We start from the raw sequence: 56545 nt of genomic DNA on the forward strand, positions 1-56545 counted from the left end.
CGAAATTCTGCAGCATCCGCTGGTAGGCGGACTGATTCTGTTTGCCCGCAACTTCCACGATGTCGACCAACTGGCAGAGCTAGTGCGCCAGATTCGCGCCGCGTCGCGCCATCGTCTGGTGGTCGCGGTGGATCAGGAAGGCGGGCGCGTGCAGCGTTTCCGCGACGGCTTCACGCAGCTGCCGGCCATGCAATCCTTCGCCGCGCTGCACGATCTCAACAGTGCCGGTGAACTGGCGCAGCAGGCGGGCTGGCAGATGGCATCGGAAATGATCGCCATGGACATCGACATCAGTTTCGCGCCGGTGCTCGACATTGGTCACATCAGCGCGGCAATTGGCGACCGTTCGTTCCATGAAGATCCGGCCATCGCACTGCAAGTCGCGCGTCGTTTTATCAACGGTATGCATGAAGCGGGTATGAAAACTACCGGCAAACACTTCCCCGGTCACGGTGCAGTCAGCGCGGATTCGCACAAAGAGACGCCGCGCGACAATCGCGATGCCGCCACGCTGCGTCAACATGATATGGCGATCTTTAAGCAGTTGATCGATGAGCAACTGCTTGATGCGGTGATGCCAGCGCACGTTATCTATACTGAGGTGGATCCGTTGCCCGCCAGCGGTTCACCGTACTGGCTGCAAACCGTGTTGCGCAAAGAGCTCAGCTTCAACGGCGTGATTTTCTCCGACGATTTGTCGATGGAAGGTGCCGCCGTGATGGGCAGCTACGCTGAACGCGCACAGCAGTCGCTGAATGCCGGTTGCGATATGATCCTGGTGTGCAATCAGCGCGCCGGCGCGGTGAGCGTGCTGGATAACTTGACGCCGATCGGGGCAGAGCGCGTGACGCAGTTATACCATCAAGGGCGTTTTACCCGTCAAAGCTTGCTGGCAAGCGAGCGCTGGCGGCAAAATCAGCGTCAGCTCAGCGCATTGCAAGAGCGCTGGCTGGCGCACAAAGCTTCGGGCAGATAAGCCGCGCTGCCCGGATTTATTCCACGCTGAGGAAAATCATGATCATCTATCTGCACGGTTTTGATTCCAACAGTCCGGGCAACCATGAAAAGGTGCTGCAGCTGCAGTTTATTGACCCGGACGTCAGATTAGTCAGCTACAGCACTCTCCATCCCAAACACGACATGCAGTTTCTGCTGAAAGAGTGCGACAAGCTGCTGCAACAAGGCGACGATGCGCATCCGCTGATTTGCGGGGTTGGGCTGGGCGGTTATTGGGCCGAGCGCATTGGTTTCCTGTGTGGCATGCGTCAGGTGATCTTCAATCCCAATCTGTTCCCGTTTGAGAACATGGAAGGCAAAATCGATCGCCCGGAAGAGTATCTCGATATTGCTACCAAATGCGTGAACGATTTCCGCGAGAAGAACCGCGATAAGTGTCTGGCGATTTTATCTCGTCAGGATGAAGCGCTGGATAATCAGCGCAGCGCGGCGTATCTGCAGCCGTTCTATGAAATCATCTGGGATGACGCAGCCAGCCACAAATTCAAGAACATCGCGCCGCATTTACAGCGCATCAAAGCCTTCAAACTCCTCGCCTGACTGTCGGTGCGCCGTGTGACGCGGCGCATAAAATGTGTAACATTCTGATAATGCTGCTGAAAGATTGATGTACATCAATTTTCTTATGTGATGTCTTTGACGCCGTGATATTCTGCCCTCAGCTCGCGATTTAACGTCGCCAACCCTATGTTTATTAAGGTTTTTATTAACCATTAATTAACTATTGGTTTACAACTTTGAGGGGGTCTTTGTTGACTACATCTATGGAAAAAATCGTTATTATCGGCGGTGGTGCTGGCGGCTTAGAGCTGGCAACGCAGCTCGGTCACAAGCTGGGACGCAAGAAAAAGGCCGAGATCATATTGGTCGATCGTAACCACAGTCATCTGTGGAAACCGCTGCTGCACGAAGTGGCAACCGGTTCGATGGACGAAGGGATTGATGCGCTGAGCTATCTGGCGCACGCGCGTAATCACGGCTTCCAGTTCCAGCTGGGATCGCTGACGCAAATCAACCGTGAAAACAAAACCCTTGAGCTGGCTGAAATTCGCGATGCGGAAGGCGCGTTGTTAGTGCCGCAGCGTGAGCTGGCCTACGATCGCCTCGTCATCGCACTTGGCAGCACCTCAAATGACTTCGGCACGCCGGGCGTGAAAGATCACTGCATCTTCCTTGATAACCCGCATCAGGCGCGTCGTTTCCACAACGAAATGCTCAACCTGTTCCTGCGTTTCTCGGCTAGCGAAGGCAGCCTGGAAAAGGTCAATATCGCCATTGTCGGCGGCGGTGCTACCGGCGTGGAACTCTCCGCTGAGCTGTATAACGCGGTGAAACAGCTGCACAGCTACGGCTACAAAGGTCTGGATAGCAGCTCGCTGAACGTCACGCTGGTGGAAGCCGGTGAACGCATTCTGCCTGCGCTGCCACCGCGCATCTCAGCGGCGGCGCATCAGGAGCTGACCAAACTTGGCGTGCGGGTGTTGACGCAAACCATGGTCACCAGCGCCACCGAAAACGGCTTGAATACCAAAGGCGGCGAATTCATCGAGGCCGATTTGATGGTGTGGGCGGCCGGTATCAAAGCGCCAGATTTCCTGAAAGAGATTGGCGGACTGGAAACCAACCGCATCAATCAGCTGGTGGTGAAAGAGACGCTGCAAACTACGCTGGATGACGACATCTACGCGATTGGTGACTGCGCCTCCTGCGCGCTGCCGGGTGGCGGATTCGTGCCGCCGCGCGCGCAGTCAGCGCATCAGATGGCGTCGCGCGCGCTGGAGAACATCCTTGCACAGCGTAAAGATAAACCATTGAAAGCCTATGTTTATAAAGATCACGGTTCGCTGGTATCGCTGTCGCGCTTCAGCACCGTGGGCAGTTTGATGGGTAACCTGATGCGCGGATCGATGATGGTGGAAGGGCGCATTGCGCGTTTTGTCTACATCTCTCTATATCGTATGCACCAGATTGCGCTCCACGGATACTTCAAGACCGGTCTGATGATGCTGGTCGGCAGTCTTAACCGCGTACTGCGTCCGCGCCTCAAGCTGCACTGATGATTTTCGGGCGGTGAATGCCGCCCCACGCCACGTCAGCTGCCGTAACCCGCTGAAAACTGCACGTTCAGCTTAAGGTTACGGCACTATTTCACCCGCTCTCAGAACTCTCCTAAAAGCTGGCCCTGATGGGTTTCCGCTGCGTTTCCTCCATTAATCTGATGTTGCAATTACGGTCCATCTGTAAAACTTATTACCAACAAACACGGCGCGGCGCGCACGCCGGTTATGCCTCGGCTACATCAGGATTTCGTAGCGGCAGGAATGCGCGGTAACAACCTTCAGGAGGACATTCCTGTGAATAAATCAATGTTAGCGGGTATCGGTATCGGCGTAGCAGCAGCGTTAGGCGTTGCCGCAGTCGCCAGCATGGATGTCTTCGATCGCGGCCCGCAGTTTGCACAAGTTCTGTCGGCGACGCCGATCAAAGAGAGCATCAAGCAGCCGCGACAGGAGTGTCGCAATGTGACGCTGACCCATCGTCGTGCGGTGCAGGATGAGAATCGCATTGCCGGTTCGGTGCTGGGTGCAGTAGCTGGCGGCGTGTTGGGCCATCAGTTTGGTGGCGGACGCGGACGCGATGTGGCTACGGTAGCGGGCGCGTTGGCCGGTGGTTACGGTGGTAATCAGGTACAGGGTGCGCTGCAGGATCGCGACACTTACACCACCAACGAGCAACGTTGCAAAACGGTATACGATAAACAGGAAAAAATGCTGGGTTATGACGTGACCTATAAAATAGGCGACCAGCAGGGCAAAATCCGCATGGAAAACGACCCTGGCACCCGCATTCCGCTCGACCGTAATGGTCAGCTGATCCTGAATTCGAATCAGGCCTAATTGGGCAAAGATGCATCACAGCAGCAGTAACAAAAAAGCGCCGCAAGGCGCTTTTTTCGTATCACACATCATCTCGGCCGTAGGGTCGCCATTCATGGCGACCTGGTGCGTATGAATGTGCACCCTACGAAAACCTCGGTAAACCACCGTAGGGTCGCCATTCATGGCGACCTTCCGCAACACGGCATCAAACCCGATTTTTCGCCAGCTCACTGACAAAACCCTGCACCCATTCCATACGGATTTTCCGGTCCGCCATGTCGCGGGTGAATTTCAGGCGCGTTGGGCCATCCAGTTTCCACTGCTTAGGATCTTTCTGCAGCAGGCCAATCAGCCAGCCCGGATCAACCTGATTCTGCGGCGCAAACTCAAAGAAACCGCCTTTGTCACTGGCTTCGATCTTACGAATCCCCAACTCGCGCGCCACTAAACGCAGCCCGGCGATATCCAGCAGATTGCGTGCGGCATCCGGCAGTTTGCCGAAGCGGTCAATCATCTCGACCTTCAGCTCCGCCAAATCCTGCTCATCCGCCGCGCTGGCTACGCGCTTGTAGAGCGACAAGCGGGTATTCACGTCCGGGATAAAATCATCCGGCAGCAGGGCAGGCATGCGCAGTTCGATTTCGGTTTGATTGCTGGTGAGATCTTCCAGCGACGGCTCGCGGCCCGCCTTCAGCGCATCGACCGCATTCTCCAGCAGCTCCATATACAGCGTGAAGCCGATGGTTTCCATCTGGCCGCTCTGATCTTCGCCGAGCAGTTCACCCGCGCCGCGAATCTCCAGATCGTGGGTTGCCAGCGCAAAACCGGCGCCAAGATCTTCCAGCGACGCGATAGCTTCCAGACGCTTCTGCGCATCGGTGGTCATCGCTTTTGGATGCGGCGTCAGCAGCCACGCATAGGCCTGATGATGCGAACGTCCCACGCGGCCACGCAACTGATGCAGCTGCGCCAGACCAAAGTGGTCGGCGCGTTCAATGATAATGGTGTTGGCGCTGGGGACGTCGATACCGGTTTCGATGATGGTGGTACACACCAGCACGTTAAAGCGCTGATGGTGGAAATCATTCATCACCCGCTCGAGATCGCGTTCGCGCATCTGGCCGTGACCAATGGCAATACGCGCTTCCGGCACCAGATCGGCCAGTCGCTGCGCCGCTTTTTCGATGTTTTCGACGTCATTGTAGAGATAGTAAACCTGGCCGCCGCGCAGTACTTCACGCAGGATCGCCTCGCGCACTACCAAACTGTCGTACTCACGCACAAAGGTTTTCACCGCCATGCGTCGTGCCGGTGGCGTGGCAATGATCGACAGATCGCGCATGCCGCTCATCGCCATATTCAGGGTACGCGGAATCGGCGTGGCGGTGAGCGTCAGGATATCGACATCAGCGCGCATCGCCTTGATCCGCTCTTTGTGACGCACGCCAAAGCGGTGCTCTTCATCGACAATCAGCAGGCCGAGATCGTGCCATTTCAGGTCGTTGGACAGCAGCTTATGCGTGCCAATCAAAATATCGACTTTGCCCTCGCGCGCCTGCTCCAGCACCTGACTCTGCTCTTTGGCGGTGCGGAAGCGCGATAGCATTTCAATGCGCACCGGCCAGTTAGCGAAACGATCGCGGAAGTTGTCGTAATGCTGCTGCGCCAGCAAGGTGGTGGGCACCAGCACCGCGACCTGTTTGGCATTCTCAACCGCGAGGAACGCGGCGCGCATCGCCACCTCGGTTTTACCAAAGCCGACGTCGCCGCACACCAGACGATCCATCGCCAGCGGCTGACACATGTCGCTCAGCACCGCGTTGATCGCCTGACCTTGATCCGGCGTGGTTTCAAACGGGAAGCCTTCGCAGAACAGCTGATACTGATCGCGATCGTGCTTAAAGGCGAAGCCGGTTTTGGCCGCGCGCTGAGCATAGATATCCAGCAGCTCGGCCGCTACGTCGCGCACTTTCTCGGCGGCTTTCTGCCGCGCGCGCGACCAGGCATCGCTGCCGAGTTTATGCAGCGGCGCATTCTCATCGGCGCCACCGGCATAGCGGCTAATCAGATGCAGCGATGAAACCGGCACATACAGCTTGGCGTCGCCCGCATAGGAGAGCATCAGATACTCAGCCACGATGCCGCCGGCTTCCAGCGTGGTCAGGCCGATATAACGCCCAACGCCGTGCTCCAGATGCACCACCGGCTGGCCGGGATGCAGCTCGGCAAGGTTGCGGATCAGCACATCAGGATTGATGGTGCGGCGATTATCCTGACGACGACGACTGACGCGCTCGCCAAGCAGATCGCTTTCGCAGATCAATGCCAGCTGGCGTTGCGTATCGATAAAGCCGCGCTCGCTGGCGCCAATCATCAGGCTGTGCGGCTGATTGGCGGCCTGATCAAAGTGATCGATGGCATGCGGACGCAGTTTGATGCGCGTTAGCAGCTCTTGCAGACTTTCGCGGCGGCCTTCACTCTCCACCGAGAAAATCACCTGGCCGCTGAATTGTTCAAGGAACTGACGCAGCAGATCGAGTGGCGCTTTGGCTTGCGCCTGCACGGTTAATTCCGGCAGCGGCTGATAACCCAGGTTGGTATTTGCCGCTTTCTCCGGCAGCGTGTCGCTGCTTAGCTGCATGCGCGGCCAGGCTTTCAGTTCGCTCATTAGCGTGTCGGGACGCAGCCACAGCGTTACCGGCTCCAGCAACGGACGCATTGGATCGATTCGGCGATTCTCAAAGCGCGCGTTAGCGTCTAGCCAGAAGCGCTCTGCGCTGGCCAGCAAATCACCGCTGTTGAGCAGCAGCGTATTGGCGGGCAGATAGCTAAACAGCGTCGGCAACTCCTGCTCAAAGAACAGCGGCTGCCAGTATTCGATACCGGCGGGCAGCGTGCCTTTGCTCACCTGCTGATAGACGTGCTCCGGCTCGCGCCGCACGTCAAAGGTTTCGCGCCAGCGGCTGCGGAACAGTTCGATGGCGGCTTTATCCGTGGGGAATTCATGCGCCGGCAGCAGGTTAATCGCGTTAACCGCTTCCAGCGTGCGCTGGGTATCGACATCAAACAGGCGCAGGCTGTCGATCTCGTCATCAAAGAAGTCGATGCGATAAGGTTGATCGCTGCCCATCGGGAACAGATCGAGCAAGGCGCCACGCGTGGCGTATTCGCCGTGCTCCATCACCTGATCGACATGGCGATAACCAGCCTGCTCCAGCTGATCGCGCAGCGCATCGCGCGACAGCTTTTGCCCTTGCTGCATCACCAGCGCATGGCCGTGCAGGAAGCTGTGCGGACAAACGCGCTGCATCAGCGTGTTGACCGGCATAATCAGCATACCGCGCGTTAAGTTGGGCAGCTGATACAGCGTGGAGAGGCGAGCAGAGATAATGTCCTGATGCGGCGAGAAACTGTCGTAGGGCAGGGTTTCCCAGTCAGCGAGGTTAGTGACCGGCAGATCGGTGAACTGGCGTATCTCCTCCTGCAGACGCAAGGCAGATTGCATATCCGGGGTAATCATCAACACCGGACCGCTGTGGCGTTCGGTGATGCTGGCACACTCAAGCGCTTGCGCGGCGCCGACTAGCTGGCCGAGCTGGCGATGGTCGCCGGCTTTGACTGGCAGGGTATAACGACTCTGTTCCGACATGGGATCTCGACATTCTCTCCTTGGATTACAGGGCGTCATCATTCCATAATCCGCCCTGAGGATCATCTGTCGTTTCGGAGTTTCTGCCAGGTCGCCATAAATGACGACCCTACAAAACCCCCACGAATCACTTACTCGATTGCTGGGTGTAGTGCATACGTGGGCGATCGACATTGGCCCATGACAGCTCTTTCTCCAGATGGTAGCTGTGATTGCCGTCGTCCCACTTCACGTAATAGCCGGTTGGCGCATCTCCCTGTTCAAAAACGTTAACGATCTCGCCTTTAATTTCACCCGATTTGTGCTTAACAATACTGCTTTTGGGGAACTTGAACATGGTGTACTCCTCCTCGCCTACGGTAATTCACCTTTAAGTCTACGCCAGCCTATGACTAATAAACGTACAAATAACATCATTAATTTGTCGCAATTTTATGCATAAGCGTTGGCTGGTACGGTTTTTGACACAACTTTGCCGCAGACTCAGAGGGTTAGAGGTTTCATAAAGGGGACGCCTCCTTTATCATCCCACTACTTATTTTCAGGCAACTGCCAAGACGGATCTCATGTATCAACCAGTCGCGTTATTCATCGGTTTGCGCTACATGCGTGGACGTGCCTCAGACCGCTTTGGTCGCTTCGTCTCCTGGCTCTCTACTATCGGCATCACGCTCGGCGTGCTGGCGCTGGTCACCGTGTTATCGGTGATGAACGGCTTCGAGCGCGAGCTGGAAGGCAATATCCTCGGCCTGATGCCGCAGGCGCTGATCACCAGCGACAAGGGCAGCATCAATCCGAAGGAATTGCCAGCTGAGGATCTCAAACTGCAAGGTGTCAAGCGCATCGCTCCGCTCACTACCGCCGATGTGGTGCTGCAAAGCGCGCGTAATGTCTCGGTCGGCGTAATGCTCGGTATCAATCCTGACGAACAGGATCCGCTGACACCGTTCCTCGTCAACACCCAACAAAGCGTGCTGCAAGCGGGCCAGTACAACGTCATCCTCGGTGAGCAACTGGCTGCACAGCTGGGCGTGAAGCGTGGCGATCAGCTGCGTTTGATGGTGCCGTCGGTCAGCCAGTTCACGCCGGTGGGGCGTTTGCCGAGCCAGCGTATTTTCACCGTGGCCGGCACCTATGCCGCCAACAGCGAAGTGGATGGCTATCAGATTCTGGTCAATCAGCAGGATGCTTCACGCGTGATGCGCTATCCGCTCGGCAACATCACCGGCTGGCGTTTGTGGCTGGATAAGCCGTTGAGCGTTGATGCGCTCAGCCAGCAGAAACTGCCGGATGGCCTGACGTGGAAAGACTGGCGCGAACGCAAAGGCGATCTGTTCCAGGCGGTGCGCATGGAGAAAAATATGATGGGGCTGCTGCTGAGCCTGATCATCGCGGTGGCGGCCTTTAATATCATTACCTCGCTCGGCCTGCTGATCATGGAGAAGCAGGGCGAAGTGGCGATCCTGCAAACGCTGGGTTTGACCCGCCGCCAGATTGTCGCGGTGTTTATGGTGCAGGGCGCTAGCGCCGGCATTATTGGCGCGCTGCTGGGCACCGTGCTTGGCGTGCTGCTTGCCAGCCAACTGAATAATTTGATGCCGGTAATTGGCCTGTTCCTCGATGGCGCGGCGCTGCCGGTCGACATCAACGTATTGCAGGTGATCACCATCGCGCTGGTCTCAATGGCCGTCGCGCTGCTCTCTACTCTTTATCCGTCGTGGCGCGCTGCCGCCGTCCAACCCGCTGAGGCTTTACGTTATGAGTAATACTCCTTTGTTGCAGTGTCGTGACCTGTGCAAACGCTATCAGGAAGGCAGCGTGCAGACCGATGTGCTGCGCAATGTGGCTTTCAGCCTGCAGCCGGGTGAACTGACGGCAATTGTCGGCAGTTCCGGTTCGGGTAAAAGTACCTTGCTGCATCTGCTCGGCGGCCTGGATGCGCCTACCTCGGGCGATGTGATTTTTGATGGTAAATCGCTAAACGCGATGTCGTCCGCCGCGAAAGCCGAGTTGCGTAACCGCGAACTCGGCTTTATCTATCAGTTCCACCATTTGCTGCCGGACTTTAGCGCGCTGGAGAATGTGGCGATGCCACTGCTGATTGGCAAAATCGGCAAAGCGGAAGCGGAGTCACGCGCGCGTGAAATGCTGGCGGCGGTAGGACTGGAAAAACGTGCTGCGCATCGGCCTTCTGAGCTGTCGGGCGGTGAACGTCAGCGTGTGGCGATTGCCCGCGCGCTGGTGAATCGTCCGCGCCTGGTGATGGCGGATGAACCCACCGGTAACCTCGATGCGCGCAACGCCGATGCAATTTTCGAACTGCTGGGCGAGCTGAACGTCAAGCAGGGCACCGCTTTCCTGGTGGTGACGCACGATTTGCAGCTGGCCAAACGCCTGAGCCGGCAGATGGAGATGCGCGACGGTGAGCTGAGCGACCAACTGACGCTGGGAGTGATCTGATGGCTTCGTCATTATCCCTGCTGCTCGGGCTGCGTTTTAGCCGCGGTCGGCGGCGTGGTGGCATGGTCTCGCTGATCTCCATCATCTCCACCATCGGCATCGCGCTTGGCGTGGCGGTGCTGATCATCGGTCTGAGCGCCATGAACGGCTTTGAGCGTGAGCTTAACAACCGCATTCTGGCGGTGGTTCCGCACGGTGAAATCGAGCCGGTGAATCAGCCGTTCCGCAACTGGCAACCGATGATCGCGCCGATTGAGCAGGTTGCTGGCATTGCCGCTGCCGCGCCCTACATCAACTTCACCGGGCTGATTGAGAGCGGCGCGAAGCTGCAAGCGCTGCAGGTGAAAGGTGTCGATCCGCAGCAGGAAGCGCGTCTTAGCGCCTTGCCGAGCTTTGTTGCCGGTGATGCGTGGTCACAGTTCGCGGCCGGGAAACAGCAGATCATTCTGGGTGGCGGCATCGCCAAATCGCTCAACGTTAAACAGGGCGACTGGATCACCATCATGATCCCGAATAACGATGGCGAGAATAAGCTGTTGCAGCCGAAACGTATTCGTCTGCAGGTCAGCGGCGTGCTGCAACTGAGCGGCATGCTCGATCACAGCCTGGCGCTGGTGCCGCTGGCCGATGCGCAGAAGTATCTGGATATGGGCGACAGCGTCAGCGGTATTGCGCTGAAGATGAATGACCCGTTCCAGGCGCAGAAGCTGGTACGAGACGCCGGTGAAGTGACGCACTCTTACGTCTATATCAAGAGCTGGATTGGCACTTACGGCTACATGTACCGTGACATCCAGATGATTCGCGCCATTATGTATTTAGCCATGGTGCTGGTGATTGGCGTGGCCTGCTTCAACATCGTTTCGACGCTGGTGATGGCGGTGAAAGACAAGAGCAGCGACATCGCGGTGCTGCGTACGCTGGGCGCCAAAGATGGTTTGATTCGCGCCATCTTTATCTGGTATGGCTTGCTGGCGGGCCTGCTTGGCAGCGTCAGCGGCGTGGTGGTCGGCGTGCTGGTGGCGCTCAATCTCACGCCGGTAATGCGCGTGTTTGAGCACCTGACCGGGCATCAGTTGCTGGCGGGCGATATTTACTTTATCGATTTCCTGCCGTCCGAACTGCACTGGATTGATGTGATTTCGGTGCTGGGCACCGCGATTGTCCTGAGCCTGATTGCCAGCTGGTATCCGGCACGTCGCGCCAGCCGTATCGATCCGGCCCGCGTGCTTAGCGGTCAGTAAAGATAAAACGCAGCCGCCGTGCGGCTGCTATTATCGGGCAGATTAGCCCGAAAAATACCCGACGCGCGGCGATAAACGCCGCAGATAAGGAGCTTTTATGCGCATACCGCGCCGCCGCCTACGACTCGCCCGCGACAAAAAAAACCGCCGCAAGGTGCATCAGCGCTTTCGCCAGCGCATCTTCGAGCGCGATCGCAAAGCTGAACTGGCCGCGCATCCGCAACCGCGCGTGGTGGTGCTGACCGGCGCGGGTATCTCCGCTGAGTCGGGTATTCGCACGTTCCGCGCCGCCGATGGCTTGTGGGAAGAGCACCGTGTGGAAGATGTCGCTACGCCGGAAGGTTTTCAACGCAATCCGGCGCTGGTGCAGGCGTTTTACAATGCGCGCCGCCAGCAGCTACAGCAGTCCGAAATTCAGCCCAACGCGGCGCACAAAGCGCTGGCGGAACTGGAGCAGGTGCTGGGCGATAACTTCCTGCTGGTGACGCAGAATATCGATAACCTGCACGAACGCGCCGGCAGCCAGCGCGTGCTGCATATGCATGGTGAATTGCTGAAGGTGCGCTGCGTCAGCAGTGGACAAGTGCTGGACTGGACGGAAGATTTAACCCCGGACGATCGCTGCACCTGCTGCCAGTTCCCGGCCATGCTGCGCCCGCACATCGTGTGGTTTGGTGAAATGCCGCTGGGAATGGAGGAGATTTATCAGGCGATTGAGCAGGCGAATCTGTTTATCGCCATTGGCACCTCGGGCCACGTATATCCCGCTGCTGGCTTTGTCCACGAGGCGAAACTGCAGGGCGCACATACCGTGGAGCTGAACCTGGAACCGAGCCAGGTCGGCAATGAGTTTGCCGAGAGTCATTACGGCTTAGCAAGCGAAGTGGTGCCAGAGTTTGTGCATACGTTTTTGCGTGGGTTGTATAAGTAGCGATTGTCGTAGGGTGCGCATTTATGCGCACCTGGCATGCCAGGTCGCCATGAATGGCGACCCTACGAAAGATTAACGTCCCGCCTTCAGCTTCTGGAACAGCGTCTCATACTGCACGCTGGCTTCACCGACATCGTTCTGCCATTCGCCGTTTTTAATCACATCCTCAGCAGGATAAAGCGAAGGATCGTTGGCCACTTCCTGTGGCAATAACTTCTTCGCCGCCAGGTTTGGTGTGGGATAACCAATGGTTTCCGCCACCTGCGCCGCCACATCCGGACGCAGCAGGAAGTTAATCAGCTTCAGCGCGCCTTCACGGTTTTTGGCGTTGGCGGGAATCGCCAGGTTATCCATCCAGAAAATCCCGCCTTCCTGCGGCCAGATAATCTGTAGCGGCGTACCCGCCTGGCGCGCAACGTAGGCGGAACCGTTCCAGATCATGCCAACGTTCACTTCGCCTTCCATAAACGGGTTGCCCGGATTATCGGAGTTAAACGCCAGCACATTCGGCATCAGCTTTTTCAGCTCTTCATAAGCGGCTTCGATCTGTTTGGGATCGCGGGTGTTGCCCGAATAGCCCAGCTTGCGCAGCGCCATCTGGAACACTTCACGCGCGTCGTCGGTCAGCAGCAGGCTCTGCTTATACTCTGGCTTCCACAAATCAGCCCAGCGGGTAATGCTTTTGGCATCTACTTCGTCGGTGTTGATGCCAATGGCAGTGGCGCCCCAGATATACGGGATCGAGTAATCGTTATTAGGATCAAACGGCTTATTCAGCAGGTTAGGATCGAGATTTTTGAAGTTGCTGAGCTGGGATTTATCGATCTTTTGCAGCATGCCTTCATTACGCATCTTGGCGACGAAGTAGGTTGAAGGCACCACCAAATCGTAAGCGCCATCTTTCCAGGTCTTCAGCTTGGCATACATGCTTTCATTGGATTCGTAGGTGGAGTAAATCACCTTGATGCCAGTCTCTTTAGTGAACTGCTCCAGCAGTCCCGGCGGCACGTATTCGGTCCAGTTATAGAAGTAGAGCGTTTTGCCGGCATCCGCCTGCGCGCTCTGCATGCCCAATGCCAGCGCCCCAGCCGCCAGCCAATGAGACCAATTTTTCATCGATTATCCTCTATTTGGTTTTATCACGGAGCAACAGCTGACTGAGCGCCACCAACAGCAGCGACAGCAGCAGCAAAATTGTCGCCAGCGCGTTCACTTCCGGTGACACGCCAACTTTAACCATCGAGTAGATTTTTAACGGCAAAATTTCGAAGCTTGGGCCGGTGACGAACGACGATACCACGACATCGTCCATCGACAGCGTAAAGCTGAGCAGCCAACCCGCTGCGACCGCCGGTAGCGCCAGCGGCAGCAGAATTTTGCGCAAAATGGTGACTTCGCTGGCACCAAGATCTTTGGCGGCTTCCAGCATGCGCACATCAAACCCTTTCAGGCGCGAATAGACGGTGATCACCACAAACGGCAGGCAGAAGGTGATGTGCGAGAACAGCAGCGACCAGAAGCCAAGCGAAATGCCCAGCAGCATAAACAGCACCAGCAGCGAAATCGCCATCACGATATCCGGCGACATCATCACCACGAACAGCATGCCGCTGACGAACGGTTTACCACGGAAGCGATAGCGATAGAGCGCGACGGCGGTCAGCGAGCCGATAATTGTGGCGCAGCTGGCGGAGAGCACACCCATCAGCAATGAATGCTGTGCCGCCTGAATCAGGCTGTCGTTGTTCATCAGCAGGCGATACCACTGCGTGCTGAAGCCCTGCCAGTTAATGCCGAAACGCGAACTGTTGAAGGAGTTGACGATCAGAATGATGATCGGGATATAAAACCAGGCGTAAATCACGGCCATGAAGCCGCCACGTAACCAGCGCGCCATCATTGCAGTTCCACCTTGCTGTTCAGCATACGCGCTGCGCGCCAGTAAGCCAGCAGCATCAGCCCCATCAGCAGCGTCATCACAATGCTGGTGGCGGCACCGAATGGCCAGTCGCGGATATTCAGGAACTGGCTCTTGATCACGTTGCCAATCAACAGATTTTTCGCGCCGCCCAGCAAATCCGCCACAAAGAACAAGCCCATCGCCGGGATAAACACCAGCAGGCAACCGGCGACAATGCCTGGCATGGTCAGCGGCAGAATGATGCGTAAGAAGGTTTTCACTTTACTGGCGCCGAGATCGCGCGCCGCTTCGAGGCAGGATTTATCCAGCTTTTCCAGGCTGGAGTAGAGCGGCAGCACCATAAACGGCAGCAGAATGTAGATCAGTCCCAGAATCACCGCTTCCGAGGTGTACATGATGCGAAACGGTTTATCGATCACCCCGAGCCACAGCAAAAATTCATTCAGCCAACCGCGTGTGCTGAGGAAGATTTTCAGGCCATAGATGCGGATCAGCGAGTTGGTCCAGAACGGCACAATCAGCAGGAACAGCATCAGCGGACGCAGGCGCGCCGGCAGTTTCGTCAGACACCAGGCAAACGGATAACCCAGCAACAGGCAGCACAGCGTGGCGATAAACGCCATATTCAGCGAGTGCAGCAGCACATCGGCGTAAAGTGGATCCAGCAGTCGCGTGTAGTTATCAAGGGTGAAGGCCATACTGACAAAATGCGCATCATCGCGCGTCAGGAAGCTGGTGGCGAAGATCATCAGGTTAGGCAGCAGCACAAACAGCGTTAGCCAGCTGACGATCAGCGCGACAATCACTTTCTGCAGACGGTTACGCATCAACTTCATACGGCAGCACCACCTCCCAGTTTGGCACCCAGCTGACCGCCATTTTCTGGTTCAGCGAGTGATCAAAATCGGGATCGTCTTCGTTGAAGAACTCGCTCACCGTCAGCAGCTTGCCGTTCTCCAGCTCCACGGTGGATTCCAGCGTCATGCCTTTATAATTGCGCTCGCGCACGTAGCCGATCAGGTTGTCGCTGCGGCTGTCGTGATCAATCTCTTCGACGCGCAGATCTTCCGGGCGCAGTAGCACGTGCAGCTTATCGCCCGCGCTGACCGGGAAATCACACTGCAGCTCACATTCACGCCCTTCCACGCGCGCGCGGATAGTGGGTGCATGCTCGCTGTTCAGCACCTCGGCATCGAACACGTTTATTTCGCCGATAAAGCGCGCGACAAACAGGTTGGCGGGCTCTTCGTAAATCTCGCGCGGCGTGCCGTCCTGTTCGATGCGACCATCGCGCATCACCACGATACGATCGGACATGGTCAGCGCTTCTTCCTGATCGTGGGTGACGAAGACAAAGGTGATGCCGAGCTTACGCTGCAGCGCTTTGAGCTCGTTTTGCATCTGACGGCGCAGCTTATAATCCAGCGCTGACAGCGACTCATCCAACAGCAGCACTTTCGGGCGATTGACCACCGCGCGCGCAATCGCCACGCGCTGCTGCTGACCGCCAGAAAGCTGATGCGGACGGCGATCGGCAAAACTCTCCAGCTGCACCATCGCCAGCGCATCGTTAACGCGCGTGGTGATCTCGGCCGCTGGGGTTTTCTGCATGCGCAGACCAAAGGCGACGTTCTCAAACACCGACATGTGCGGGAACAGCGCGTAGCTCTGAAACACGGTGTTGATGTTGCGATGCTCGGCGGGCAGATCGGTGATGTCATTATCATCAAGAATGATGTGACCGCGATCGGCATCTTCCAGCCCGGCAATCAGTCGCAATATGGTGGTTTTTCCGCAGCCGGAAGGGCCAAGCAGCGTGATGAACTCGCCGTGACGGATGGTCAGGTCGAAGTCAGAGATGATGCTTTTGCCATCGAAAGCTTTACTGATGCCAGAAAGCGTAACCAGCGCAGGGGCGCGTGTTTGCGTCATTTTAGTCACTCAGTCTGATGGTGAATCAGGTTACAGCATAGCCGCTGGTGGCCGCTTGCTGTGATGAAGGGCGCGATGATACCGCAAAAATGTGTCAATGCCATGTTTTGCCACGGATTTACCTTGAAAACTCTGAAAAATGCCGGAGTATGCGTAACGGATAAGTCGGACAGGTGAGCGTGAGCTAATTTTCAGCGCAATTCACGTTGAGAGAGCTAACCTGAAGGATAATGATTTGACGCAACATGGTGTCGTTAGACCACCATGATAATGACGCAGGTTCTTTAGAGGGATGACAGATGGATCAATTACTTGAGCGTTTTCTCAGTTATGTCGCAGTAGAAACTCAGTCAAAACCTCAGGCACGGCAGGTGCCAAGCAGCGAAGGGCAGTGGACGCTGGCGCGTCAATTACAGGAAGAACTCATCGCGCTGGGCTTTGTTGATGTCTCTCTGAGCGATCATTGCTGTGTGATGGGCACCTTGCCGGCTAACGTCGATTGGGCCACGCCGGTGATCGGCTTTATTTCGCATATGGATACCTCACCGGATTTCACCGCTAAAAACGTCAATCCGCAGATTATTGAAAACTACCGCGGTGGCGATATCGCGCTCGGCAACGGCGATGAAATCTTGTCGCCGGTGATGTTCCCGATCCTGCATAAGCTGATCGGCCATACGCTGATCACCACCGATGGCAAAACCCTGCTCGGCGCAGATGACAAAGCCGGTATCGCCGAGATCATGACCGCGATGGCGCGTCTGGCAAAAAGTGATACGCCACACGGCGCGATTCGCGTGGCCTTTACGCCGGATGAAGAGATTGGTCGCGGCGCATCTCACTTCGACGTTGAAGGTTTTGCCGCCGATTGGGCGTATACCGTGGATGGCAGCGATCTCGGCGAGTTTGAGTTCGAGAACTTCAACGCCGCCACCGCAATGGTCAAAATCACAGGCAACAACGTGCATCCGGGCAGCGCCAAAAATGTGATGGTCAATGCTCTGGATCTGGCGATGCGCTTCCACGCGGAATTGCCTGCCAAAGAGAAGCCGCAGTTCACCGAAGGCTACGAAGGCTTCTTCCATCTGCACACCATCAAAGGCACGGTTGAGCATGCCGAGCTGATGTATTTGATCCGTGATTTTGATGCCGACAACTATGAACAGCGTAAACAGCTGCTGGAAGAGATTGGCCAGCGCGTCAGCAAAGGGCTGCAAAGCGAGTGTTCGGTGAAAGTTGAAATCAGCGATAGCTATCGCAACATGCGCGAGAAGGTTGAACCGCATCCGCACATTATTGAGTTAGCGCTGCAGGCGATGCGCGATTGTGGCATTGAACCGAACGTCAAACCAATTCGCGGCGGCACCGACGGCTCAGCGTTGTCGTGGAAAGGATTGCCGTGCCCGAACCTGTTTACCGGCGGCTACAACTATCACGGCAAGCACGAGTTCGCCTCACTTAATGTGATGGCGCAGTCAGTGGATGTGATTGTGCGTTTGGCTGAGCTGGCGGGACAGAAAAAGTAACAGTATCCAGGTGCGCATAAATGCGCACCCTACAACGTCGTACGGTCGCCATTCATGGCGACCGTAACGCCAGCTTACTCGCCGAAAAACCAATATCCGCTATTCACCAACGCCGCCAGCTGCGCCAGCAGTGAAGGATCATCCAGCGCATCGCCGAAATCTTCCAGCGTCAGCACATGATTGTGCGCCAATGCCGCCAGCACATGCGGATGGCTGCTGGTGATCGATTCCCCGTTCACGAACACCACATCGCCGATGGTCAATACGCGCAGGCCGCCGAGACGGGTCAGCGCATCGCCTTGCTGCAATGCATCGTAAATCTCATCCGGCTGATACGGCGGCTCCGGCGGCGCGACGTCCAGTTCGTGACGTGACTGAGAAATAAACTCGCCAAACCACTGATTAAACTGCTCTGGCTGGTTAATTACATCCATCATCACTTTGCGGATACCTTCCAGTTCAGACGGCAGGATCTGCGATGGGCATTCACGCGATGGCACATCAGGATCGCTGTAGCGATAGCTGCCCAATTCGTTGGCCAGCATGTGATCGGCAAAACCGCTGATCAGCTCGCGACCGTTCGGTGCGCGGAAACCAACCGAATAGTTGATGGCGTTTTCCAGCGAATAGCCTTCATGCGGGAATCCAGGCGGAATATAGAGAATATCGCCGGGCTCCATCTCTTCATCGATGATGGCGTCGAACGGCTCAACCTGCAGCAGATCCGGATGCGGGCAGTGCTGTTTCAACGGCACTTTTTCACCCACGCGCCAGCGACGACGGCCAGTGCCTTGAATGATAAACACATCGTACTGATCGAAATGCGGGCCCACGCCGCCACCCGGCACGGCAAAAGAGATCATCAGATCGTCAACGCGCCAGTCGGGCAGGAAACGGAATGGGCGCATCAGCGCGGCAGAAGGTTCATGCCAATGGTTGACCGCCTGCACCAGCAGCGACCAGTTGCTCTCACCGAGATGATCGTAGCTTTCAAACGGTCCGTGACTGACTTGCCATTTGCCTTCGTTATGGCTGACAAGGCGGCTATCCACCTCATTTTCCATTGCCAGACCAGCCAGCTCGTCAGGAGAAATAGGATCGACGAAGTTTTTAAATCCACGTTTAAGCACCACCGGGCGTTTCTGCCAGTAGCGCTGAATAAAGTCGGGCCAGTTGATATCGAGCTGATAGTCCATATGGGGAGTCCGTTTGCTGCAAAGAATGATGGCAAGTATAACAGCCCGCGTCCCTTTCTACTCGCGGTGATGCTCGACTTCCTGGCGCTGGAAAATCACTTCCATGCGCGCGCCACCGAGTGGGCTGGTGGTGGCAATCACCTGACCGGCGTACTGTTCGAGGATATCGCGCACCACGGCTAACCCTAATCCCTGACCGGGACGCAAGGTGTCGGCGCGTTGACCGCGCACGAAGATCAAATCGCGTTTGCTTTCCGGAATGCCGGGGCCGTCATCATCAATAAACAGATGCAAAGTGTTGTCGGTTTGGCGCGCGGTGACTTCAATAAATTCGAGGCAATATTTGCAGGCGTTATCGAGTACGTTGCCCAGCACTTCCATAAAGTCATTTTTATCGCCGATAAAGGTCAGTTCCGGCGAGATATCCAGCGTGATCGCCACGCCTTTACGTTGATAGACCTTATTCAATGCCGAACAGAGGCTATCGAGCAGCGCCGACACCGAATGCAAATCGCGCTGCAGAGGATTGTGATCGGCCTGCATACTAGCGCGATGGAGGTAATAACCAATCTGCTGTGAGATGCGGCTGATCTGCTCAAGCATCACCGGTTCGGCCTGCTCAATGGTTAACTCTTTACCATTGCGTAACGATCGCAGCGTACTTTGCAGCACCGCCAGCGGAGTTTTCAGGCTGTGGGTGACATCCGAAAGTGTGGTGCGATAGCGCGTGTAGCGCTGGCGTTCATTGGTTAGCAGCAGGTTAAGATTGCGCACCAGGCTGCGTAGCTCCTGCGGCGGATTGTCATCGAGATTCTCGCGCTGGCCGGTTTCCAGCTCGCGCACTTGCGAAGTGAGATCGCCAATCGGCCGCAAACTCCAGTGTGCCGCCAGCCACAGCAGCGGAATCACCAGTAATAGATTCGCCGCCAGCACATAGCTGAACCACGACCACACTACATCGGAATGCTGCAACTCTTGCGGAATCGAATCGACCACCACAATGGTTAACGCCGGTAAGTTGGTGGTGGCATCGTAGCGATTGACGGCGACCGAGTGAGTGAAGGTGTCATTGCTGTCGCTATCCAGCGCGTGCAGTCGCTCTTTCGCCTGCGGGTTATTGCCCATCGCCGCCATGCTGGTGCGATTGCTGGTGTCGATTTCGTAGAAGTCGGGCTTGAGCAGCCATTCACGACGAATCTTTTTGCGGATATCCGGCACGTCGCGCTGCTGCCACAGCAGTTTCCCGTGTTCATCGTAGATAAAGACCAGCGTGGGGAAATTGAGCGTCATGCGCTCGGGCTGACCAATGGTGAGCTGATTGTCGTGCCATTGCGCCAGCGTGAAGAACAGATTGCTCTCGCCGCGCATCACGCGATAGGTATTTTTATCGAAGCTGACAACGTAGCCGACCACGGCGACCATGCCGTAGGAGAGCGACAAAAACAGTACGATCGCGGCCGTCGCCAACAGGAAACGGGCGCGAAGTGAGAAGGGGCGTAAGCGTTGTAACCACGTCATAAATCAGAGATCAAAGCGATATCCCTGGCCGCGCACGGTGTTGATCACTTCGGTCGGATAGAGTGACAGAATTTTTTTGCGCAGACGACCCATCAGCACGTCAATGGTGTGGCTTTCGCGCAGTTCGGCGTCGGGATAGAGCTGCAGCATCAGTGAATCTTTGCTTACCACTTTACCGGCGTTGCGAATCAGAGTTTCGACGATGGTGTACTCGAAGGCGGTGAGTTTTACCGGTTCGTCTTGCACCGTCAGTTCACGGCGAGAGAGATCGACCTGGAACGGTGGCATAGAGATAATTTGCGATGCATGACCGCTGTTGCGACGCATCAGCGCCTGCAAGCGTGCAGCCACTTCTTCAATGTGGAACGGCTTGGTCACGTAGTCGTCGGCACCGGCTTCCAGCGCTTCTACTTTAGCCTGCCAGCCTTCGCGAGCGGTTAATACCAGAATCGGTTGGCGAACGGCATCGGTGCGCCAGCGGCGAATCAGCGACATGCCATCTTCGTCCGGCAAACCAAGATCGACCAGCGCGATGTCGGGGATATGTTCTTGCAGGAAATAATCCGCTTCTTTGGCATCTTCTGCAGCATCGACCTGATGGCCCATGTCACGCAGCTGCACGGCGAGGTGATGGCGCAGCAGCGCATTATCTTCCACAACCAGTACACGCATAGTATTTCCTTAGCTTCGAACGTAGTGATGATGGAATGAGTATATGCGAAGGCAGCTAAACCGCAGATTAACACCGGGCAATGTTGGAAGACATCAGGTCGCCATAAATGGCGACCCTACAGCGCGGATGTCGTAGGGTGCGCATTAATGCGCACCCAAATAAAACACACCTGTTGCTGACGACTATTTTAAATCATCAACCATCTGAATCGCACGGCCAAGGTAGTTGGCTGGCGTCATCTGCTTCAGGCGCACTTTCTCCTCTTCCGGCAGCTCGAGGCTATCGATAAAGGTCTGCATGCCGGCGGCATCAACGCGTTTACCGCGCGTCAGCTCTTTCAGCTTCTCGTACGGTTTTTCAATACCGTAACGACGCATCACGGTTTGGATCGGCTCAGCCAGCACTTCCCAGTTGTGGTCCAGTTCGTCCAGCAGACGATCGCGGTTCACTTCCAGCTTAGAGATGCCTTTCAGCGTGGCCTGATAGGCGATCAGCGCATAACCGATACCCACGCCAAGGTTACGCAGCACGGTGGAGTCGGTCAGATCGCGCTGCCAGCGTGAAACTGGCAGTTTGCTCGCCAGATGCTGCATCATCGCGTTAGCCAGTCCGAGGTTGCCTTCGGAGTTTTCGAAGTCAATCGGGTTTACTTTGTGCGGCATAGTAGACGAACCGATTTCACCGGCGATGGTTTTCTGCTTGAAGTGATTGAGTGCGACGTAGCCCCAGATATCACGATCAAAGTCGATCAGAATGGTGTTGAAACGCGCGATGCAATCAAACAGCTCAGCGATGTAATCGTGTGGCTCGATCTGCGTGGTGTACGGGTTCCAGGTGATGCCCAGCGAGGTGACAAATTGCTCGCTCAGCTGGTGCCAGTCCACTTCCGGATAAGCCGAGATGTGGGCGTTGTAGTTGCCGACCGCGCCGTTGATTTTACCCAGCACTTCAATCTTGCTCAGCTGACGCAACTGGCGCTCCAGACGATACGCCACGTTCGCCATCTCTTTACCCATGGTCGATGGCGTTGCTGGCTGGCCGTGGGTGCGCGACAGCAGCGGAATGTCACGGTATTCGTGCGCCAGACCTTTAACTGCATCGATCAGTTTGTTCCAGAACGGCACGATCACATCACGACGTGCGGTTTCGAGCATCAGCGCGTGCGACAGGTTATTGATATCTTCGGAGGTACAGGCGAAGTGGATGAATTCAGACACCGCATGCAGCGCAGGGATATCGGCCACTTTCTCTTTCAGGAAATATTCCACGGCTTTGACGTCGTGGTTGGTGGTGCGCTCGATGGTTTTGATACGCGCCGCGTCGTCTTCGCTGAAATTGGCGACAATGGCATCAAGGAAAGCGTTTGCGTCGGCATCAAATGCAGGAACTTCCTTGATCTCTACAGTCGTAGCCAGTTTTTGTAACCAGCGAACCTCAACCTCAACGCGGAATTTCAGCAAACCGAACTCACTGAAAATGGCGCGCAGTGGGCTGACTTTATCGCCGTAACGACCATCGACAGGTGAAACGGCGGTCAGAGAGGATAATTCCATCAGTGCAACTCCTGAATCGTTTAACAATTATGCCGGGGCGGCGCTTAATACGCCGGGCCCAGGCGGGATAAAATGGTTTTGGCTTCGCTCAGCAAGCGCTGGCGCGAGAACATCAGCTGCAGTCGGCCACCGCCAACCTGCTGCCATAACACCGCAGAGCGAATGCCGGCCAGCAGGGCGGCGCGCACTTTACTCTGCACTTGTGAATTCTGTAATACCTGCGGCGAACCGGTCACCTGAATGCGCGGGCCCAGCGGGCTAATCACATCGACATAAATGCCAGCCATCGCGCTGGTGATGGTGTCTGATTCCAGTTCGTAATGCGCCAGCTGGCGATCAAGCTGGCCGATGCGCTGTGCCAGCGTGTTCATCGCGGCTTTATTGCCGTGCAGTTTACGCTCCAGCACCATCATGCTTAAGGTGTAGCGCGTCAGCTCTGCGCTGGCGCCCTGACGATTGCTGCTGTTCAGCACCGCCATCAAGGTCTCTAATCCAACCTTCAAATTGGCTTCGTCGTTGCCAAACACCGCCAGCGTTGAACCGGGATTGAGATCGATCAGGCTGCGCAGCGACACGTTCAGTGCCGCGTTATTGCAATGTCCCTGCTGCGCGAGCTGTTGCACCACATGGGCGGCCTGACATACGCCCGCCAGCGCCAGTGTAATCTCATAATAGTTCTTAGCCACGCTTAACTCCTGTCATCGCGTCGGGCAGCGCCGACCTTAGGCTTCTGCCAGAGGCAGGCGTTGTTCGATAATGCCGCCGCCGAGGCACACTTCACCGAGATAAAACACGGCAGATTGGCCTGGCGTGACGGCCGCAACCGGCTCGTCAAAACGGACTTCAATACGGTCGTCGCCGTGCGGAATGATTTCACACGGAATGTCGGTCTGACGATAGCGGGTTTTCACCGTGCAGCGCAGCGAGGCGGTAATCGGCTGGCGATCGACCCAATGTAGCTGTTGGGCAATCAACCCCACAGACATCAGGCGCGGATGCTCGCCGCCTTGCGCCACGATTAGACGATTGCGCGCCACATCTTTGTCGACCACATACCAGGGATCGTCGTTGCTCTCTTTACGACCGCCAATGCCCAGGCCTTTACGCTGGCCGAGCGTGTGATACATCAAGCCCTGATGTTCACCGACGATTTCACCGTCAACGGTTTCGATTTCGCCCGGCTGCGCAGGCAGATAGCGGCCAAGGAAGTCACGGAACTTGCGCTCGCCGATAAAGCAGATGCCGGTGGAATCTTTCTTCTTCGCGGTGATCAGGTCCAGCTGCTCAGCGATGCGGCGTACTTCCGGCTTATCCAGTTCGCCAACCGGGAACAGGCTTTGCGCGATCTGCTGGTGGCTGAGCGTGTAGAGGAAATAGCTCTGATCTTTGTTGCCGTCGAGTCCGCGCAGCAGGCGGCTTTGACCGTCCACATCCTGACGGCGCACGTAGTGGCCGGTGGCGATGAAATCTGCGCCGAGATCGTCCGCCGCGAATTCGAGGAAGGCTTTGAACTTGATCTCTTTGTTGCACAGGATGTCGGGATTCGGCGTGCGACCCGCTTTGTACTCTTCCAGGAAGTGCTCGAACACGTTATCCCAGTACTCAGCGGCGAAGTTGATTTTGTGCAGTTTGATGCCGAGTTTGTCACACACGGCTTGTGCGTCAGCCAGATCATCGGCGGCGGTGCAATACTCCTCGCCATCGTCTTCCTCCCAGTTCTTCATGAACAGGCCTTCAACCTGGTAGCCCTGCTGCTGCAGTAACCAGGCGGAAACGGAAGAATCGACGCCGCCGGACATTCCGACGATCACTTTTTTCTGGCTGTTGTCAGACATGACGCACTCTTAAATTACGATAAAAACAGGCGGCGCATTCTATCATGCAGAAGCGGGGCGCGCACCCTCATGAAACGGCCACTGGAACGGCGCGACCAGATGCAGCGGATAACGCTCGCCTTGTTGCCACAGCCGCACGCTCTCTGCCACTAACGGTGAACGCAGGCGATTCGCCGTCAGAATCTGCTCTGGCGGCAACCACCAGCAGCAATCGATGTCGCGGTCGTGCGGCGAGGTTTCGACTTTTTCGGCCAGATCGAGGCCAAACAGGAAACGCACAAAAGGTGTATCGTCTGGGGCAATCCACTGCTGCACACCGAGGAAATATTCGGGATGGGCGTCGATGCCGGTCTCTTCAAACAATTCACGCTGCGCGGCTTCGAGCAGGGTTTCATTGGCCTCAAGATGTCCGGCGGGCTGATTCCAGGTAATACGACCGTGCACACGCTCTTCAACCACCAGCAAATGTCCCTGTGCCTGCACAATGCAGGCGACCGTTACATGAGGTTTAAACATCCTTCCTCCGAAATTGTTAACTAAAAGTTATTAAATGGCTGCGCTGATATCGCGCCATTCACCCGGCGCTAAATCGCCTAGCTGATGTTCGCCCATCGCAAAGCGAATCAGGCGCAATGTCGGAAAACCGATGTGGGCCGTCATGCGGCGCACCTGGCGATTTCGGCCCTCAAACAGGGTGATTTTCAACCAACTGGTGGGGATCGCTTTGCGTTCACGAATCGGCGGCTGGCGCGGCCACAGCCATTCTGGCTCGTCCACTAACTCAATGCCTGCCGGCAACGTTGGGCCGTCGTTGAGCGTCACGCCGTTGCGTAACAGGGATAAATCTGATTCCTGCGGCACGCCTTCCACCTGCACAAAATAGTCCTTTCCGGTGCGCTTGCCAGGCTGCGTCAGCGCGGCTTGCAGCGCGCCATCGTTGGTCAAAACCATCAATCCTTCGCTATCGCGATCGAGGCGGCCTGCGGCGTACACGTCGCCTATCGGCACAAAATCTTTCAGCGTGCGGCGTCCGGCTTCGTCACTGAATTGCGGCAAAACATCGAAGGGTTTGTTAAAGAGTATGACGCGTCTTGGGCCTTTCGGACGGGTATCACGGCGCACGGGCTTACGTGTTGGGGCGTTCGCACGCTTATCCTGGTGAATTCGTTGAGAAGTTTTTCGCATGGGCTTTGCAGTCAGAAACATTCGGCGCATTATAGCGCGAAACTACGGTGATTGGCGTAGCGGAAATAATCAAGTAGTATTGACCCGCATCTTACAAATCATTAACAAAAAATCGCTCGAAGGAGAGGTTGATGGAAAGCAAAGTAGTTGTTCCGGCGGAAGGTCAAAAAATCACCCTGGCTCAGGGAAAACTTACAGTTCCGAATAACCCGATTATTCCTTACATTGAAGGTGACGGTATCGGTGTTGATGTTTCCCCGGTAATGTTGAAAGTGGTTGATGCCGCTGTGAAGAAAGCCTACAACGGCGAGCGTAAAATTTCCTGGATGGAAATTTATACTGGTGAAAAATCAGTAGAACTTTACGGCCAGGACGTCTGGCTGCCGCAGGAAACCCTCGATTTAATCAAAGAATATCGCGTTGCCATCAAAGGCCCACTGACTACGCCAGTTGGCGGCGGTATTCGTTCTCTGAACGTTGCGCTGCGTCAGGAGCTGGATCTGTACGTGTGTCTGCGTCCGGTTCGCTACTACAAAGGCACGCCAAGCCCGGTTAAACGCCCTGAAGAAACCGACATGGTGATCTTCCGTGAAAACTCAGAAGATATCTATGCCGGTATCGAGTGGAAAGCGGGCACGCCAGAAGCGGATAAAGTGATCAAGTTCCTGCGCGAAGAGATGGGCGTGAAGAAAATTCGCTTCCCTGAGCAGTGCGGTATCGGCGTTAAGCCATGCTCGGAAGAGGGTACCAAACGTCTGGTGCGCGCAGCAGTTGAATACACCATCACCAACGATCGTGATTCTCTGACCCTGGTTCACAAAGGCAACATCATGAAGTTCACCGAAGGTTCTTTCAAAGACTGGGGCTACCAGTTAGTGAAAGAAGAGTTCGGCGGCGAGCTGATCGATGGCGGTCCGTGGATGAAGTTCAAGAACCCGAACACCGGTAAAGAGATCATTGTTAAAGACGTGATCGCGGATGCCTTCCTGCAGCAGATCCTGTTGCGTCCAGCTGAATACGACGTGATCGCCTGTATGAACCTGAACGGTGACTACATCTCTGATGCCCTGGCGGCACAGGTTGGCGGTATCGGTATCGCACCAGGCGCAAACATCGGTGACGAATGTGCTCTGTTCGAAGCGACACACGGTACAGCACCTAAGTATGCAGGTCAGGATAAAGTGAACCCAGGTTCAGTGATTCTGTCGGCAGAAATGATGTTGCGTCACCTTGAGTGGTTCGAAGCGGCTGACTTAATCGTTAAAGGTGTTGAAGGCGCTATCGCTAACAAAACCGTGACCTACGATTTCGAACGTCTGATGGATGGCGCTAAACTGCTGAAATGTTCAGAGTTTGGTGACGCGATCATCAACAACATGTAATTTGCCACTCAGGCAGAAAGCATAACGGGAGCCAATGGCTCCCGTTTTTTTGCTTCAAAATGAGCAACTATTACAGCTAAAAATTTATTTCATTGCCAGTACGGATTGAGCATCAATAATAATGCACTTGCCTGGGCAGTTGTCGTTTCCGGTGATCACTGGCGATTCCGGAAGAGTGAAATTCATACCTGCTTCTTTCTTTACGGTGTATGCCATACCAGCAAATGTCCACGGCATGCCTAAAGATAAAGAACCAAACTCATCATATTTCGATGATTTTGCAATTTTTGGCAAATTCTCAGTATTTAATCGGTAGTAAAGAGTGCCATCGAAATCTTTTGGCACCACTTTAGTGATTTCGGCCTGTAAAAGTGCATACTCTTTTTGCTGAGGCGAAGAAAACCCCTCTTTAATTTTGCTGGCTGCAAGCCATCCTGCAGCGACAGGCAGCAATAGATAAATGATTCCTGAGTATTTTATTTTATCGATAATAAAGAATAGCCCGATAAGGAAGCAAGAAGTGGTAATCAGCGAGAGCGCGCTGATAGTACGGTAAGCCGCCCAACTCTCTGTCACCAGCAAGTTTGGTGTCACTGCTGCAGCAGCGAAGAGGAAAGATAAAAATACTTTTTCTTTGCCATTCTCGCTAATGTTTTTCAATCCGATAAAGATAAAACCCAACGATATAATGATCGAGAGTGCTTTTCTGCCGGTGTCAAAATTACAGATGGCATTTTTTAATGGTTCTACAAAGAACCATTTAATCTTTCCTATAAGATCAATGGTGATGTTACTTCTTGAAAGTGTCTCGCCGAATAACAGGAGCGGAATGGCTTTAGCTAATACTAATGCCATCAGCATACCAAAGAAAATCATTGCAAAAGTACGAATGAGTTCCTTTTTTTTAATTTTGCGGGAAGTCAGGCAAGTGTCCATAAATGCAAAAAAAAGGAAACACATTGCAGTGGGTTGATAAATAGCGAAGGAGAACGTGATCAGCAATGCTGATAACATAATCCCTGAAATGCCGCGCAATGTAGTTAGTGCTGAGTAACTCAATCCAGCAAGAATAATAGAGGTGACAAAAGGAAAACATACTGACCACGAGTTGAATACCTGGAAAGAGGGCAGCAAACAGATCGTTAATGAGAATATCAATCTCTGAAGAGTATTTTTGAGAATATTTCTATCAGAGATAAATTTGTAAAAGTAACAGCTTAGTATGATAAGAGAAGAAACGGATAGCAGTCTTAACAGTATTAACGAGTCCACGCTGGATATAAAGAATGAGAGTAAATAGCGCAAACCGCCGTAGGCCGGCCTTCCTGAAAGAATATCCCATTTAAAAATGCTGACTGGATCAGTCTGAGAGCTGAACAGATAGTACCAATCATCCGAAAAAGCATAGCTCGAGAGAAAAACAGGGCTATAACTGGCGAGCAAGGCCACGGCTAATAAAAAATAAATTTTAAAGTTATTGCAGACTATATTAGTCATTTGATTCCTTTTTTATATATCGAGGTCTGTGTTTGGTTTCAATATAGATCCTGCCAATATATTCACCTAATACACCTATTCCTATCAACTGAATGCCACCTAGAAAGAGTATTGAAACCAGTAGTGACGGATATCCGGCAACAGGATTTCCCCATATTATTTTATCAATAATCATCCATGCGCCATAAACGAACGACAAGAACGCGACAAAAAAACCAATATAGGTCCACACTCTGAGCGGAAATGTTGAAAAGCTGGTAAGCCCTTCAAGAGCCAGATTCCAAAGTCGCCATCCATTAAATTTTGCCTCTCCGGCAATGCGCGCTGGGCGGCTATATTCAACGATGGCAGAATCACCTTCCACCCAACTCAGAAGACCTTTCATAAACAGATTGCGTTCCTGCAATTGCTTAATGTTTTCGACAGTTGCACGAGAAAGTAAACGAAAGTCGCCAACATTTTCTTCTAATTTTGGTGAGCTAATTTTATTGTGTAACTTGTAAAACCATGCAGCAGTTTTTCGCTTAAAACGACTATCGCTACGCCTATCATTGCGCTTGGCCAACACAATCGGCCAGCCTTCTTGCCATTTATTTATCAGCAAAGGAATGACTTCAATGGGATCCTGAAGATCAACATCAACCGGAATGACTGCATCACCACTAGAATGTTCAAGTCCAGCGAGCAGCGCGGCTTCTTTACCAAAGTTACGAATAAAATTGATGACTAATACAGATTCGTCATTATTCTGAATCGATTTAATAATCTGCTCTGTGCTATCAGTACTGCCATCATTGATAAAGATGATTTCAAGATTGTAAGAAGAAAGTTTTTCTTTAACGGTCCGGTAAAAAATAGGTATTGCATCTTCTTCGTTGAAGACTGGCACCACCAGAGAAATTTTCATTTTTCCCCCTAAAAACAATAAAGTTTGAATAGATGAAGCCGAATATCAAACTTATTATGGAAAATGAGATAAGCGTAATAATCGGATTAATATGCGTATGATCGGCGAAACTGCCAATACCTGCGGCCATCATGCCCATAAAAGCAACAAAGATGACATAGCGGAAAGTTGTCGCTTCGGCTTTAAACGTCCAGCGTGCGTTAGCAAAAAATGAAAATGTTACGGCGACAATGAAAGCCAACAGATTCGCCAGCCACTGGCGGATATTCAGAGAATACAGGGCTGCAAACACCATCCAATGGATCAAGGTGTTAATGATGCCTACTGATAAAAAACGTGAGAATAATTTCAACATAGTGAAATGTTAGCCATGAGGACATCATTATTTTAAAAATAGTGGGGAATTTTACATGGAGGCTCACAACAAATAAAGTTGTAAAATCATCGTTCTCACCAACATGTCATTAGATAAAGCCACTGGCTTACGAACATTAAAGAAACGGGAGCCAGTGGCTCCCGTTTTTTATTGCGTCAATCGACTGGCTGCTCATTGGACTTTGCCATCTGAGCTCGCTCCTGCGACAGCCGCCAGAAATCACTACCGCCCGGCTGCTGATACATCCGCAGCGAGAAGTGGCCGACAATCGCGTAGATATACTCAAAAATGGCCGATTGAGAATCCTCGTAATCCACCCAAAGTACCGACGAAGTAAAGCAATAAACCTCCACCGGCAAGCCCTCGGGTGAAGGCTTCATGGCGCGTACCACGATATACATATCTTTCTTGATATCGTCACGCTGCGACAGCCACGCCGTCAGGTACTTACGAAACACCGTCAGATTGGTGATGCCGTTTTCGGCAAACCAGCGTTCGCCCACCGCATTGCTGTCGCGGCCATCCATCAGCGCCGAGAGTTGCTCACTGACACCGCGAATTTGGCTCATCTGCTGCACCATATCGTGATCGAGAAAACGAATCGACATCTGATCAAGATGGAAACTGCGCATAATGCGGCGCGCGCCGGAGGAGAACATCGCCTGCCAGTTGGTGTAGGTTTCGGTGAGGAAGTTTTTGGTCGGGATGCGCGACAGCGTATTGTCCCAATTGCGAATGGTGATGGTATGCAGCGCGATATCGATCACTTCGCCACTAATGCCATTGTCAGGCATCTCAATCCAGTCACCGAGTTGCAACACATCGTTAGAGGACACCTGAATATTGGCCACCAGCGACATCAGCGTATGCTGGAACACCAACATTAACACCGCCGCTACCGCACCCAAACTGGAGATAATAATCACCGGTGATTTATTCGACATAATCGCCAGAATCATGATCGCCGAAATAATATGCACCAGAATCTTGCCGACCTGGATATAACCCTTGATTGAGTGATTCTTACGTTTGGCTTTTTTCGAATAGGAGTTATTAACGATCTCCAGCACTTCGGTAAAGAACAGTGATAAATAGACGAAGAACAGAATGCCGCAGATAGTCTTTATCGCAATCAACAGATGCTCTGGTAAATCTGGCATAAACTGCAGCAGATAATAGACCGTGATCACCGGGATAAAGTTAGAGAGCTTCTCCGACAGCCTGACGTCCTTATCCAGCGGCACCTGATTCTTGTGCGTGCTGAAGAACACCTTCCTGACCACCTTCACAATAAAGAATTTACAGATCAGATGGGCGATCATGCCGGCAAACATCAGTAACACCAGGCTAAACGCGGCCGACAGCACCGTGTTGCCCTCAATAAAACTTTGTATCTTGCTTAAATAATTCATTTCAACCACATGCCGGACAGTGTTGGCGGGAATTCAAACATAAACGCGACGAAGGCGATATGCGACGCGTGCGCAAAGGCGTTGTTGCGCCGTGACACGTTAAGAGTGTGATAACGCTTTACGCGCGGCTTCAGCGAGAAAGTGGCTGCGGCTGTTATAGCGCGCATCATTCCCCACGGCCTGATCTATCTTCTCAATCAACAAGTTCGGCATAGTGATGTTGATGCGCTCAGATTTACCTAGATAGCGCGTAATATCGATCTCAACATAAATCCAAATTCCTGTCTGGCTAAAATCGGTGATCCAATTCTGCGAAGGTTCGGGAATGAGCATGCTTTTCTCTGCCATTAATTCAAAATGCGCACTCAGCGCAGACTGGGCATCGTAAAGGGTGTGCTCTGGCGTATCTCCAGCAAAGTAGCAGCCGGTTACGTCAGGGAAGAAACCGCTGGCAGAGCCATCAACATCAATTTCAACAAAGGCGGGATACAACATAATTTTCACCTGTGGCTGAGTTTAGTAGGGCGTTATCGCGCTATTTAAGTTTGGCGTCCTTCAAAATCTGCATCAGCGTTCCTGTTTTTAGGTCCTTTCGCGGGTGCGGAACGGTGATGAGATAACTGAAATCAGGATGGGAGAACTGATGATGACTGCCTTTGATTCTTTCAAGACTCCATCCGGTGTTCACCAGCATTTTAATTAGCTCAGAGCTTTTCATCGCCATCCCTGTCATCAAATTATACACACGATACACACCTGTGCAATCGTCCTACCTTGCCTATGGCGTGCTTAACCGCGCTTAAGTTAACCTGATGACGTCAAAGTTGCGGCAGAGCTAAATTGCAATATGTGCAGCGTATTCCTATCACTTTGCGTTGCTTTACAATTCACTTCATGGAAGTTTGAATCAGTTAACATTTACGTGCTGATGGCAGTGTGAATTAAAGACTAAACCGCTATCTTCAGCGTTTACGATTCAGGAGGTGGTATGCAAGGTGTAATCAAGTTCGTCAAAGGCTGGCTGATTTTTTCCCTGTTGTGGGGCATTTTTATGTGGTTTGTTTCGTGGCAGGCGCAGGGCAAAGAGATCGGCATGGTGATCGTGATGAGCTTGTATGCGGGATTAATTTATCAGGCGCTGATGACCATGGTTGCGCGCTATAAAGCACGGCGCGCGCAAGTTTAGTTATACATAACTGACTACACAGCTTTGCGGAAAGTTGACGCTGATTTGCACTTATTCGGGCAATCTGAGCCGACAAATCTCAGCTTGCTGGTAAGAAAACGATGGGAAAGAAGGTTATCGTTGCATGGTTTTTTCTGCTGCTGTCCATGGCGGCTTGCGCCCAGCCCTCAGGCTTAATAACGCTCACCATGCAGCACGATCTTCATTTGAAGATGGAAAACAGCACTGCAGATGTGGCTGAAACGCCGGATGAGCATATTCAGGAACGCGTTGAGGATGTTGGACATCGCCAATAAATTGGGGCCTTAAGGCCCCATTTACAGATTACTTACGTCCGAGCAGAAAACCGACAATCACACCAATGCTTGCTGCAACTGCCAGGCCGGTCGCGGGATTATCGCGTACCGATTTCACCACACAATCCGCTGCATCCTGAACCGCATAGCTAGCCTGAGCCGGATAACGACGCGCCGCACCTTTGGCTTGCTGACGGCGTGAACCGGTGAATTCGCCAAATTTTTCCTGAACGGCACCTGCCGCTTCATTCAATTTTGCTTCCGCTTTGTCACTCATAATTACTCCCTGATCGTGGTGAATGTCTTGTAAAGCGTAGTCAGAGAAACTGCAGGCAGCAAATGACGCAGCGGTAAAGGTTGTAACAGCAGTTTGCAGTAAGCAAAAATTCTGCGCGCAGCAGAAAGGCGGGACGCAATAGTCTGAACTAAGGCTTTCCGCGATAAGCCGGATACCAGCTCACAAGGAAGTGACGCAGATGATCAAAACACCATTCGGCATCGTCGGCCTGCTGGCAGTAATAGCGCAAGGTCACTTTTTCATAGCGCATGTGGCGCTGCTGCAGCGGTGACCAACCCCAATCCAACACGGCACGCGCATAATTGATCAGCGTGCCGCTCTGCATATTGTGCTGCTTCTCTTGTCGGCTGAGGTAGATTTCAAACGCCTGATCGAGGCTTTGTGTTTCATCCGTGTTAAAGCCTGCAGTCGTCGGACGAAATGCCACATCGATAAAGCCGCACACGCCGTCGTCACGCTGCTGCCAGTCGCAGGCCAGCGTCATAAACAAGCCCTCCTGCAAATTGACCTCTTCCAGTAGGCGCCGCATATTTTCGGAATGTTTACCGGCGGTGATCTCATCAATACGATCGGTTTCCAGCGTCAGGTCGAATCCACAAGGATTCACCGAGCCATCCGCATTAGTACTGGCCGGGAAGGGGAAATCGATATAACCGTTGTTATCCAGACTCTTTTCCATCAGGCAGGTCCGCAGCGTGAGATGGTCAGACAATAAACCATCTCGCACTGCGACGCACGGCTTATGGGCACGTCCAGGTGATCATGGTGTTCTGATAGGGATTGATCAGGCGGAACTGTTTATCAGACAGCCGTTGCGCGTAGAAGCCTTCTGCGGTGATGGCCGAAGGCACGTACTGAAAGCGATCGGTGGAGTGCAGCGTACCGCTTTGCACCTTCACGCCGTCGCGCGAGACGGCGAAGGCGTTCACCAAATCAAAGATGCGCGCCTGCGTATTGCCCATCGATTGTCCATAAATCGTCGACACTTCGCCCGGACAGTCGACACCTTTCGGTGCGGAACTGCAGCCAGCTAAAACTAAAAGGGTGAGTACAACCGTGATTCGCCACATGAGCACCTGCTTCATTCCCTGGTTTGCAATGGCACGCCAATGCGTACTGATAAGTGGATCATAGCAGGTCTGGCGCTGCTTCCCATTTGTCATTTGTATAATCGTTAAGCGGAAGGAATGTTAAGGGGTGACTTTACTAGCAGAGAAACGGTATTCTTGCCAGCGTTGCGCACCGGGTAAGCAAAACAAGGGTAAATTAATGAAAGAAGAAGAAGCGAGTTTAATGATTCTTCAGCACGCGATCGACAAATTAGAAGCCGACAAAAAGAAGCAGGTAATGAACTGCGTAGCGGCCATTCAGGAAGTGATGCAGCGTTTTGAAGCCGAAGAGGCCGGGCTGGCATTGATGTTGGTCGCGGCGCAAGTGGCTGCTGAGTAGTTCCTACTCCTGCGAAATCTCGCCACGTTTGATGTACCAGGCTTTGCTGCTGTTAGATAACGTTCATGGAATGCAGTAGTAAAGCCAATCACTCCACGAAATCATCATTTAACCTCAGCGGAGAACCCAATGAAGGCGATAGTTATGGCCGTTGGCGTGCTGGCTTGTCAGATTGCGCCCGCCTGGAGCGAAACCGAATATCAAATTACCTGTCCCGGCCGTCCCACCATGACGGTATCGCGTGCCGAGTATGGTTTGAGTACCTTAATGTGGCCGACGCGCCACTTCCAGATTGCTGCTGGTCAGCAGCGCACCAGCCTGAAAGGCGGGGACAAAGTTGCCATCACCCGTTTTCGTAATGGCGATCAGTTAATCGTGAATAAAAATAACGATGAAACCTTCTTCGTCTACGCCAACAGCAACAAGCTGTTGCCCTGCAGCCGTACCGATAAGCGCGATGCACAGATTTTGTCGCTGGAACGCTACGACGACAGTGCCCGCCCAAATTCGTGAGTTAATAACCCTGTTTGATCAGTTGCCGTTGGCGCAAATCCAGCGGTGATTGTTCCGCCTCATCGATGGCTGCCAGCCAGCTCTGCAAATTCACTTTGGCCCACGACAGATGTCCACGCGTGGTGCTCATCAAAACCACATCGGGACGCAATGAGCGATAAAGCTCCAGCGACTGCTGCAGTTCGGTGGGATTACTGTCTGGCATCAGCACGCTGATCCAGCGATTGTAGTCGCGGGTCAGCGTATCGCCGACAAACAGGTAAGTCTGGCCGAGCGGCGAGTGATAGAGGTAGCTACTGCTGCCAGGCGTATGTCCGGGCGTCGGCAACAGGTGGAAATCGCCGAAGTGCGTCTCTTGTTGGGTAAAGGTTTCGTCAGGCTCAATCACTAAACTAACCGGTCCCAGCGAACGACTGTGGCAATAGAGCGCGCTATTAAAGCGCTGTTGAATGGCGATCGCGCCCGGCGCAGCTTCATGCCAGTGGGTCAAATAGTGGCGAATGACGCCGCCGGCATCGTTGAGGAACTCATGGTCGAGTGGATGCTCCACGCGACCAATCAATAAATTGCCGCGTGGGTGGCACAGCATAAAGCCATGCATCATTAGATCACTCGCCGTCTCTTCGGCGGGGAATTCTGGCGTGGAGATCCACAAGTCGTCGTACAGTGGCTTCATTGTCGGTCTCCTGCGGCAAAACGTTAGCGCAATGTCGGGTGGCCGGTGAAGGCGAACTGTGCTTCTCCATTCTCAATCTGCAACGTGGCGCTGGCACCCAGCGGCAGCGTCACGGTATCAGCATCGTGTCCAAAAGCCAGATCGCTAATCACCGGAATCTGAAACTCATCACGGATGCGCTGCCACACGGTGGCAAAATCAAAACCGTTGTCATACGCCGACAGCGATGTGCTGGTGAAGCTGCCGGTAATAATCGCTTGCTGGCGCGACAAAATGCCACTCTGCTGCAGCTGAATCAGCATGCGCTCGATGCGGAACGGATGTTCGTTCACATCTTCGATCACCAGAATCCCGCCTTCGATTTGCGGCATCCATGGCGTACCAATCAGCGAGCAAATCATCGCTAAATTGCCGCCCCACAAGGTGCCTTGCCAGCGGCCATGATCCGGGCTTGTGCTCGGCCAGCTTAGATTGACTGTAGGTGATGTTAGCGTTTGCCAAAAGTGCGACTCGGTAAAATCAGATAATGTCTCTGCACCAAAGTTACCGGCCAGCATCGGACCGCTAAAGGTAATCAGGCCGATTTGCGCCAGCAACGCCAGCTGCAGCGCGGTGAAATCGCTGTGACCGCACAGCGCCACCGGTTGATTGAGCAATCGACGTTGCAGACCAACATAATCGATCTTATCCAGCAAGCGTGAAGCGCCATAGCCGCCACGCACCGCAAGCACGATATCAGGCAGCGCCTCCAGCGTAGCCAGCGCATTGATATCATTCAGCCGCTGCGCATCATCGCCAGCAAAGCGTTGAAAGCGGCGGGTGATAGCGGAGAGATTCTCAAGATGATGGCCTACGGCCTGTAAACGATGCACCGCGCGCTGGGCGGCGTCCTGATTGTGGCAATAACCGGAAGGGGCGATAAGACGTAGCGTGCGGGGAGTAACCATAACTTCCATCCTGCTGTAGAGTGGCCTGCCGATGATGACGAAATGCGTTATCGAAGTCACGGTAGCATAAGGTTTTTTACCGATTTAGGATAAACGGTAATTTTGCATCGCGCTGCGCCAGGTATGATAGCTTGCGCCAACCCTATTGCGGAACCAAAAATCAGTGAAAATTCGCCTACTTATGCTTTCTGCACTGCTGCTTGCTGGCTGTTCAAGCGAGCCGGAAAAACCGGCACTGCCCGAGAAGAATACGCCGTTGACCCAGGCACCGCCGTCGAAAGTGAATGATGCATGGTCAATGTTTACCGAAGATGCCGCCAGTCATTATGGCGTTGATGAGAAGTTAATCAGCGCCATTATTAGTGTCGAATCCGGAGGCAATCCCACTGTGGTGAGCCGTTCCAATGCTGTCGGTCTGATGCAAATTAAGGCCTCAACTGCAGGCCGCGAAGTTTATCGCACTCAGGGCCGTCATGGTCAGCCATCCTCTTCCGAGCTGCGCGATCCGGCGAAGAACATTGATATCGGCGCCGCCTACCTGAAAATTTTGCAGGACTCTGCATTAGCCGGGATTCGTGATCCGCTGACGCTGCGTTACGCCACCATTGTCTCCTATGCCAACGGCGCGGGCGCCTTGCTGCGCACCTTCTCGCGTGACCGCGACCGTGCTATTGCGATGATCAACTCCATGACGCCGGACGAGTTCTACCAGTACGTACAGAACAAACATCCGGCGGCGCAGGCCCCGCGTTATCTGTGGAAAGTCACCACCGCCTACCGCACCATCGGTTGAAGTAGGGTCGCCATTCATGGCGACCTTGCCAATAACCGCACCATCATGGCGACCTTATTCACAACCGCAGCATTCATGGCGACCTTGCCAATAACCGCACCAAACTAACCCTCCACCAACAATCTCGCCGTAGGATAATCCACAATCAGCACCTGCACATAACCGCCGCGCAACGCCCCGCGAATCGCCTGCGCTTTCTCTTTGCCGCCCGCTAACGCCACCACCTGCGGACAGCGTTTAACCTGCGCCAGCTCCATGCCAATCACCGGATCTTCCTCTGCACTCAGCACCGGCTGACCATCGGCGTCAAAATAGTGCAGGCAGATATCGCCCACCGCGCCGCGTTCGGCCAGCGTTTGCAACATTTCACCGTCGTAATAGTTGCCGGAGTTGCGTAGCAGGGCGGAAGGCTCGAGATCGCCGATGCCGACAATCGCCAGATCCACCTGATCAAACTTTTCCAGTACCACCGCAACATCGGGATTAACCGACAAACGCTGGCGATCCTGCACCGAATGCTCAATCGACTGCGACGGCAGCAGCCACGCCGGACAATCCAGCAGCGCCGCCAGATTCTGCGTCAGAATCGTGGCCTGCACATTGCCGTTGGCGCCCACGCCGCCCAGTAGCTGAATCACGCCTTTGCACGGCGCGCTGAGCGGATGCAGCGCATCCACCATCGCGCGAATGGTGCCGCTCCAGGATGAAATGCCGATCAGCTCATCGGCGCGCACCCGCGTTTCCAGATAGTGCGCGGCAGCGGAACCGATCGCCTGTTTGATCTGCAACGCCGACGCCTGATCCGGCACATCCACCACAATCACCTGCGGCAGTTGATACAGCTGCTCAATGGCTTTTTCCAGCTCAGGGAACACATTGGCCGGCGGCACCACGCTGATCTTCACCACACCTTCTTTCACGCTGCGATTGAGGATGCGCGACACAAAGGATTGCGACAGCTTCAGCAGCTGCGCAATGTCGGACTGCTTCCTGCCTTCCACATAATAAAGCGTGGCGATTTTCACCATCAGCCGCTGTTCATCCTGTTTTGCCATGGTTTTTTCTCTCTCTTAACCTGCCTGGTATTGTTAATCAGCCTGTCATAAATAACAACGCAGAACATTTTGTGATCGTTTTCGCTTTTTGAGGATCGGGCAATGGACGTGCTCAGAAAGCCAGCGCATAGTCATTATGCATATAAAATCGCAATTGAATATATATTCAATCGGAGATAACAAATGAAAGCCTCTGTCCTCAAAGTCTCTCTACTTGCTTCAATCATGATGATCTCAGCGGCGTCGCTGGCGGCGGATAAGGGATTGCTGGCCATCATTACGCCATCGCATGACAACCCGTTCTTTAAAGCGGAAGCCGATGGCGCGCAGGAAAAAGCCAAAGCGCTCGGTTACACCACGCTGGTGGCCTCACACGATGATGACGTGAATAAGCAAAACCAGCTGATCGAAACCGCCATCGCGCGCAAAGCCAAAGCCATCATCCTCGATAACGCCGGTGCGGATGCCACGGTTGGCCCAGTGCAAAAAGCCAAAGATGCCGGCATTCCTACCTTCCTGATTGACCGCGAAATCAACAAAACCGGCATCGCCGTGGCGCAAATCGTCTCCAACAACTATCAGGGCGCACAGCTCGGTGCCGAGAAATTCGCCAAGCTGCTGAACGGCAAAGGGGATTACGTCGAGCTGCTGGGCAAAGAGTCGGATACCAATGCGGGCGTGCGTTCGCAGGGCTATCACGACGTGCTGGATGATTATCCCGATCTGAAAATGGTGGCACAGCAGAGTGCCAACTGGAGCCAAACCGAAGCCTTCAGCCGCATGGAAACCATCCTGCAGAAGAACCCGAATATCGTTGGCGTGATCTCCGGCAACGACACCATGGCGCTTGGTGCGGAAGCGGCGCTGAAAGCGGCGGGCAAAACCAATGTGATTGTGGTCGGCTTCGACGGCAGCGATTACACCCGCGACTCCATCCTCAATAAAGGCAACATCAAAGCCACCGTGCTGCAGCCGGGTTGGGATCAGGCGCAGATGGCCGTTGAGCAGGTGGATTACTACCTGAAGAACGGCAAAGCGCAGAAAGAGGAGAAGCAGCTGATGGATTGCGTGCTGATTGACGACAGCAACGCCTCGAAGCTGAAAACCTTCAAGCTGGCGCAATAACATGGAGGTCGGCATGAAGGGGAAAGCGCTGAGCGGCATGCTGGTGGCGCTGCTGACGCTGATGTTAGCCGCCTGCACCGTGGTGGATCTGGATGCCGACGGCAAACCCATCATGCCGAAAGATCCCAACGCCAAACCGGGCTACAGCGATCAAACGCCGCAGCAGATCGCGGAGTCAAGCTGGGCCAGCCGCGTGCAGCAGCCCGCTGAGAAGCAGGCGCTGAGCTGGGCAGATATGGAAACCAAAAGCCATACCGTCAAAGCCGGCGGCAGCGAAAGCGTGTTTGTGCGTGCAGCGGGCACTGTGACGGCGTTTGACAACAGCAACGATCGGGAACGCAGCCTCACCATGACCATCAACGGCAAGCCGGTGAAAGTGTTGATTGGTCCGGTGCTGCGCGGCAACGCCATCCGCGATGCGGCCGGTTTCCGCTTTGAAGAGTTCACCAATCAGGTGCAATACGCGCAACTGACCAAAGCACTGAATCGCCATGCGGTGAAACAGCTGCCAGCGGTGGATGCCAGCTGGGTGGGCAAACCGGCGCAGGCGCTGCTTGCCGTCAGCATGGGCGCAGGCACGGTGGATGATGTGGTGGCGATTGAGCTGCAGCAGGGGAATCCATGATGAGCGACGAGATCATTCTGCAGGCCAATCAGATGTCGATGCTGTTTCCCGGCACCTTAGCGCTGGATCGTGTGGATTACCGCGTGTGGCGCGGCAAAGTCAACGTCATCATCGGCGAGAACGGCGCGGGGAAATCGACGCTAATGAAGATCCTCGCCGGGGTGCAGCAGCCGACCAGCGGAGAAATGTTCCTCAACGGCAACAAAGTGGCGTTTCACAGCACGCGAGACGCCGCGCGCCACGGCATCGGCATGGTGCATCAGGAACTCAATCTGTTTGAAAACCTCAGCGTGGCGGAGAATATTTTCCTCGGCCGCGAAATTCAGAGCGGCATTCGGCCCATCAATGAAGTCGAGCAGAAACGCCGCACCGCCGCGCTGATGCAGCGCCTCGATCAGCCTATTTCACCAGATGAGAAGGTTGGCAGCCTGAAGGTCGGACAGCAGCAACTGGTCGAGATCGCCAAAGCACTGGCGGAGGACGCCGACATTTTGATCCTCGATGAACCGACCTCGGCGCTGAGCAAAACCGAAGTGGAGATCCTGTTTCGGGTGATCCGCGAACTGACGCGCCAGGGCGTTTCCATCATCTATATCTCGCATCGGCTCGAAGAGCTGATGGCGATTGGCGATGTGATCACCATTCTGCGCGACGGGCGTTTTCAGGCCGAAGCGCAGGTCAGCGATATCGACGTGCCGTGGATCGTACGCGAAATGCTGGGTAGCGAACCGGTGGGCACCTTTCTGCCGCCGGACCGCCAGTTTGGTGCGCCGGTGCTGGAAGCCGAACACATCACCTGCGTCAGCCCGAACGGCAACACGTTGGTGGATGACGTCAGCTTCCAGGTGCGTTCCGGAGAGATCGTCGGCATTTACGGATTGATGGGCGCGGGGCGCACCGAGCTGTTTGAGTGTTTGCTTGGCACGCAGCGTAACTATCTCGGCAAGCTGTGGCTCGACAGCAAACCGTTGCCGACGCGTCTGCCGACCGCAGAACGCATCCGTATGGGCATGAGTCTGGTGCCGGAAGATCGCAAACGCTCGGGCATTTTTCCCATCTCATCGGTGGCGAGCAATCTCACCATCGCCAGCCTGTGGCAGCGTCTGTCGCATCGCACGGTGATTTCAGAGCAGGCGGAACGCGAAGTGGTGACCAGCACCGTCGGCAATCTGGCGATCAAAATCTCTTCGCCGGATGTCGCCATCAGCGCGCTGAGCGGCGGCAATCAGCAAAAGGTGGTGATTGGCCGTTCGCTGCTGACCAATCCGCGCTTGCTGCTGTTGGATGAACCAAGCCGTGGCATTGACGTGGGTGCGAAAGGCGAAGTGTTCCGCATGATGGTGAAGCTGTCCGAGCAGGGCATTGCGGTGGTGTTCTCCACCTCTGATTTGAAAGAGATCATGGCCGTTGCCGATCGCATCATTGTGATGTCCGGCGGCAAATTGACTGCTGACCTGCCGCGTGCTGAAGCGGAAGAGGCGGCGCTGGTTAAAGCAAGCGCACAAGGGTTCTGATATGAAAAACAACGGCGCGCTCGCGCTCGCATCGCCAGCTAAAGCGTTTAACTCACGCGAAAGCCTGATATTGCTGCTGCTCAAACTGCGCACCTTTATTGCGCTGTTTCTGATTGTCGGTTTCTTCGCTATCACGGTGCCCGATTTCCTCGCGGTGGGCAGCATGGTGATCATGGTGAAACACATCGCCATTAACGCCTTCCTCGCGCTCGGCATCACATTTGTCATCATCACGGCGGGCATCGATCTCTCCATCGGCGCAACACTCGGCCTGTGCGGCATGATCGCCGGCTGGCTGATCACCAAAGGCATTGTGTTGCCGATGTTTGGCATCGCCATCTTCCCCAGCGTCTGGCTGATCGTACCGATTGTGTTGCTGATTGGCGGCCTGATTGGCGCGGCAAATGGCTGGATCATTACCCGCTATAACGTGGCACCGTTCATCTGCACGCTCGGCACCATGTACATCCTGCGCGGCACGGCGATGCTCACCTCGGGCGGCGAAACCTTTCCCGGTTTGCAAGGCAATGAAATGCTCGGCAATACCGGATTCGACAAAATTGGCGCGGGCTATTTCCTCGGTTTGCCGTGGGCCATCTGGATGATGGTGCTGCTGGCGCTAGTGATTGCTTACGTTGCGCGCCGTCTGCCGTTTGGCCGCCAGGTCTACGCGATTGGCGATAACGAACGCGCCGCTGAACTCTCCGGCGTGAAAGTGAAGTCGGTGAAAATCTGGGTGTATGCCATCTCCGGTTTCTGCGCGGCAATTGCCGGCATCGTGGTTTCGTCTCAGCTGGTAGCCAGCCATCCGGCGAACGGAACCTCCTTTGAAATGAACGCGATTGCCGCAGTGGTGCTGGGCGGTACTTCGCTGGCCGGCGGACGCGGCACCATTCTCGGCACGCTGATTGGTGCCTTCGTGATCGGCTTCCTCGCTGATGGTTTGATCATGATGGGCGTGAGCGAGTTCTGGCAAATGGTGATCAAAGGCATCGTGATTATCGTGGCGGTGATCATCGACCAAATGCAGAGCCGCATGCAGCAGAAAGCGGCGGTGGTGGCGCAGAAAGCGCTGATTGAGGAGGGCGGTAGCCCGGCAAAAAGTTAATCGGTTGGGTGCAGGCGCTGATTGTCTGCACCTTTTTTTCTCCATTACGAATAAATATTCATCCATGCTTTAAAATTCAGAGGTGTCTATGAATCCTTTCAAATATTCGGTAGCGGATCTGGCAGCGAAAGCGCGCGCCGTGCGCCGCCGCATCATTCAGCTCAATGCGGGCAGCCCGGCGGGCGGGCATACCGGTGCCGATCTCTCACAGGTGGAGATCCTCACCGCACTCTATTTTCGCATTCTTAACTGCGCGCCGGATCGCACCAACGATCCGCAGCGCGACATCTATATCCAGTCGAAAGGCCATGCGGTGGGCGGTTATTACTGCGTGCTGGCTGAAGCCGGTTACTTCCCGACCGAATGGCTGCCGACCTATCAGCATTCGGATTCACATCTGCCGGGCCATCCGGTGCGCCAAAAAACGCCAGGCGTTGAGCTGAATACCGGTGCGCTGGGCCACGGTTTACCGGTGGCGGTCGGCATTGCGCTGGCGGCGAAGAAAGATAACAGCGATCGACGTATTTTTGTCGTTACCGGCGACGGTGAGCTGGCAGAAGGCAGCAACTGGGAAGCGGCGCTGGTAGCGGCGCATTACGGCCTCGATAACCTGGTGATCATCAACGACAAGAACAAGTTGCAGCTGGCGGGGCACACGCGCGACATCATGAACACCGATCCGTTGCCGGATAAATGGCGCGCCTTTGGTCTGGAGGTGAGCGAGTGCAACGGTAATGACATGGCGGCGGTGGTTGAAGCCATCGAAAACCTGCCGCGCAACAGCGGCAAGCCACAGGTGATTGTGGCGCACACCGAAAAAGGCTTCGGCATCTCCTTTATTCAGGGCAAACCGGAGTGGCATCACCGCGTGCCGAAAGGGGAAGAGATTGAGTTGGCACTGGAGGAGTTGAAAGATGAGTAATGCAAAACACCTGGCGACGGTAATGGTCGAGGCATTTATTGATGCGGTTAATCGCGGCGTCGATTTAGTGCCGGTGGTGGCCGATTCCACCTCAACCGCCAAAATTGCGCCCTTTATCAAAGCCTTTCCCGACCGGCTGATTAACGTGGGTATCGCCGAACAAACGTTGGTGGGTACCGCCGCTGGCCTGGCGATTGGCGGCAAAGTGGCCGTGACCTGCAACGCCGCGCCGTTCCTGGTTTCCCGCGCCAATGAGCAGGTTAAAGTCGACGTCTGCTACAACAACACTAACGTGAAATTGTTTGGCCTGAATGCCGGTGCCAGCTACGGCCCGCTCGCCAGCACCCATCACAGCATCGATGACATTGCGGTGATGCGCGGCTTCGGCAACATCGAAATTTACGCGCCATCCTGCCCGCTGGAGTGCCGCCAGATTATTGAGTATGCGCTGGCGCATGTCGGGCCGGTGTATATCCGTCTGGACGGTAAAGATCTGCCGCAGCTGCACGATGAGAACTACCAATTCCGTCCTGGCCAAATCGACGTTTTACGTGAAGGTCATGACATTGTGCTGGTGGCGATGGGCTCGACGGTTCACGAGGTGGTTCACGCCGCCGAGCAACTGCATGAGCAAGGCATTACAGCGGGTGTGATCAGCATTCCATCGATTCGACCTTGTGATACCCAACAGCTGCGCGAGCTGTTAAATCACTATCCAGCGGTAATTACCGTGGAAGAACACAACGTCAACGGTGGCGTCGGCAGCCTGGTGGCAGAAGTGCTGGCGGAAGGCGGCTGTGGCATCCCGCTGCTGCGTTTGGGCATCCCCGATGGCGAATACGCGATTGCCGGCGATCGCGCCTCAACCCGTGCCCGACATGGCATTGATGCCGCCAGCGTAGTGAAGAGTGCAGCACGCATCTGTGCAGGAGCGTAAAGATGGCAGGTTCGGTGATACTGGCAATTGATGAAGGCACCACCAACGCGAAAGCGATTGCGGTCGATCGTGCTGGGAACGTGGTGGCGCGCGGCAGCCAGCCGCTGACGCTGGAACATCCTCAGCCGGGTTTGGCGGAGCAGGATCCACTGGCGATTTGGCAGGCGGTGAAACAAGCGGTGAGCGATTGTCTGGCGCAGTGTGCGGGTGCGCAAGTTGCGGCAGTGGCGATCAGCAACCAGCGCGAATCGGTGCTGATCTGGCAGAGACATAACGGTCAGCCGCTGACACCGCTGGTCAGCTGGCAGGATCGCCGCTCGGAGGCGTTTTGCCGCGATTTACGTGTGGCGGGTAAAGCGCCGCGCATCACTGGGCTTACCGGATTGGCGGTCGATCCGATGTTTCCGGCCGGTAAGCTCACCGGCATGCTGGCCGCGCTGCCGAACGGATTTTCTCGTGCGCAGGCCGGTGAACTCTGTATCGGCACCGTGGATAGCTGGCTGAGCTGGCAGCTGAGCGGCGGCGAAAGCTTTGTCACCGATCATGCGAATGCGGCGCGCACCCAGCTCTACAACCTGCACAGCGGCGATTGGGACGAGGAACTGTTAGCGCTGTTCCATATTCCCCGTGCAGCACTGCCGCAGATTGTGCCCTCGGCCAGCGAGCAGAGTGTAGTGACACGTAACGATATTCCCGGTTTAGCGCCTGGCACGCCAATTCTGTCGCGCATCGGCGATTCGCACGCCGCGCTGCAAGCGCAGCGCAGTGGCAGCGAAGAGGTGGTCAAAGCCACTTACGGCACCGGTTCGTCATTGATGATGTCGATGGCAACGCCGCTACTGACGGAAAATGGCCTTAGCACCACGGTGGCGTGGCACGACGGCACGTTGCGCTATGCCTTTGAAGGCAACATTACCCACACCGGTTCCGGTGCGGCGTGGCTGGGCCGCATGCTGGGCATCAAGGATCCACGAGAACTCACCGCGCTGGCGCAGTGCAGCGAACACAACCAGGGCATCTATTTTGTACCGGCGCTCTCTGGTCTCGGCGCACCCTGGTGGGATTTGAAAGCGCGCGGCATGGTGTGTGGTTTGACCGATGCGGCAACGCCGGAGGTGCTGGCGCGCGTGGCGCTGGAATCGATCACTTTCCAGATCGCCGACGTGTTTTTTGCCATGGAGCAGGCCAGCGGTGTGCAACTTCCTGCGCTGTGCGTGGATGGCAGCGCCACGGAAAACGGCTGGTTAATGCAGATGCAGGCCGATGTGTTGCAGCGGCCACTGAAACGCGTACCGACGGCCGAAGTTTCTGCGCTGGGTGCCGCGCTATTAGCGGGCCGCACCTTAGGCTGGTGGCAGCAGGGCAGTGAGATGCAGGCGTTGCAGGGCGGCAGCGTGATCACGCCGCGTGAAGATCAGGCGAAAAGCATGCAGGAGAATTATCACGGTTGGCTGGATGCGGTGGCGCGTTGCCGTTATCAGCCGCATTGATGGGTGCGGTTTTGTGTGGATCTGGGGGATTGGTCGCCATGAGTGGCGTAAAGCCGCTCAGTTAAGCATTAATCTACATATGTATGCAGGTGCGCATGAATGCGCACCCTACGAAAAACGCGCCAATCCTTTGTAGGGTCGCCATTCATGGCGACCGATTCACGCCTGGCTGACAAGCATTACGCCATAAAATTGAACGAAGCTATTGGAAACGGTTGGCCTTGTCGCGCGCCAGACGTTCCAGCGCAAAAATCACCTGCTGCAGCTGGCGTTCCTGAATCGGTTCGATGGCGGTAAAGCGGAAGCTGAGGCGCGGAGTGACGCGGGTTTCATTCTTGCTGGTCACCATGGTGCGCTCACCAATGTGCAGCAGCTGTGCTGTCACCTCAAAGTGGCCATACTCAGCCAGGTCAACGCGCAGCTTTTTAAAGGTATCGCCGCGATTGAGGCCTTCTGGCAGCGCTTCGTCCAGCAGCACGCCTACGCCGCCCAATGACAGATCCTGCAGGCGGAAGCGCGCAGTGCTGCCATCCGGCCAATGGCTGTGGCAATAAAAAACCGGCTCCAGCGGCGCATTGACGCGGAAAAACTCACGACGTTGAATCTGCCACACCAGTTCGGGTAGCGACGCAGCAAAAGCGGGCAAGCCTTCGAATTCGATACGTTGTAAACCGATTAAGCTAAATTCGACTTTGGCACCGTGCGTTTCGGCAAAGATATTCACTTCACCACCTTGCAGCGCTAAATCGTTATCCAGCGCGTTGCTGCCAAGGTCAAAGATCACCTGATCTTCATCGGCTGACAGCATGCGGCTGATAAACTGACCGCGCGAAAAATTCACCATCAACGGGGTTTGAAAACGCAACAGATCCTTCATCACGCCCAAAACCGCTAACGTGCCTCGCTTGAGGTATTGTTCTTTATCGGCTTCTCCCACGTCCTGCTCCACTTATCCGATTGTTATTTTCACGACTGACAATGCTGTTCGTCAGTTATCGGCGTTGCTGCGCTAACCTTTAGTTAGCTAACGATTATTTACTGCGGTAAGTTGCGAGGCAGATCATAAAATCCCGTCTATACTAGAGGCGGTGAACACATTGATTAATAACGTAAGGAGCAGTACATGGGTATTCTTTCATGGATTATTTTTGGTCTGATTGCCGGGATTATCGCGAAGTGGATTATGCCGGGTAAAGATGGCGGCGGCTTTATCATCACCGTGGTTCTGGGTGTGGTTGGTGCGGTTGTCGGTGGCTGGATCAGTACCCTGTTTGGTTTCGGTAAAGTTGACGGTTTCAACTTCGGTAGCTTCGTGGTGGCCGTGATTGGTGCCATTGTGGTGCTGTGGATTTACCGTAAAGTACGAAGTTAACAGCATAGAGATTTGATGAAATCCGCCATTCCGTAAAGGATGGCGGATTTTTTTATGTCTGATTAAAAGTCGTAGCCCACCGTAGCCATCACAGTACGCTCGGCACCGCGATAGCAGTAACCGGTGCCATAACAAGCGGCCAGATACTTTTTATCAGTCAGGTTGTTGGCATTCACCTGCAGCCATGCGCCTTTCAGCTGTGAGTTCCATGCGCCCAGATCGGCGCGAACTGACGCATCAAACAGCGTCACGGATGGCAGACGCGTGGTGTTCTCGTTATTCGCCCACTGTTTGCCGATATAGCGCACACCGGCGCCGGCGCTCAAGCCGTAGTCAAACTGATAATGTCCCCACAACGATGCCATGCTGTTCGGCGTGACATACGGCGTATGGCCATCGTTACCGTCCACCGAATCTTTGAAGCGCAGATGGTTCAGCGTGTAGCCGGCGATGGTGCTGAAACGCTGCGTCAGCTGATTACGGGCTTCGAGTTCAATGCCCTGCGAATGCACTTTGCCCGAAGGCGTGTACGTGCCGTCCAGCACGTTACGGTTGGCGACATCGTCCTGAGTCAAATCGTACACGGCGATTGAGTACATATCGCGCGTGCCCACCGGCTGATATTTCACGCCCGCTTCATATTGCTCAGACGTAGTCGGTTTCAGCTGATTGCCCTGCGGATCGGTTAACGAGGCCGGCGTAATCGCCTGGCTCCAGCTGACGTATGGCGAGATGCCGTTCTCGAAGGCATACAGCAGTGCGGCGCGACCGCTGATGTGATCGTCCTGACGACGGCTGGTGCCGTTTTCCGACACGATGCGGTCATAGCGTCCCGATAAGTCCAAATGCCAGCGATCGAGCTGCAACTCATCCTGCAGATACAAACCGGTTTGATAGTAGCGGCGCGTCTGCGATGTCCAGTCGAAGTCCGGCATGATGCCCACTTCTTCGCCGTTCCACGCATTCAGCGCGCTGGCGGCACCGCTGGCTTCGGTGATGTCGTTTTTATAGCGATGGTATTCTGCGCCCAACGTCACGCGATGCTGCACCGCGCCGGTAGCGAAATCAGCCTGCAAGCGGTTGTCGTTAGCCCATGCGCTCAGTGATGAACGCTCGCCAGAGTAGTAGCGGTTCAGCAGGTCAGGATTCGTTGCGTTCCAGCCAATTTGATAAACCTGATCGAGATCGGTATTCGAGTGGCTGTAGCTGCCGGTGGAGTAGACCGACCAGACTTCGTTGAAGCGGTGTGAGAAGTCATAGCTGTAAATCTGCTCGCGACGTTTGAACTGATCGAGCGAACTGTCACCTTCGTAGAAACTGTCGCTCAACTTGCGGCCGTTATGGCTGTAGAGCGTGCCTTCCGCTGGTACCGAACCGTGATAGCCGCCGGATGGATCTTTCTGCAGATAGGCGCGCAGCACTAAGTTGGTGTCTTCGCTTGGCTGCCACATCAGCTGTGGCGAAATCGCATATTTCTCTTCGCGGGTGTGATCGTACTGGGTATCGCTGTTGCGCGTGATGCCGGTTAAGCGAAACGCCCACTGATCGTTGATGGCGTTGGTGTAATCAAAGGCGGCGCTGTTGGTGGCGTTGGTGCCGCTCGACAGGCGGAAGTGACCCTCTTCGGCAAACTGCGGACGCTTGCTCACCATGTTCACTAACCCGCCCGGCACCGTTTGGCCGTAAAGCGCGGAGGAGGGACCTTTGATCACATCAATGCGATCAAGGAACCAGTTGTCCACCTGCAGGATGTTGAAGCTGCCGCCGTCACTCATTACGCGCAGGCCATCGAGGAAGGTGTTGTCGACATCGCCGCCGTGGAAACCACGCAGCGCGATGGTGTCGTAACGCGTGGCGGCACCGCCAAAGTTGGTGAACACGCCCGGCGTGTAACCCAGCGCCTGATTGAGATCCTGCGCGCCCTGATCTTCCATCTGCTGACGCGTTACCACCGAAATTGACTGCGGCGTGGTAATCAGCGGCTGATCGCTTTTGCTGGCGCCGCTGCTCCGCGTGGCGAGATAGCCCTGCGTCGGCGTGGTGGCGCTCTCTTGCGGTTGCGCCGTGACGACAATCGACTCTTCGGCGAAGCTTGCAGCGGGTAAAGCCAGCGCAAGCGCGCACAGAACGCGGCCACGGTTAAGGGTAAACAGCGAGGTCATGAGAGGTTCCTGATATTTTAATGGGAATAGCTATCGATATTAGATTGAGAATTATTATCTTTTGTCGCGAGTGTTTCAAGATGTGAGTTTGTTGTAAGAGGGTTGTGAGGAAAATGCACAGGCAGGGCGGGATTAGCGTGCAAGCATATGAGGTTGTAGGGTGCGCATTAATGCGCACCTGGTTTAATGGTCGCCATAAATGGCGACCCTACGACGGTTACGTATGGATCAGGAAATATGTTACTTCGCGCTACTCAAAACCGGCATATTGGGGATATCACCGGCGTTATTACAGGTTTTGTCTTTCGGACAGTACTTATCGAGCAGCTTTAGCGTCACACCGTTGGTCCAGCCGAAGCCGTCCTGCAGCGGATATTCACCGCCGCCACCACCGCCCAACTGCGCACCTTCAACCACATATTTCTCGACCAGCTTATGCTCCTTGTCATAGGTTGCCTGCACGTTCTGCAGGAAGCGCTGACCAATCTGCTGCGCCAGTTTCGGCTGCTTGTAATGCTCAAGACCTTCCACCGCGACCCATTGCAGCGGCGCCCAGCCGTTTGGCGCATCCCATTGCTGGCCGTTATTCACCGTAGTAGTCACCAGGCCGCCCGGTTTCAGCAGCTGTTTTTCGACGGCGGAAGCGGTGCGCTCAGCTTGCTTATCGCTCGCCACCTGCATATAGAGCGGGAACAGCGTGGCGGCGGTCAGCTGCGAGTGAACCTGCTTCTTCTGGAAATCGTAATCGGCGTACCAGCCTTTTTTGTCATCCCAAAGATAGCGATTGATCGCCGCCTGGCGTTTCTCGGCATCCGCCGCGAACTGTTTGGCTTTGTCATCCTGCTTATCCAGTTTGGACGCTTTAGACAATGCCTGTTCAAGGTGGAAAATCAGGCTGTTAAGATCGACCGGCGCCAGCTGCGTGGTGCGAATCGACGCCAGATTGTGCGCATCGGTGAACCAGCGCGAACTGAAATCCCAGCCTGATGCCGCGCCAGCACGCAAGTCGCGATAAACCTGCTGCTTATTACGATCCGGCGCTTTATTCGCGGTGTTGACGTCATCAAGCCAGGATTCGGTGCGCGGTGCATCGCGATCGTCCCAGTAACGGTTAAGCAGCGTGCCGTCCCTAAGTTTAATCACGCGTTTGCTGGCCTGGCCGGCTGCAACTTTGTCGCTGTCCGCCATCCAGTAATCGTACTCTTTCTGCAGCTGCGGCAAGTATTGGCGATAGACATCGTCGCCTTTGTGCGTTGCCAGCAAGTCAACCATCAAGCTGAAGAACGGCGGCTGCGAGCGGCTGAGATAGTAGCTGCGGTTGCCGTTGGGGATATGGCCATATTTATCGAGTTCGGTGGCGAAGTTATCCACCATATCCTGTACGCGATCCCAGTGACCGCTCTCCGCCAGGCCGAGCATAGTGAAGTAGCTGTCCCAGTAATAGACTTCGCGGAATCGGCCGCCAGGCACCACATAAGGTTTCGGCAGCGGCAGCAGCGAATCGTACTGACTGGCACTTTGCGCGGTGCGTGTCAGCACCGGCCATAAACCGTTGATGTGCTCGCGCAGGCTTTGCCCGGCGGGCGGCACATATTTGTCTCCCTCTTTTGGCAGCGTGAAGTTGCTGTCGACAAAATGCTTGAGATCGAAGTTGCGCTGGCTTTTCTGCATCTGCCAGTCGGCCAGAATCGAAGAGGGATTAGATTTCGGCACCGCATCGGCGAAGGTTTTCTGGTCCGGATAAAATTTCGCCTGCTGCACGGCATTGAAAAGCGGTCCCAGACGCACATCTGGCGGCTGCGGTTGGTTGCTGAGCATGCGGCTTTGGTCATCGGCGTGCGCGGCGCTGGCAGAGGCCAGCAACGCGGCGCTGAGTAAAAAGGTCAGACGCGCGGGCGTGAATACGGCATTTTTTATCATCGGTTTTTCTCCTTGTCCGAAAAGGTGGTGTGCTAACGCATTGACCACCCGAACAACTTTAGTCGCAATCGCACCGCTTAGCCTTGTACAGCGGTGGAAATGTGAAGCGCCCGGAATTAATCACGCGAGAAATTGCATCAAGGCTAAGGTTTTTGCTTGCCCTGTTCGGCTATTTGCCTGAGGCTGAAGCAAAAAAAAGGAGAGTCGAATGGAGATTATCTGGTATCACCCGTCGCTGGCGCCGCAGGGCTGGCTGGAAGGTTTGCATCAGCGTTTACCTGAGGCGCGCGTGCGTTACTGGCAGCCGGGCGACAACGCGCCGGCCGATTACGCTGTGGTGCGTTCGCCGCCGGTTGAGATGCTGGCGGGGCGTCAACTGAAAGGCGTGTTTGCCATGGGCGCGGGCGTGGACGAGATCCTCAAGCAGCTGCGTGACAATCCACAAATGCTGGCTGACAACGTGCCGTTATTCCGCCTCGAAGATACCGGCATGGCGCGCCAGATGCAGGAGTACGCCAACTGGTGCGTGCTAGGCTGGTTCCGCCGTTTCGCGGAATACCGTCAACTGCAGCAGCAGGGGCAGTGGCAGGAGCTGGATGGTTTGGATCGCGAGAACTTCACCATTGGCGTGCTCGGCGCGGGCGTGTTAGGCCGCAGCGTGCTGGAGAGTTTGCGTCAATGGGGCTTCCCGTTACGCAGCTGGAGCCGTTCGCCGAAGCACATCGACGACGTGCAAAGCTTCCATGGCCGCGATCAACTCAATGCCTTCCTCGAGGGCACGCAGGTGCTGATCGATCTGCTGCCCACCACGCCGGAAACCACCAACCTTATTGATAGTCAGCTGCTCAGCGCGTTGCCGCACGGTGCCTGTTTCCTTAACCTGGCGCGCGGTGCGCATGTGGTGGAAGCCGATCTGCTGGCGGCGCTGAACAGCGGTCAATTGGCCGCCGCCGCGCTGGATGTGTTCCAGACCGAGCCGCTGCCGCACGATCATCCGTTGTGGTCTCATCCGCATGTCACAATCACGCCACATACTGCAGCGATTACCTTGCCAGCCGAGGCGATGGATTACATTGCGGATGCCATACTTGCTCTGGAGCAAGGTCAACAGCCGGGTGGTTTGGTCGATCGCCAGCGCGGTTATTAATTCACATTGGGTCAGGAGATGAAGATGTATCCCGTTGATTTACATATGCACACCGTTGCCAGCACGCATGCTTACAGCACGCTGCATGATTATGTGGCGCAGGCGAAAAAGAACGGCCTGAAGCTGTTCGCGATTACCGATCACGGTCCGGATATGGCCGATGCGCCGCACTATTGGCACTTCGTTAACATGCGCATTTGGCCGCGGGTGATTGATGGCGTTGGCGTGCTGCGCGGTATTGAAGCTAACATCAAAAATCAGCAGGGCGAGATCGATTGCAGCGGCCCGATGCTCGATGCGCTGGATCTGATCGTTGCGGGCTTCCACGAGCCGGTTTATGCACCGCGTGATAAAAAGCATCACACCGAAGCGATGATTGCGGCGATGGCGGGCGGTTTGGTGCATATCATTTCGCATCCGGGCAACCCGAAATTCCCGGTGGATATCCGCGCAATAGCCGAAGCCGCCGCGCATTACGATGTGGCGCTGGAGATCAACAATTCCTCCTTTACCCATTCGCGCCTCGGCAGCGAACCGAACTGTCGCGCTATTGCCGAAGCGGTGCGCGATGCGGGGGGTAAATTGGCATTTGGCTCCGATTCGCATACGGCGTTTACGCTGGGAAATTTCGAACACTGCCTGCGCATCACCAGCGAAGTGGATTTTCCTGAAGATCGCGTGTTAAATGTCACGCCGCGTCGCCTGCTCGATTTCCTCGAACTGCGCACCGGTAAAACGATTGCCGAATTTGCTGATTTTTAACTTTTTTGCCTCAAGGAATTCTGTTGCATGAATGAGTTTTCCATTCTCTGCCGCGTCATCGGCTCGCTGTTTAATCGCCAGCCGCAGGATCCGCTGCTGGTGCCACTGTTCACTCTGCTGCGTGAAGGCAAACTGCAACAGCAGTGGCCGCTGGAGCAGGATGAACTGTTGACGCGCCTGCAGCAGAATAGCGATCCGCAGGCGCTGGCCGCCGACTACAACGCGCTGTTTGTTGGCAGCGACTGCAGCGTGCCGCCGTACGCATCTCAGTGGCCGAACGGGGTTGCTGAAGCGGACGTGCGTGCATTTCTCAGCGCGCGCGGCATGCCGCTGAGCGAAGCACCCGCCGATCATTTTGGCGTGCTGCTGCTGGCAGCATCGTGGCTGGAAGATCAGTCAGCGGAAGATGAATCCGCCGCGCAGCTGGCGCTGTTTGATGATTATCTGCTGCCGTGGTGCGGCGCGTTCCTCGGCAAAGTGGAAGCGCATGCTACCACGGCGTTTTATCGCACGCTGGCGGCGCTAAGCCGTGAGGCGATTCAGGCGATGTACGACGAGCTGAACGAAGAGCAGGGCGACGAGGCCTAACCGTTACCAGCTGGCTGCGCTGCTGCCGAGCTTCACGCCCGGCGTCGCGCAGATCATTGGCGTGCCGGGCAAATACGCTGCGGCACGCAATCTCTCGGCAATTCCCCACTGATTAATCTCTATCGCGCTCAACGCGTCATCGTGCTGCGCGTGGATACCGTTTTGCACATTCTCCGGCGCGGCACCGAACTGCTGTAACAGCCGAGCGGTGCGCGCCAGCGATAAGCGCGCCTGCCAGCCAACGCCATTGTTCAACCGCTGACGTAAACCTTCCAGCACCGCCGCAGCCATCAGATAACCGGTGACGTGATCGAGCGCCTGCACCGGCAGCGGCGTTGGCTTGTTATTGCCGCTCCAGCGCATGCCTTGTTCGGCGATGCCGCAGCCCATCTGCACCAGACTGTCGAAACCGCGGCGGTTGCGCCACGGCCCGCTCCAGCCCCACGCATTGAGGCTGACATCCACTAAGCCCGGCGCGAGTTTGCGGCGCGTCTCAGCATCCAGCCCGAGTTTTTCCAGCGCATCGGCACGATAACCGTGTACCAGCACATCGCTGTGCTGCAACAGCTGGCGCAGCTGTTCACGCCCGGTGCGGGATTTGATATCAAGCCGCGCACAGCGTTTGCCACAGGTGATCTCCTCTTCCAGCGTTGGTTCGTGCCAGTCGGGCGGATCGATACGCAGCACCTGCGCGCCGAGGCTGGCGAGAAAACGCGTCGCCACCGGACCGGCGATGATGCGCGTGAGATCCAATACGCGTACGCCGAGCAGTGGCCGCGCGGGCGATAATAGCCAGGCTGGCGCGGGTGCAGCGTCGGTGGCCTGTTGGGCAATCAGCGCTTCCTGCTGCACGGCGCGGCCTTGCGCATGTTGCAGCCATTGCGCTTCGCTACGCATCTGCGCGGCGCAGCCGCCAGCATCAATCACGGCCTGTTCCAGCGTAGCGGCGGGCCAGCGTGCCACTGCATCGGCCAGTGCGGCACGATTAGCATGCTGGCCGAGCACGCGCTCCATCGCCGCACGATGATGAGCCGCGTTGGTGTGCAGGCGGATCCAGCCGTCGGCGCTGGCGTAATCACCGGCGAATTCATCCCACAGCGCGGCAGGTGGTCGATTAAGCGGGATCAGGCTGTGCTGAAACCAGCGCGAGGCGAGACGGACATTGATGCTGACCGGCGCGGCCCGGCCGAGCAGATCGCTCAGTGCCTGGCTGGCAAGACCAATGCTGGTGGCCGCAAGTTCGCTGACGGCAAAGGCAGAGGAAAAGGTGTCGGGCTGGAGAAAAGTAGGCGAGGGAAGCGGGTCCGCGCCTCGCAATCCCTGCCACATTTGCTGCCACAGTGCGGCAGCACGTTGAGAATCCATGTTGAGTCTCCGGATAACGCGCGAGACTCAAGCATAGCAGAGCGGATTATCGGCGGCGTAAGCGCGGGAAACGCGCGTGCATCCGCAGGTTGCGCAGATTGATCACCGCAATTGCGGTACCCAACACCACTAACGAGGCGCCGAGAATCTTAAAGCTGTTCATGCTATCACCCAAGACAAAAACGCCCATCAACACCGCCAGCACCGGCGTCAGCAGCGAATAGGGCATGATCAGGTTGACGTTGTACTTCTTCAGCAGCGCATACCACAGCGTATAGGCGACAATTGACGAGGCGAGCGCGCTATACAGAATGCCAAACCAGCCGCGCCAGCCGGCGTGGCTTAATGCGTAAAACTGGTTGGATTCGGTCAGCCACGAAGCGGCACCGACAATCGGCACCGCGAGGAAGGAGATCCAGCCGGTTAGCGTCAGCGGTTTTATCGGCGGTGATTTTTTCACAATCATATTGCTGATTGCCCAGCCAAACGCGCTACACAGCAGAATACACAGCACCCACCAGGCCGGAATGGTAGGGCTGCCCGACAGCACCGCGACGCCGCTTAGCGAAATGGCGATGCCGATCAGCTGCACCAGCCGCAATTTCTCTTTCAAAATCACCATCGCCAGCAGCATGGCAATCGGCGTGCCGAGCTGAACCACGATGGCGCCGGTGCCGGCATCGGTGTAGCGCATGCCGACAAACAGCAGCGAGAAGTGCATAAAGCCAAAGGTGAATGCCAGCGTCAGCAGCCACGGCAATTGTGCGCGCGTGATGCGGCAAAACGGCACCAGCACAATCGCCACCACCACAAAGCGCATCCAGGTGAGAAACAGCGGCGGAAGTTCCAGCAATCCCCACTTCACCGCCACGTTGTTGAAAGCCCAGATGGAAACCACCATCAGAACCATTAAAAAATGCCGCACTGCCACGAGGTCTTCCTTCACGCTGTATAAAGATTATCACCGGCTAATGATGGCATGAAGCCGTCGACTTCGGACATGTCTGACAAAACTTTTTTCGCATAAGCATTAGCTTATGCAGGAAAAAAATAAGACATGTCGCTGATTTACTGTCAAAGTGGACGTCCGAAAGGCGACCATAATGAGGACCGTATTCGGCATGACACACACCCGCGCTTTACCTCTTGCTCTGATTCAACTCGAAGTTCCCCCGCCGCAGGTTGTGGCGCAAATTGGTGAA

At 55.1% G+C, this 56545-nt stretch carries 57 protein-coding genes and 1 pseudogene (2 of these 58 only partly in view); 27 read left to right on the forward strand and 31 right to left on the reverse strand.

The features are described 5' to 3' along the window. The 4 genes from nagZ to NR302_RS07765 form a co-directional block, all read left to right on the forward strand. A protein-coding gene (gene nagZ / locus NR302_RS07750) for a beta-N-acetylhexosaminidase (RefSeq protein ID WP_154152676.1) crosses the window boundary here: on the forward strand, window positions 1–976 show its 3' portion. Its footprint begins 68 nt before the window's first position; 976 of the gene's 1044 nt are visible here — the last part of the coding sequence; the start codon falls outside the window, past its left edge; its stop codon occupies window positions 974–976. Window positions 977–1014: 38 nt separating this feature from the next. Beyond that, window positions 1015–1557 carry an alpha/beta hydrolase YcfP gene (gene ycfP / locus NR302_RS07755; protein WP_258144938.1) on the forward strand — a complete coding sequence of 181 codons (543 nt, stop codon included), beginning with the start codon at window positions 1015–1017 and terminating at the stop codon, window positions 1555–1557. Between the two features lie 212 nt (window positions 1558–1769). Then, window positions 1770–3074 carry an NAD(P)/FAD-dependent oxidoreductase gene (locus NR302_RS07760; protein WP_085982346.1) on the forward strand — a complete coding sequence of 435 codons (1305 nt, stop codon included), beginning with the start codon at window positions 1770–1772 and terminating at the stop codon, window positions 3072–3074. Between the two features lie 297 nt (window positions 3075–3371). Continuing rightward, on the forward strand, window positions 3372–3914 hold the full coding sequence (locus NR302_RS07765) for a glycine zipper 2TM domain-containing protein (protein WP_007885735.1): 543 nt from the start codon (window positions 3372–3374) through the stop codon (window positions 3912–3914). A gap of 187 nt (window positions 3915–4101) precedes the next feature. Here the strand turns inward: NR302_RS07765 and mfd are convergent, their stop codons facing one another. Together mfd and NR302_RS07775 are read right to left on the reverse strand one after the other, a co-directional pair. Continuing rightward, window positions 4102–7545: a transcription-repair coupling factor gene (gene mfd, locus NR302_RS07770; protein WP_258144939.1), complete on the reverse strand. Its 3444-nt coding sequence runs from the start codon at window positions 7543–7545 to the stop codon at window positions 4102–4104. A 127-nt stretch (window positions 7546–7672) separates the two neighbouring features. Continuing rightward, the gene (locus NR302_RS07775) at window positions 7673–7882 is read right to left on the reverse strand and encodes a hypothetical protein (RefSeq protein ID WP_008103029.1); all 210 of its coding nucleotides are present in this window, start codon (window positions 7880–7882) and stop codon (window positions 7673–7675) included. Window positions 7883–8111: 229 nt separating this feature from the next. Between NR302_RS07775 and lolC the strand changes: the two genes are divergently transcribed. From lolC to cobB, 4 genes are all read left to right on the forward strand, one after another. Beyond that, complete coding sequence (lolC, locus tag NR302_RS07780; protein ID WP_258144940.1) at window positions 8112–9311, forward strand: lipoprotein-releasing ABC transporter permease subunit LolC; 1200 nt, start codon at window positions 8112–8114, stop codon at window positions 9309–9311. Beyond that, window positions 9304–10005, forward strand: a complete 702-nt coding sequence (gene lolD, locus NR302_RS07785) for a lipoprotein-releasing ABC transporter ATP-binding protein LolD (protein ID WP_008103026.1) — start codon at window positions 9304–9306, stop codon at window positions 10003–10005. The genes lolC and lolD overlap by 8 nt, the downstream gene beginning before the upstream one ends. Beyond that, window positions 10005–11249, forward strand: a complete 1245-nt coding sequence (lolE, locus tag NR302_RS07790) for a lipoprotein-releasing ABC transporter permease subunit LolE (RefSeq protein WP_008103023.1) — start codon at window positions 10005–10007, stop codon at window positions 11247–11249. The genes lolD and lolE overlap by 1 nt, the downstream gene beginning before the upstream one ends. 97 nt (window positions 11250–11346) lie before the next feature. Continuing rightward, window positions 11347–12180, forward strand: coding sequence for a Sir2 family NAD+-dependent deacetylase (gene cobB, locus NR302_RS07795; RefSeq protein WP_258144941.1), 834 nt, complete (start codon window positions 11347–11349; stop codon window positions 12178–12180). A 72-nt stretch (window positions 12181–12252) separates the two neighbouring features. Here cobB and potD read toward each other — a convergent pair whose 3' ends face one another. From potD to potA, 4 genes are read right to left on the reverse strand one after another with little or no spacing between them, the layout of a single operon-like run. Next, window positions 12253–13296 carry a spermidine/putrescine ABC transporter substrate-binding protein PotD gene (potD, locus tag NR302_RS07800; RefSeq protein ID WP_258144942.1) on the reverse strand — a complete coding sequence of 348 codons (1044 nt, stop codon included), beginning with the start codon at window positions 13294–13296 and terminating at the stop codon, window positions 12253–12255. Window positions 13297–13306: 10 nt separating this feature from the next. Beyond that, entirely contained in the window at window positions 13307–14080 is a 774-nt protein-coding gene (potC, locus tag NR302_RS07805; protein ID WP_154152656.1) for a spermidine/putrescine ABC transporter permease PotC, read from the reverse strand. After that, complete coding sequence (potB, locus tag NR302_RS07810) at window positions 14077–14937, reverse strand: spermidine/putrescine ABC transporter permease PotB (RefSeq protein WP_258144943.1); 861 nt, start codon at window positions 14935–14937, stop codon at window positions 14077–14079. Before potB ends, potC begins: the two co-directional genes overlap by 4 nt. Next, the gene (gene potA, locus NR302_RS07815; protein ID WP_258144944.1) at window positions 14921–16033 is read right to left on the reverse strand and encodes a spermidine/putrescine ABC transporter ATP-binding protein PotA; all 1113 of its coding nucleotides are present in this window, start codon (window positions 16031–16033) and stop codon (window positions 14921–14923) included. The genes potB and potA overlap by 17 nt, the downstream gene beginning before the upstream one ends. Before the next feature lie 299 nt (window positions 16034–16332). Between potA and pepT the strand changes: the two genes are divergently transcribed. Beyond that, entirely contained in the window at window positions 16333–17559 is a 1227-nt protein-coding gene (gene pepT / locus NR302_RS07820) for a peptidase T (protein WP_258144945.1), read from the forward strand. Between the two features lie 74 nt (window positions 17560–17633). Here pepT and NR302_RS07825 read toward each other — a convergent pair whose 3' ends face one another. From NR302_RS07825 to rluE, 8 genes are all read right to left on the reverse strand, one after another. After that, window positions 17634–18755 (reverse strand): cupin domain-containing protein, encoded by a 1122-nt coding sequence (locus tag NR302_RS07825; protein WP_008103010.1) that lies wholly within the window; start codon window positions 18753–18755, stop codon window positions 17634–17636. 57 nt (window positions 18756–18812) lie between these two features. Then, the gene (phoQ, locus tag NR302_RS07830) at window positions 18813–20273 is read right to left on the reverse strand and encodes a two-component system sensor histidine kinase PhoQ (RefSeq protein WP_008103008.1); all 1461 of its coding nucleotides are present in this window, start codon (window positions 20271–20273) and stop codon (window positions 18813–18815) included. Window positions 20274–20276: 3 nt separating this feature from the next. Next, complete coding sequence (phoP, locus tag NR302_RS07835; RefSeq protein ID WP_008103006.1) at window positions 20277–20945, reverse strand: two-component system response regulator PhoP; 669 nt, start codon at window positions 20943–20945, stop codon at window positions 20277–20279. Window positions 20946–21128: 183 nt separating this feature from the next. Next, window positions 21129–22499 carry an adenylosuccinate lyase gene (purB, locus tag NR302_RS07840; protein WP_154194716.1) on the reverse strand — a complete coding sequence of 457 codons (1371 nt, stop codon included), beginning with the start codon at window positions 22497–22499 and terminating at the stop codon, window positions 21129–21131. 44 nt (window positions 22500–22543) lie between these two features. After that, window positions 22544–23185, reverse strand: a complete 642-nt coding sequence (gene hflD / locus NR302_RS07845; RefSeq protein WP_061716917.1) for a high frequency lysogenization protein HflD — start codon at window positions 23183–23185, stop codon at window positions 22544–22546. A 36-nt stretch (window positions 23186–23221) separates the two neighbouring features. Further along, window positions 23222–24334 (reverse strand): tRNA 2-thiouridine(34) synthase MnmA, encoded by a 1113-nt coding sequence (gene mnmA / locus NR302_RS07850; RefSeq protein ID WP_154194718.1) that lies wholly within the window; start codon window positions 24332–24334, stop codon window positions 23222–23224. 42 nt (window positions 24335–24376) lie between these two features. Continuing rightward, complete coding sequence (locus NR302_RS07855; protein WP_061716915.1) at window positions 24377–24850, reverse strand: NUDIX domain-containing protein; 474 nt, start codon at window positions 24848–24850, stop codon at window positions 24377–24379. A gap of 30 nt (window positions 24851–24880) precedes the next feature. Further along, entirely contained in the window at window positions 24881–25519 is a 639-nt protein-coding gene (gene rluE / locus NR302_RS07860; protein WP_374990640.1) for a 23S rRNA pseudouridine(2457) synthase RluE, read from the reverse strand. Window positions 25520–25650: 131 nt separating this feature from the next. Between rluE and icd the strand changes: the two genes are divergently transcribed. Next, on the forward strand, window positions 25651–26901 hold the full coding sequence (icd, locus tag NR302_RS07865) for an NADP-dependent isocitrate dehydrogenase (RefSeq protein ID WP_008108175.1): 1251 nt from the start codon (window positions 25651–25653) through the stop codon (window positions 26899–26901). Between the two features lie 84 nt (window positions 26902–26985). Here the strand turns inward: icd and NR302_RS07870 are convergent, their stop codons facing one another. The 6 genes and pseudogenes from NR302_RS07870 to NR302_RS07895 form a co-directional block, all read right to left on the reverse strand. Continuing rightward, a complete protein-coding gene (locus NR302_RS07870; protein WP_258144947.1) occupies window positions 26986–28398 on the reverse strand; it encodes a hypothetical protein in 1413 nt (470 codons plus the stop codon). Beyond that, on the reverse strand, window positions 28391–29305 hold the full coding sequence (locus NR302_RS07875) for a glycosyltransferase family 2 protein (RefSeq protein WP_154152634.1): 915 nt from the start codon (window positions 29303–29305) through the stop codon (window positions 28391–28393). Before NR302_RS07875 ends, NR302_RS07870 begins: the two co-directional genes overlap by 8 nt. Window position 29306: 1 nt before the next feature. Continuing rightward, window positions 29307–29660 (reverse strand): annotated as a pseudogene (locus NR302_RS07880) (GtrA family protein); the annotation flags it as partial. 176 nt (window positions 29661–29836) lie between these two features. Further along, window positions 29837–31093: a mechanosensitive ion channel family protein gene (locus tag NR302_RS07885; protein WP_061716806.1), complete on the reverse strand. Its 1257-nt coding sequence runs from the start codon at window positions 31091–31093 to the stop codon at window positions 29837–29839. Between the two features lie 99 nt (window positions 31094–31192). Continuing rightward, window positions 31193–31588 carry a type II toxin-antitoxin system HicB family antitoxin gene (locus tag NR302_RS07890; protein WP_154152625.1) on the reverse strand — a complete coding sequence of 132 codons (396 nt, stop codon included), beginning with the start codon at window positions 31586–31588 and terminating at the stop codon, window positions 31193–31195. 40 nt (window positions 31589–31628) lie between these two features. Beyond that, on the reverse strand, window positions 31629–31811 hold the full coding sequence (locus NR302_RS07895; protein WP_036649445.1) for a type II toxin-antitoxin system HicA family toxin: 183 nt from the start codon (window positions 31809–31811) through the stop codon (window positions 31629–31631). Window positions 31812–32081: 270 nt separating this feature from the next. On the opposite strand from NR302_RS07895, the gene NR302_RS07900 reads away from it, so the two are divergent. After that, the gene (locus NR302_RS07900; protein WP_008108184.1) at window positions 32082–32279 is read left to right on the forward strand and encodes a DUF6404 family protein; all 198 of its coding nucleotides are present in this window, start codon (window positions 32082–32084) and stop codon (window positions 32277–32279) included. A gap of 101 nt (window positions 32280–32380) precedes the next feature. Continuing rightward, window positions 32381–32575: a hypothetical protein gene (locus tag NR302_RS07905; RefSeq protein ID WP_258144948.1), complete on the forward strand. Its 195-nt coding sequence runs from the start codon at window positions 32381–32383 to the stop codon at window positions 32573–32575. Between the two features lie 28 nt (window positions 32576–32603). On the opposite strand, the gene NR302_RS07910 is transcribed toward NR302_RS07905, so the two are convergent. The 3 genes from NR302_RS07910 to NR302_RS07920 form a co-directional block, all read right to left on the reverse strand. Then, complete coding sequence (locus NR302_RS07910; RefSeq protein ID WP_007891510.1) at window positions 32604–32852, reverse strand: CsbD family protein; 249 nt, start codon at window positions 32850–32852, stop codon at window positions 32604–32606. Window positions 32853–33000: 148 nt separating this feature from the next. Beyond that, entirely contained in the window at window positions 33001–33552 is a 552-nt protein-coding gene (locus NR302_RS07915) for a hypothetical protein (RefSeq protein WP_258144949.1), read from the reverse strand. 61 nt (window positions 33553–33613) lie between these two features. Beyond that, window positions 33614–33943: a hypothetical protein gene (locus NR302_RS07920; RefSeq protein WP_008108186.1), complete on the reverse strand. Its 330-nt coding sequence runs from the start codon at window positions 33941–33943 to the stop codon at window positions 33614–33616. A gap of 199 nt (window positions 33944–34142) precedes the next feature. Between NR302_RS07920 and NR302_RS07925 the strand changes: the two genes are divergently transcribed. Both NR302_RS07925 and NR302_RS07930 read left to right on the forward strand, forming a co-directional pair. Further along, complete coding sequence (locus tag NR302_RS07925; protein ID WP_008108187.1) at window positions 34143–34322, forward strand: hypothetical protein; 180 nt, start codon at window positions 34143–34145, stop codon at window positions 34320–34322. 129 nt (window positions 34323–34451) lie between these two features. After that, window positions 34452–34835 (forward strand): hypothetical protein, encoded by a 384-nt coding sequence (locus NR302_RS07930; RefSeq protein ID WP_008108188.1) that lies wholly within the window; start codon window positions 34452–34454, stop codon window positions 34833–34835. 1 nt (window position 34836) lies between these two features. Here NR302_RS07930 and NR302_RS07935 read toward each other — a convergent pair whose 3' ends face one another. Next, on the reverse strand, window positions 34837–35511 hold the full coding sequence (locus NR302_RS07935) for an MBL fold metallo-hydrolase (protein WP_008108190.1): 675 nt from the start codon (window positions 35509–35511) through the stop codon (window positions 34837–34839). A 23-nt stretch (window positions 35512–35534) separates the two neighbouring features. After that, the gene (ldcA, locus tag NR302_RS07940; protein ID WP_258144950.1) at window positions 35535–36458 is read right to left on the reverse strand and encodes a muramoyltetrapeptide carboxypeptidase; all 924 of its coding nucleotides are present in this window, start codon (window positions 36456–36458) and stop codon (window positions 35535–35537) included. Window positions 36459–36639: 181 nt separating this feature from the next. Here ldcA and emtA point away from each other — a divergent pair, with 181 nt between their 5' ends. Beyond that, the gene (emtA, locus tag NR302_RS07945; protein ID WP_258145169.1) at window positions 36640–37251 is read left to right on the forward strand and encodes a membrane-bound lytic murein transglycosylase EmtA; all 612 of its coding nucleotides are present in this window, start codon (window positions 36640–36642) and stop codon (window positions 37249–37251) included. Between the two features lie 104 nt (window positions 37252–37355). Here emtA and NR302_RS07950 read toward each other — a convergent pair whose 3' ends face one another. Next, the gene (locus tag NR302_RS07950; protein WP_061716794.1) at window positions 37356–38306 is read right to left on the reverse strand and encodes a sugar-binding transcriptional regulator; all 951 of its coding nucleotides are present in this window, start codon (window positions 38304–38306) and stop codon (window positions 37356–37358) included. 183 nt (window positions 38307–38489) lie between these two features. Between NR302_RS07950 and NR302_RS07955 the strand changes: the two genes are divergently transcribed. The 7 genes from NR302_RS07955 (at window position 38490) to NR302_RS07985 (ending at window position 46027) form a co-directional block, all read left to right on the forward strand. Beyond that, window positions 38490–39431, forward strand: a complete 942-nt coding sequence (locus NR302_RS07955) for a D-ribose ABC transporter substrate-binding protein (RefSeq protein ID WP_008108193.1) — start codon at window positions 38490–38492, stop codon at window positions 39429–39431. A gap of 13 nt (window positions 39432–39444) precedes the next feature. Then, window positions 39445–40056, forward strand: a complete 612-nt coding sequence (locus NR302_RS07960) for a DUF2291 family protein (protein WP_258144951.1) — start codon at window positions 39445–39447, stop codon at window positions 40054–40056. Next, complete coding sequence (locus tag NR302_RS07965) at window positions 40056–41570, forward strand: sugar ABC transporter ATP-binding protein (RefSeq protein ID WP_258145170.1); 1515 nt, start codon at window positions 40056–40058, stop codon at window positions 41568–41570. The genes NR302_RS07960 and NR302_RS07965 overlap by 1 nt, the downstream gene beginning before the upstream one ends. 1 nt (window position 41571) lies before the next feature. Beyond that, on the forward strand, window positions 41572–42678 hold the full coding sequence (locus NR302_RS07970) for an ABC transporter permease (protein ID WP_061723614.1): 1107 nt from the start codon (window positions 41572–41574) through the stop codon (window positions 42676–42678). Between the two features lie 88 nt (window positions 42679–42766). Beyond that, complete coding sequence (locus NR302_RS07975) at window positions 42767–43600, forward strand: transketolase (protein ID WP_008108197.1); 834 nt, start codon at window positions 42767–42769, stop codon at window positions 43598–43600. After that, the gene (locus tag NR302_RS07980; protein ID WP_101760785.1) at window positions 43593–44537 is read left to right on the forward strand and encodes a transketolase family protein; all 945 of its coding nucleotides are present in this window, start codon (window positions 43593–43595) and stop codon (window positions 44535–44537) included. Before NR302_RS07975 ends, NR302_RS07980 begins: the two co-directional genes overlap by 8 nt. 2 nt (window positions 44538–44539) lie before the next feature. Beyond that, a complete protein-coding gene (locus tag NR302_RS07985; RefSeq protein ID WP_258144952.1) occupies window positions 44540–46027 on the forward strand; it encodes an FGGY family carbohydrate kinase in 1488 nt (495 codons plus the stop codon). 202 nt (window positions 46028–46229) lie between these two features. Here the strand turns inward: NR302_RS07985 and NR302_RS07990 are convergent, their stop codons facing one another. Then, a complete protein-coding gene (locus NR302_RS07990) occupies window positions 46230–46964 on the reverse strand; it encodes a flagellar brake protein (RefSeq protein WP_258144953.1) in 735 nt (244 codons plus the stop codon). A gap of 186 nt (window positions 46965–47150) precedes the next feature. Here NR302_RS07990 and NR302_RS07995 point away from each other — a divergent pair, with 186 nt between their 5' ends. After that, complete coding sequence (locus NR302_RS07995) at window positions 47151–47399, forward strand: GlsB/YeaQ/YmgE family stress response membrane protein (RefSeq protein WP_008102737.1); 249 nt, start codon at window positions 47151–47153, stop codon at window positions 47397–47399. A 62-nt stretch (window positions 47400–47461) separates the two neighbouring features. Here the strand turns inward: NR302_RS07995 and NR302_RS08000 are convergent, their stop codons facing one another. After that, entirely contained in the window at window positions 47462–49561 is a 2100-nt protein-coding gene (locus tag NR302_RS08000) for a TonB-dependent siderophore receptor (protein ID WP_258144954.1), read from the reverse strand. 240 nt (window positions 49562–49801) lie between these two features. Then, complete coding sequence (gene treA, locus NR302_RS08005) at window positions 49802–51481, reverse strand: alpha,alpha-trehalase TreA (protein ID WP_258144955.1); 1680 nt, start codon at window positions 51479–51481, stop codon at window positions 49802–49804. 208 nt (window positions 51482–51689) lie between these two features. On the opposite strand from treA, the gene ghrA reads away from it, so the two are divergent. The 3 genes from ghrA to NR302_RS08020 are packed head-to-tail and all read left to right on the forward strand — an operon-like array spanning window position 51690 to window position 53978. Continuing rightward, window positions 51690–52628: a glyoxylate/hydroxypyruvate reductase GhrA gene (ghrA, locus tag NR302_RS08010; protein ID WP_258144956.1), complete on the forward strand. Its 939-nt coding sequence runs from the start codon at window positions 51690–51692 to the stop codon at window positions 52626–52628. A 24-nt stretch (window positions 52629–52652) separates the two neighbouring features. Beyond that, on the forward strand, window positions 52653–53390 hold the full coding sequence (locus NR302_RS08015; RefSeq protein ID WP_008102746.1) for a phosphatase: 738 nt from the start codon (window positions 52653–52655) through the stop codon (window positions 53388–53390). 27 nt (window positions 53391–53417) lie between these two features. Further along, window positions 53418–53978 carry a molecular chaperone gene (locus NR302_RS08020; RefSeq protein WP_258144957.1) on the forward strand — a complete coding sequence of 187 codons (561 nt, stop codon included), beginning with the start codon at window positions 53418–53420 and terminating at the stop codon, window positions 53976–53978. Window positions 53979–53981: 3 nt separating this feature from the next. On the opposite strand, the gene NR302_RS08025 is transcribed toward NR302_RS08020, so the two are convergent. Further along, window positions 53982–55343, reverse strand: coding sequence for a CoA transferase (locus NR302_RS08025; protein ID WP_258144958.1), 1362 nt, complete (start codon window positions 55341–55343; stop codon window positions 53982–53984). A 46-nt stretch (window positions 55344–55389) separates the two neighbouring features. After that, entirely contained in the window at window positions 55390–56274 is an 885-nt protein-coding gene (locus NR302_RS08030; RefSeq protein WP_008102753.1) for a DMT family transporter, read from the reverse strand. Between the two features lie 190 nt (window positions 56275–56464). Between NR302_RS08030 and NR302_RS08035 the strand changes: the two genes are divergently transcribed. Beyond that, window positions 56465–56545: the start of a glutamine amidotransferase gene (locus NR302_RS08035; RefSeq protein WP_258145171.1), read on the forward strand. Its footprint extends 645 nt past the window's final position; 81 of the gene's 726 nt are visible here — the first part of the coding sequence; the start codon lies at window positions 56465–56467; its stop codon lies off the right edge, out of view.

This window comes from Pantoea sp. SOD02 (assembly GCF_024707505.1).
GTDB classification, from domain to species: domain Bacteria; phylum Pseudomonadota; class Gammaproteobacteria; order Enterobacterales; family Enterobacteriaceae; genus Pantoea; species Pantoea symbiotica.

Coding starts and splice junctions, on each gene's coding strand:
- NR302_RS07890 (WP_154152625.1), bottom strand. CDS start 31,588: ATGTTGTATCCCGCCTTTGTTGAAATTGATGTTGATGGCTCTGCCAGC.
- NR302_RS08020 (WP_258144957.1), top strand. CDS start 53,418: ATGAATGAGTTTTCCATTCTCTGCCGCGTCATCGGCTCGCTGTTTAAT.
- phoQ (WP_008103008.1), bottom strand. CDS start 20,273: ATGACGTGGTTACAACGCTTACGCCCCTTCTCACTTCGCGCCCGTTTC.
- rluE (WP_374990640.1), bottom strand. CDS start 25,519: ATGCGAAAAACTTCTCAACGAATTCACCAGGATAAGCGTGCGAACGCC.
- potD (WP_258144942.1), bottom strand. CDS start 13,296: ATGAAAAATTGGTCTCATTGGCTGGCGGCTGGGGCGCTGGCATTGGGC.
- NR302_RS07955 (WP_008108193.1), top strand. CDS start 38,490: ATGAAAGCCTCTGTCCTCAAAGTCTCTCTACTTGCTTCAATCATGATG.
- ghrA (WP_258144956.1), top strand. CDS start 51,690: ATGGAGATTATCTGGTATCACCCGTCGCTGGCGCCGCAGGGCTGGCTG.
- mfd (WP_258144939.1), bottom strand. CDS start 7,545: ATGTCGGAACAGAGTCGTTATACCCTGCCAGTCAAAGCCGGCGACCAT.
- lolC (WP_258144940.1), top strand. CDS start 8,112: ATGTATCAACCAGTCGCGTTATTCATCGGTTTGCGCTACATGCGTGGA.
- icd (WP_008108175.1), top strand. CDS start 25,651: ATGGAAAGCAAAGTAGTTGTTCCGGCGGAAGGTCAAAAAATCACCCTG.
- NR302_RS07975 (WP_008108197.1), top strand. CDS start 42,767: ATGAATCCTTTCAAATATTCGGTAGCGGATCTGGCAGCGAAAGCGCGC.
- NR302_RS07905 (WP_258144948.1), top strand. CDS start 32,381: ATGGGAAAGAAGGTTATCGTTGCATGGTTTTTTCTGCTGCTGTCCATG.
- NR302_RS07995 (WP_008102737.1), top strand. CDS start 47,151: ATGGGTATTCTTTCATGGATTATTTTTGGTCTGATTGCCGGGATTATC.
- NR302_RS07875 (WP_154152634.1), bottom strand. CDS start 29,305: ATGAAAATTTCTCTGGTGGTGCCAGTCTTCAACGAAGAAGATGCAATA.
- pepT (WP_258144945.1), top strand. CDS start 16,333: ATGGATCAATTACTTGAGCGTTTTCTCAGTTATGTCGCAGTAGAAACT.
- NR302_RS07970 (WP_061723614.1), top strand. CDS start 41,572: ATGAAAAACAACGGCGCGCTCGCGCTCGCATCGCCAGCTAAAGCGTTT.
- phoP (WP_008103006.1), bottom strand. CDS start 20,945: ATGCGTGTACTGGTTGTGGAAGATAATGCGCTGCTGCGCCATCACCTC.
- ldcA (WP_258144950.1), bottom strand. CDS start 36,458: ATGGTTACTCCCCGCACGCTACGTCTTATCGCCCCTTCCGGTTATTGC.
- NR302_RS07920 (WP_008108186.1), bottom strand. CDS start 33,943: ATGTGGCGAATCACGGTTGTACTCACCCTTTTAGTTTTAGCTGGCTGC.
- NR302_RS08015 (WP_008102746.1), top strand. CDS start 52,653: ATGTATCCCGTTGATTTACATATGCACACCGTTGCCAGCACGCATGCT.
- ycfP (WP_258144938.1), top strand. CDS start 1,015: ATGATCATCTATCTGCACGGTTTTGATTCCAACAGTCCGGGCAACCAT.
- NR302_RS07870 (WP_258144947.1), bottom strand. CDS start 28,398: ATGACTAATATAGTCTGCAATAACTTTAAAATTTATTTTTTATTAGCC.
- NR302_RS07930 (WP_008108188.1), top strand. CDS start 34,452: ATGAAGGCGATAGTTATGGCCGTTGGCGTGCTGGCTTGTCAGATTGCG.
- potA (WP_258144944.1), bottom strand. CDS start 16,033: ATGACGCAAACACGCGCCCCTGCGCTGGTTACGCTTTCTGGCATCAGT.
- potC (WP_154152656.1), bottom strand. CDS start 14,080: ATGATGGCGCGCTGGTTACGTGGCGGCTTCATGGCCGTGATTTACGCC.
- treA (WP_258144955.1), bottom strand. CDS start 51,481: ATGATAAAAAATGCCGTATTCACGCCCGCGCGTCTGACCTTTTTACTC.
- lolD (WP_008103026.1), top strand. CDS start 9,304: ATGAGTAATACTCCTTTGTTGCAGTGTCGTGACCTGTGCAAACGCTAT.
- NR302_RS07825 (WP_008103010.1), bottom strand. CDS start 18,755: ATGGACTATCAGCTCGATATCAACTGGCCCGACTTTATTCAGCGCTAC.
- cobB (WP_258144941.1), top strand. CDS start 11,347: ATGCGCATACCGCGCCGCCGCCTACGACTCGCCCGCGACAAAAAAAAC.
- NR302_RS07925 (WP_008108187.1), top strand. CDS start 34,143: ATGAAAGAAGAAGAAGCGAGTTTAATGATTCTTCAGCACGCGATCGAC.
- NR302_RS08000 (WP_258144954.1), bottom strand. CDS start 49,561: ATGACCTCGCTGTTTACCCTTAACCGTGGCCGCGTTCTGTGCGCGCTT.
- NR302_RS07885 (WP_061716806.1), bottom strand. CDS start 31,093: ATGAATTATTTAAGCAAGATACAAAGTTTTATTGAGGGCAACACGGTG.
- NR302_RS08025 (WP_258144958.1), bottom strand. CDS start 55,343: ATGGATTCTCAACGTGCTGCCGCACTGTGGCAGCAAATGTGGCAGGGA.
- mnmA (WP_154194718.1), bottom strand. CDS start 24,334: ATGTCTGACAACAGCCAGAAAAAAGTGATCGTCGGAATGTCCGGCGGC.
- NR302_RS07980 (WP_101760785.1), top strand. CDS start 43,593: ATGAGTAATGCAAAACACCTGGCGACGGTAATGGTCGAGGCATTTATT.
- NR302_RS07915 (WP_258144949.1), bottom strand. CDS start 33,552: ATGGAAAAGAGTCTGGATAACAACGGTTATATCGATTTCCCCTTCCCG.
- NR302_RS07855 (WP_061716915.1), bottom strand. CDS start 24,850: ATGTTTAAACCTCATGTAACGGTCGCCTGCATTGTGCAGGCACAGGGA.
- NR302_RS07900 (WP_008108184.1), top strand. CDS start 32,082: ATGCAAGGTGTAATCAAGTTCGTCAAAGGCTGGCTGATTTTTTCCCTG.
- NR302_RS07950 (WP_061716794.1), bottom strand. CDS start 38,306: ATGGCAAAACAGGATGAACAGCGGCTGATGGTGAAAATCGCCACGCTT.
- NR302_RS07895 (WP_036649445.1), bottom strand. CDS start 31,811: ATGAAAAGCTCTGAGCTAATTAAAATGCTGGTGAACACCGGATGGAGT.
- NR302_RS07935 (WP_008108190.1), bottom strand. CDS start 35,511: ATGAAGCCACTGTACGACGACTTGTGGATCTCCACGCCAGAATTCCCC.
- emtA (WP_258145169.1), top strand. CDS start 36,640: ATGCTTTCTGCACTGCTGCTTGCTGGCTGTTCAAGCGAGCCGGAAAAA.
- NR302_RS07985 (WP_258144952.1), top strand. CDS start 44,540: ATGGCAGGTTCGGTGATACTGGCAATTGATGAAGGCACCACCAACGCG.
- NR302_RS07965 (WP_258145170.1), top strand. CDS start 40,056: ATGAGCGACGAGATCATTCTGCAGGCCAATCAGATGTCGATGCTGTTT.
- NR302_RS07775 (WP_008103029.1), bottom strand. CDS start 7,882: ATGTTCAAGTTCCCCAAAAGCAGTATTGTTAAGCACAAATCGGGTGAA.
- purB (WP_154194716.1), bottom strand. CDS start 22,499: ATGGAATTATCCTCTCTGACCGCCGTTTCACCTGTCGATGGTCGTTAC.
- potB (WP_258144943.1), bottom strand. CDS start 14,937: ATGAAGTTGATGCGTAACCGTCTGCAGAAAGTGATTGTCGCGCTGATC.
- NR302_RS07910 (WP_007891510.1), bottom strand. CDS start 32,852: ATGAGTGACAAAGCGGAAGCAAAATTGAATGAAGCGGCAGGTGCCGTT.
- lolE (WP_008103023.1), top strand. CDS start 10,005: ATGGCTTCGTCATTATCCCTGCTGCTCGGGCTGCGTTTTAGCCGCGGT.
- NR302_RS07960 (WP_258144951.1), top strand. CDS start 39,445: ATGAAGGGGAAAGCGCTGAGCGGCATGCTGGTGGCGCTGCTGACGCTG.